General features: G+C 69.9%; 55 protein-coding genes (2 of these 55 only partly in view). 31 read left to right on the top strand and 24 right to left on the bottom strand.

All coding sequences use genetic code 11. From position 1 onward, the window contains the following. The 3 genes from ACWEOO_RS03985 to ACWEOO_RS03975 all read right to left on the bottom strand — a co-directional run. Positions 1-3,432, bottom strand: the 5' portion of a protein-coding gene (locus tag ACWEOO_RS03985) for an endo-alpha-N-acetylgalactosaminidase family protein (protein WP_452141677.1). 321 nt of this gene lie to the left of the window's left edge; the window shows 3,432 of its 3,753 coding nt (coding positions 1-3,432); the start codon lies at positions 3,430-3,432; its stop codon lies beyond the left edge, outside the window. A gap of 184 nt (positions 3,433-3,616) precedes the next feature. Further along, the gene (fahA, locus tag ACWEOO_RS03980) at positions 3,617-4,831 is read right to left on the bottom strand and encodes a fumarylacetoacetase (protein ID WP_452141676.1); all 1,215 of its coding nucleotides are present in this window, start codon (positions 4,829-4,831) and stop codon (positions 3,617-3,619) included. Then, positions 4,832-5,695: a hypothetical protein gene (locus ACWEOO_RS03975; protein ID WP_452141675.1), complete on the bottom strand. Its 864-nt coding sequence runs from the start codon at positions 5,693-5,695 to the stop codon at positions 4,832-4,834. It abuts the gene before it with no gap. Between the two features lie 69 nt (positions 5,696-5,764). Between ACWEOO_RS03975 and ACWEOO_RS03970 the strand changes: the two genes are divergently transcribed. The 3 genes from ACWEOO_RS03970 (at position 5,765) to ACWEOO_RS03960 (ending at position 8,453) form a co-directional block, all read left to right on the top strand. Next, entirely contained in the window at positions 5,765-6,958 is a 1,194-nt protein-coding gene (locus ACWEOO_RS03970; protein WP_452141674.1) for a homogentisate 1,2-dioxygenase domain-containing protein, read from the top strand. A 186-nt stretch (positions 6,959-7,144) separates the two neighbouring features. After that, on the top strand, positions 7,145-7,834 hold the full coding sequence (locus tag ACWEOO_RS03965; protein WP_359936504.1) for a hypothetical protein: 690 nt from the start codon (positions 7,145-7,147) through the stop codon (positions 7,832-7,834). Positions 7,835-7,859: 25 nt separating this feature from the next. After that, a complete protein-coding gene (locus ACWEOO_RS03960; protein ID WP_452141673.1) occupies positions 7,860-8,453 on the top strand; it encodes a hypothetical protein in 594 nt (197 codons plus the stop codon). On the opposite strand, the gene ACWEOO_RS03955 is transcribed toward ACWEOO_RS03960, so the two are convergent. Continuing rightward, entirely contained in the window at positions 8,450-9,247 is a 798-nt protein-coding gene (locus ACWEOO_RS03955) for a polysaccharide deacetylase family protein (RefSeq protein WP_452141672.1), read from the bottom strand. The genes ACWEOO_RS03960 and ACWEOO_RS03955 overlap by 4 nt on opposite strands. Before the next feature lie 233 nt (positions 9,248-9,480). Between ACWEOO_RS03955 and ACWEOO_RS03950 the strand changes: the two genes are divergently transcribed. The 3 genes from ACWEOO_RS03950 (at position 9,481) to ACWEOO_RS03940 (ending at position 12,763) form a co-directional block, all read left to right on the top strand. Next, a complete protein-coding gene (locus ACWEOO_RS03950; protein ID WP_452141671.1) occupies positions 9,481-11,334 on the top strand; it encodes a bifunctional metallophosphatase/5'-nucleotidase in 1,854 nt (617 codons plus the stop codon). 74 nt (positions 11,335-11,408) lie between these two features. Continuing rightward, a complete protein-coding gene (locus ACWEOO_RS03945) occupies positions 11,409-11,954 on the top strand; it encodes an RNA polymerase sigma factor (RefSeq protein WP_452141670.1) in 546 nt (181 codons plus the stop codon). Then, positions 11,951-12,763, top strand: a complete 813-nt coding sequence (locus ACWEOO_RS03940) for a hypothetical protein (RefSeq protein ID WP_452141669.1) — start codon at positions 11,951-11,953, stop codon at positions 12,761-12,763. Before ACWEOO_RS03945 ends, ACWEOO_RS03940 begins: the two co-directional genes overlap by 4 nt. On the opposite strand, the gene ACWEOO_RS03935 is transcribed toward ACWEOO_RS03940, so the two are convergent. Next, on the bottom strand, positions 12,760-13,242 hold the full coding sequence (locus ACWEOO_RS03935) for a hypothetical protein (protein ID WP_452141668.1): 483 nt from the start codon (positions 13,240-13,242) through the stop codon (positions 12,760-12,762). The two genes, ACWEOO_RS03940 and ACWEOO_RS03935, sit on opposite strands and share 4 nt — an antisense overlap. Positions 13,243-13,316: 74 nt before the next feature. Between ACWEOO_RS03935 and ACWEOO_RS03930 the strand changes: the two genes are divergently transcribed. Then, positions 13,317-13,625: an AbgT family transporter gene (locus tag ACWEOO_RS03930; RefSeq protein WP_452141667.1), complete on the top strand. Its 309-nt coding sequence runs from the start codon at positions 13,317-13,319 to the stop codon at positions 13,623-13,625. After that, entirely contained in the window at positions 13,589-13,702 is a 114-nt protein-coding gene (locus ACWEOO_RS03925; RefSeq protein WP_452141710.1) for an AbgT family transporter, read from the top strand. Before ACWEOO_RS03930 ends, ACWEOO_RS03925 begins: the two co-directional genes overlap by 37 nt. A 106-nt stretch (positions 13,703-13,808) precedes the next feature. Here ACWEOO_RS03925 and ACWEOO_RS03920 read toward each other — a convergent pair whose 3' ends face one another. From ACWEOO_RS03920 to ACWEOO_RS03895, 6 genes are all read right to left on the bottom strand, one after another. Next, positions 13,809-14,387, bottom strand: coding sequence for a nicotinamidase (locus tag ACWEOO_RS03920; protein WP_452141666.1), 579 nt, complete (start codon positions 14,385-14,387; stop codon positions 13,809-13,811). Between the two features lie 231 nt (positions 14,388-14,618). Continuing rightward, positions 14,619-15,395 (bottom strand): SDR family NAD(P)-dependent oxidoreductase, encoded by a 777-nt coding sequence (locus ACWEOO_RS03915; protein ID WP_452141665.1) that lies wholly within the window; start codon positions 15,393-15,395, stop codon positions 14,619-14,621. 89 nt (positions 15,396-15,484) lie between these two features. Beyond that, the gene (locus ACWEOO_RS03910) at positions 15,485-16,351 is read right to left on the bottom strand and encodes an alpha/beta fold hydrolase (RefSeq protein WP_452141664.1); all 867 of its coding nucleotides are present in this window, start codon (positions 16,349-16,351) and stop codon (positions 15,485-15,487) included. Then, positions 16,323-17,501: an MFS transporter gene (locus ACWEOO_RS03905; protein WP_452141663.1), complete on the bottom strand. Its 1,179-nt coding sequence runs from the start codon at positions 17,499-17,501 to the stop codon at positions 16,323-16,325. Before ACWEOO_RS03905 ends, ACWEOO_RS03910 begins: the two co-directional genes overlap by 29 nt. Positions 17,502-17,644: 143 nt before the next feature. Next, on the bottom strand, positions 17,645-18,241 hold the full coding sequence (locus ACWEOO_RS03900) for a CGNR zinc finger domain-containing protein (RefSeq protein WP_452141662.1): 597 nt from the start codon (positions 18,239-18,241) through the stop codon (positions 17,645-17,647). 5 nt (positions 18,242-18,246) lie between these two features. Further along, positions 18,247-18,870 (bottom strand): pyridoxamine 5'-phosphate oxidase family protein, encoded by a 624-nt coding sequence (locus ACWEOO_RS03895; protein ID WP_452141661.1) that lies wholly within the window; start codon positions 18,868-18,870, stop codon positions 18,247-18,249. 256 nt (positions 18,871-19,126) lie between these two features. Here ACWEOO_RS03895 and ACWEOO_RS03890 point away from each other — a divergent pair, with 256 nt between their 5' ends. Continuing rightward, on the top strand, positions 19,127-20,665 hold the full coding sequence (locus ACWEOO_RS03890) for a fibronectin type III domain-containing protein (RefSeq protein WP_452141660.1): 1,539 nt from the start codon (positions 19,127-19,129) through the stop codon (positions 20,663-20,665). On the opposite strand, the gene ACWEOO_RS03885 is transcribed toward ACWEOO_RS03890, so the two are convergent. Next, on the bottom strand, positions 20,666-22,039 hold the full coding sequence (locus ACWEOO_RS03885; RefSeq protein ID WP_452141659.1) for an alpha/beta fold hydrolase: 1,374 nt from the start codon (positions 22,037-22,039) through the stop codon (positions 20,666-20,668). Between the two features lie 100 nt (positions 22,040-22,139). Between ACWEOO_RS03885 and ACWEOO_RS03880 the strand changes: the two genes are divergently transcribed. Beyond that, positions 22,140-23,234, top strand: coding sequence for a sensor histidine kinase (locus tag ACWEOO_RS03880; RefSeq protein ID WP_452141658.1), 1,095 nt, complete (start codon positions 22,140-22,142; stop codon positions 23,232-23,234). After that, positions 23,227-23,910, top strand: coding sequence for a response regulator (locus tag ACWEOO_RS03875; protein WP_452141657.1), 684 nt, complete (start codon positions 23,227-23,229; stop codon positions 23,908-23,910). Before ACWEOO_RS03880 ends, ACWEOO_RS03875 begins: the two co-directional genes overlap by 8 nt. Here ACWEOO_RS03875 and ACWEOO_RS03870 read toward each other — a convergent pair. After that, complete coding sequence (locus ACWEOO_RS03870; protein WP_452141656.1) at positions 23,885-24,883, bottom strand: YdcF family protein; 999 nt, start codon at positions 24,881-24,883, stop codon at positions 23,885-23,887. The genes ACWEOO_RS03875 and ACWEOO_RS03870 overlap by 26 nt on opposite strands. 175 nt (positions 24,884-25,058) lie before the next feature. Between ACWEOO_RS03870 and ACWEOO_RS03865 the strand changes: the two genes are divergently transcribed. Continuing rightward, on the top strand, positions 25,059-26,282 hold the full coding sequence (locus tag ACWEOO_RS03865) for an FAD-binding protein (RefSeq protein WP_452141655.1): 1,224 nt from the start codon (positions 25,059-25,061) through the stop codon (positions 26,280-26,282). Here the strand turns inward: ACWEOO_RS03865 and ACWEOO_RS03860 are convergent. After that, the gene (locus tag ACWEOO_RS03860; RefSeq protein ID WP_359936444.1) at positions 26,279-26,749 is read right to left on the bottom strand and encodes a MarR family winged helix-turn-helix transcriptional regulator; all 471 of its coding nucleotides are present in this window, start codon (positions 26,747-26,749) and stop codon (positions 26,279-26,281) included. The two genes, ACWEOO_RS03865 and ACWEOO_RS03860, sit on opposite strands and share 4 nt — an antisense overlap. After that, positions 26,746-28,035, bottom strand: coding sequence for a nicotinate phosphoribosyltransferase (locus tag ACWEOO_RS03855; protein ID WP_452141709.1), 1,290 nt, complete (start codon positions 28,033-28,035; stop codon positions 26,746-26,748). The genes ACWEOO_RS03860 and ACWEOO_RS03855 overlap by 4 nt, the downstream gene beginning before the upstream one ends. Before the next feature lie 106 nt (positions 28,036-28,141). Here ACWEOO_RS03855 and clpS point away from each other — a divergent pair, with 106 nt between their 5' ends. The 3 genes from clpS to ACWEOO_RS03840 are packed head-to-tail and all read left to right on the top strand — an operon-like array spanning position 28,142 to position 29,968. After that, positions 28,142-28,429: an ATP-dependent Clp protease adapter ClpS gene (gene clpS, locus ACWEOO_RS03850; protein ID WP_359936438.1), complete on the top strand. Its 288-nt coding sequence runs from the start codon at positions 28,142-28,144 to the stop codon at positions 28,427-28,429. Further along, entirely contained in the window at positions 28,426-28,980 is a 555-nt protein-coding gene (locus tag ACWEOO_RS03845) for a DUF2017 domain-containing protein (protein ID WP_363711499.1), read from the top strand. The genes clpS and ACWEOO_RS03845 overlap by 4 nt, the downstream gene beginning before the upstream one ends. Positions 28,981-28,990: 10 nt before the next feature. Further along, positions 28,991-29,968 (top strand): aldo/keto reductase, encoded by a 978-nt coding sequence (locus ACWEOO_RS03840; RefSeq protein ID WP_452141654.1) that lies wholly within the window; start codon positions 28,991-28,993, stop codon positions 29,966-29,968. Between the two features lies 1 nt (position 29,969). Here ACWEOO_RS03840 and ACWEOO_RS03835 read toward each other — a convergent pair whose 3' ends face one another. Then, on the bottom strand, positions 29,970-30,353 hold the full coding sequence (locus ACWEOO_RS03835) for a hypothetical protein (RefSeq protein ID WP_452141653.1): 384 nt from the start codon (positions 30,351-30,353) through the stop codon (positions 29,970-29,972). A gap of 103 nt (positions 30,354-30,456) precedes the next feature. Here ACWEOO_RS03835 and ACWEOO_RS03830 point away from each other — a divergent pair, with 103 nt between their 5' ends. The 4 genes from ACWEOO_RS03830 (at position 30,457) to ACWEOO_RS03815 (ending at position 32,698) form a co-directional block, all read left to right on the top strand. Then, a complete protein-coding gene (locus tag ACWEOO_RS03830) occupies positions 30,457-30,915 on the top strand; it encodes a Mov34/MPN/PAD-1 family protein (RefSeq protein ID WP_452141652.1) in 459 nt (152 codons plus the stop codon). Between the two features lies 1 nt (position 30,916). After that, positions 30,917-31,195 carry a MoaD/ThiS family protein gene (locus ACWEOO_RS03825; RefSeq protein WP_359936426.1) on the top strand — a complete coding sequence of 93 codons (279 nt, stop codon included), beginning with the start codon at positions 30,917-30,919 and terminating at the stop codon, positions 31,193-31,195. Positions 31,196-31,200: 5 nt separating this feature from the next. Beyond that, the gene (locus ACWEOO_RS03820; RefSeq protein ID WP_452141651.1) at positions 31,201-32,148 is read left to right on the top strand and encodes a PLP-dependent cysteine synthase family protein; all 948 of its coding nucleotides are present in this window, start codon (positions 31,201-31,203) and stop codon (positions 32,146-32,148) included. Between the two features lie 67 nt (positions 32,149-32,215). Continuing rightward, the gene (locus ACWEOO_RS03815) at positions 32,216-32,698 is read left to right on the top strand and encodes a DinB family protein (RefSeq protein ID WP_452141650.1); all 483 of its coding nucleotides are present in this window, start codon (positions 32,216-32,218) and stop codon (positions 32,696-32,698) included. A 139-nt stretch (positions 32,699-32,837) separates the two neighbouring features. On the opposite strand, the gene ACWEOO_RS03810 is transcribed toward ACWEOO_RS03815, so the two are convergent. Then, positions 32,838-33,200, bottom strand: coding sequence for a hypothetical protein (locus ACWEOO_RS03810; RefSeq protein ID WP_359936422.1), 363 nt, complete (start codon positions 33,198-33,200; stop codon positions 32,838-32,840). A 168-nt stretch (positions 33,201-33,368) separates the two neighbouring features. On the opposite strand from ACWEOO_RS03810, the gene murI reads away from it, so the two are divergent. From murI to ACWEOO_RS03790, 4 genes are all read left to right on the top strand, one after another. Continuing rightward, positions 33,369-34,172, top strand: a complete 804-nt coding sequence (murI, locus tag ACWEOO_RS03805; RefSeq protein ID WP_452141649.1) for a glutamate racemase — start codon at positions 33,369-33,371, stop codon at positions 34,170-34,172. Between the two features lie 127 nt (positions 34,173-34,299). Beyond that, a complete protein-coding gene (locus ACWEOO_RS03800) occupies positions 34,300-35,046 on the top strand; it encodes an MBL fold metallo-hydrolase (protein WP_452141648.1) in 747 nt (248 codons plus the stop codon). 67 nt (positions 35,047-35,113) lie between these two features. Beyond that, entirely contained in the window at positions 35,114-36,598 is a 1,485-nt protein-coding gene (locus ACWEOO_RS03795) for a DHA2 family efflux MFS transporter permease subunit (protein ID WP_452141647.1), read from the top strand. Then, positions 36,595-37,176 carry an acyl-CoA-like ligand-binding transcription factor gene (locus ACWEOO_RS03790; RefSeq protein ID WP_363711514.1) on the top strand — a complete coding sequence of 194 codons (582 nt, stop codon included), beginning with the start codon at positions 36,595-36,597 and terminating at the stop codon, positions 37,174-37,176. Before ACWEOO_RS03795 ends, ACWEOO_RS03790 begins: the two co-directional genes overlap by 4 nt. A 13-nt stretch (positions 37,177-37,189) precedes the next feature. Here ACWEOO_RS03790 and ACWEOO_RS03785 read toward each other — a convergent pair whose 3' ends face one another. From ACWEOO_RS03785 to ACWEOO_RS03775, 3 genes are read right to left on the bottom strand one after another with little or no spacing between them, the layout of a single operon-like run. After that, positions 37,190-37,429, bottom strand: coding sequence for a hypothetical protein (locus ACWEOO_RS03785; protein WP_452141646.1), 240 nt, complete (start codon positions 37,427-37,429; stop codon positions 37,190-37,192). Then, positions 37,426-37,773 (bottom strand): hypothetical protein, encoded by a 348-nt coding sequence (locus tag ACWEOO_RS03780; protein ID WP_359936411.1) that lies wholly within the window; start codon positions 37,771-37,773, stop codon positions 37,426-37,428. The genes ACWEOO_RS03785 and ACWEOO_RS03780 overlap by 4 nt, the downstream gene beginning before the upstream one ends. Before the next feature lie 39 nt (positions 37,774-37,812). After that, positions 37,813-39,573 carry a S8 family serine peptidase gene (locus tag ACWEOO_RS03775; RefSeq protein ID WP_452141645.1) on the bottom strand — a complete coding sequence of 587 codons (1,761 nt, stop codon included), beginning with the start codon at positions 39,571-39,573 and terminating at the stop codon, positions 37,813-37,815. A gap of 215 nt (positions 39,574-39,788) precedes the next feature. On the opposite strand from ACWEOO_RS03775, the gene ACWEOO_RS03770 reads away from it, so the two are divergent. After that, entirely contained in the window at positions 39,789-40,550 is a 762-nt protein-coding gene (locus ACWEOO_RS03770; RefSeq protein WP_452141644.1) for an AfsR/SARP family transcriptional regulator, read from the top strand. A 3-nt stretch (positions 40,551-40,553) separates the two neighbouring features. Here ACWEOO_RS03770 and ACWEOO_RS03765 read toward each other — a convergent pair whose 3' ends face one another. Together ACWEOO_RS03765 and ACWEOO_RS03760 are read right to left on the bottom strand one after the other, a co-directional pair. Further along, on the bottom strand, positions 40,554-41,378 hold the full coding sequence (locus tag ACWEOO_RS03765; RefSeq protein WP_452141643.1) for an SAM hydroxide adenosyltransferase: 825 nt from the start codon (positions 41,376-41,378) through the stop codon (positions 40,554-40,556). A gap of 168 nt (positions 41,379-41,546) precedes the next feature. Next, positions 41,547-42,719 carry a Gfo/Idh/MocA family protein gene (locus tag ACWEOO_RS03760; protein ID WP_452141642.1) on the bottom strand — a complete coding sequence of 391 codons (1,173 nt, stop codon included), beginning with the start codon at positions 42,717-42,719 and terminating at the stop codon, positions 41,547-41,549. Between the two features lie 146 nt (positions 42,720-42,865). Between ACWEOO_RS03760 and ACWEOO_RS03755 the strand changes: the two genes are divergently transcribed. From ACWEOO_RS03755 to ACWEOO_RS03740, 4 genes are read left to right on the top strand one after another with little or no spacing between them, the layout of a single operon-like run. Continuing rightward, positions 42,866-43,696 carry an SGNH/GDSL hydrolase family protein gene (locus tag ACWEOO_RS03755; RefSeq protein ID WP_452141641.1) on the top strand — a complete coding sequence of 277 codons (831 nt, stop codon included), beginning with the start codon at positions 42,866-42,868 and terminating at the stop codon, positions 43,694-43,696. A gap of 10 nt (positions 43,697-43,706) precedes the next feature. Further along, the gene (rph, locus tag ACWEOO_RS03750; protein WP_355697798.1) at positions 43,707-44,423 is read left to right on the top strand and encodes a ribonuclease PH; all 717 of its coding nucleotides are present in this window, start codon (positions 43,707-43,709) and stop codon (positions 44,421-44,423) included. Beyond that, on the top strand, positions 44,420-45,025 hold the full coding sequence (gene rdgB / locus ACWEOO_RS03745; protein WP_359936396.1) for an RdgB/HAM1 family non-canonical purine NTP pyrophosphatase: 606 nt from the start codon (positions 44,420-44,422) through the stop codon (positions 45,023-45,025). The genes rph and rdgB overlap by 4 nt, the downstream gene beginning before the upstream one ends. Before the next feature lie 2 nt (positions 45,026-45,027). Continuing rightward, a complete protein-coding gene (locus tag ACWEOO_RS03740) occupies positions 45,028-45,618 on the top strand; it encodes a hypothetical protein (RefSeq protein ID WP_452141640.1) in 591 nt (196 codons plus the stop codon). Here ACWEOO_RS03740 and ACWEOO_RS03735 read toward each other — a convergent pair. Both ACWEOO_RS03735 and ACWEOO_RS03730 read right to left on the bottom strand, forming a co-directional pair. Then, positions 45,615-46,187, bottom strand: coding sequence for a transcriptional regulator (locus tag ACWEOO_RS03735; RefSeq protein ID WP_452141639.1), 573 nt, complete (start codon positions 46,185-46,187; stop codon positions 45,615-45,617). The genes ACWEOO_RS03740 and ACWEOO_RS03735 overlap by 4 nt on opposite strands. Beyond that, the gene (locus tag ACWEOO_RS03730) at positions 46,184-46,555 is read right to left on the bottom strand and encodes a hypothetical protein (protein ID WP_452141638.1); all 372 of its coding nucleotides are present in this window, start codon (positions 46,553-46,555) and stop codon (positions 46,184-46,186) included. The genes ACWEOO_RS03735 and ACWEOO_RS03730 overlap by 4 nt, the downstream gene beginning before the upstream one ends. Positions 46,556-46,628: 73 nt before the next feature. Between ACWEOO_RS03730 and ACWEOO_RS03725 the strand changes: the two genes are divergently transcribed. The 3 genes from ACWEOO_RS03725 to ACWEOO_RS03715 all read left to right on the top strand — a co-directional run. Then, positions 46,629-47,723 (top strand): PEP/pyruvate-binding domain-containing protein, encoded by a 1,095-nt coding sequence (locus ACWEOO_RS03725; RefSeq protein ID WP_452141637.1) that lies wholly within the window; start codon positions 46,629-46,631, stop codon positions 47,721-47,723. Between the two features lie 282 nt (positions 47,724-48,005). Further along, positions 48,006-52,154 (top strand): LamG-like jellyroll fold domain-containing protein, encoded by a 4,149-nt coding sequence (locus ACWEOO_RS03720; RefSeq protein ID WP_452141636.1) that lies wholly within the window; start codon positions 48,006-48,008, stop codon positions 52,152-52,154. Between the two features lie 11 nt (positions 52,155-52,165). Beyond that, positions 52,166-55,474: the 5' portion of an RHS repeat-associated core domain-containing protein gene (locus ACWEOO_RS03715; protein WP_452141635.1), read on the top strand. The gene runs 2,874 nt beyond the window's last position; only the first 3,309 of its 6,183 coding nucleotides appear in the window; its start codon is at positions 52,166-52,168; its stop codon lies off the right edge, out of view.

The raw sequence follows: 55,474 nt of genomic DNA, 5'->3' as shown, positions 1-55,474 counted from the left end.
CCAGGCGGAATGCCAGATGGTGCTGGGGTTTCCGTCCAGCGCCATCGTGGCGGCTCCGCCCGTGGCGACGTCCTCGCTGCTCACGTCGACCACCTTGATCCGCGACTGCGGAACGATTCCCGGCGGCAGCACGGTGGCCTCGGCGCTGATCGTCGCCTGACCACCGGTCGCGGTCAGCGGGTACTTGCCTTCCGGCGTACCGGCCGGGGGAGTCACGTCCCAGGTTGTCGTGACGCTGGTGCCCGCGGCAACGGTCGCGTACGTCGCCGGCGTGGTCGCGGTGACGGTCCAGCCGTCGGGCGCGGTGAGGCCGAGCGTGATGTTGCTCGCGGCAACCACGTCGTTGTTGGTGAACGTGGTGGTCACTGTGTTCGCCTCGCCGGACACGAGACCGGTCAGCCCGGACACCGCGACCGAGGTGCAGTCCGCCGGCTCCGACGTGGTCCCGAGATCGGTGACCGCGAAGTTGTCGATGACGAAGTCGGCCTGGTCGCCGCCGTCGGTGAGCTTGCGCAGACCGACCCAGTAGTCCCCGCCGCACCCGGCCACGAACTCCTGGCCGTACGTCGCCTTGGTCCGCTGCTGGCCGATCGGGGTGGACTTCACCTCGACGGACGCGGGCCGGTCGACACCCTGGACCCACGCGTACTGGCCGGCGCGGCCGCTCTCGTAGTCGAAGCTGACCTTGTACTTGTGGCCCGGCTGGAAGTTCACCGTCCATGGCGCGGTCCGATAGACGAGGCCCTGGTTCTCCTCGTGCGACTTGAGCGACCAATTGCCGTCGAGCACGTCGTCGACGAGCTTCCCGTTCCAGCCCGCCTGGGTGTACGGCGCGTGCTTCGGCGCCAGTACCGTCCGCGGATCCGTGACGCCGCCGGCATCACCCTTCACGAACGGGCCCCAGCCCTGATCGACGTTCTCGAAGTCGTCAACCAGCCCTGCTGCGGCACGCTGGGTCTCCACGACCCGCACGTCATCCACGCGCACCTGCGGCGAGCCGGCGGCCGCGGAGAGGGTCAGGTCGGCGGTGCTTCCCTTTGCTTCGAAGACGACTCGCGCCCGCTGGTAGTACGCGTCATGCTTGTCGTCGGAGGCAACCATGTTCTGCGCGGTCGACCGGCTGACCTCGTTGCGCACGCCGTCCACGGTGAGTGTCGTCGTCCGTGACTTCCCCGGCTCGACCTCCACCCAGGCGGACGCGCTGTAGGTGCGACCACGGGTCAGGCCGGTCAGGCGCTGGCGGATCGAGGACGCCTTCGTGCCGAGCTGGGCCACGTGCTGGCCGTTCTCGAGGGTAGCGATCTTCGTGCCGCCGGTGGGGTTCCAGGCGTCCAGGGTGCCGGCGTTGAAACCGGGGTCCTGGACGTGGCTGCTTTCACCCCAGGCAGGGTTCTTCGGGCTCGGCGCGGCCACCGGGTAGATCACGTACGGCTTGCCCGGGATCGCGTCGAGCGTGACGGTCCCGTGCTGGGCGCGGATGGTGGTCGGCTTGGTGCGGCCGGTGTCCGACAGTTGGTAGGCGGTGAAGGTGCTGACGCCGGCGAATGCCGCCGGCAGTTGCCAGGTGGTGCGGCCGCCGGCCGGGTTGTAGTGGTACAGCTTCTTGTTGTTGTCCCACGGCAGCAGGTACTTGTCGCCGTCGAGCACCTTCGCGTTCCCGGCGTACACGGTCCGCTTGCCGTTCTCCACTGCACCGCGGATGCCGCCGCTGAAGGTGATGTCGGTGCTGTTCCAGTCCAGGATCTTCTGCTGCTGCAGGAACTTCGCGGGTAGGTTGCGCTGCCAGATGTTGGTGTAGAACGCGTTCCAGTCGGTCTCACCGGTCCAGCCCTCGAACTCCACGATCGCGGACTGGCCGAGGATCGGGTCGCTGTTCCAGACGTCCTTCTCGTGGTTGCGGACGAACCGGATGATCTTCGAGTTCAGGCCCTTGTTGGTCGGGCCGCCGTAGTCCAGGTCGTTGGCCCAGTGCGACCACAGCGACGTCCGCTCGTGCCGGTCGGCCCACTCGGTCGCGACCTGCCAGCCCTGACCGGCGAGCTGCCGGGTCAGACCGTCGGCGAGCCAGCCGGACTGGTAGTAGACGTCGATGTACAGCTCCTGCAGGTTCTTGTCGGTCTCGTCGCGGAGCTGCTGGAACCGCTTCACGATGTTGCCGGAGGCAAGATCCGGGCGCTGCTTGATGTAGTAGCTCTGGTTCAGCCAGTTCCAGCCCTTGGCGTTCTTGTCGACCAGCTCCTCGCTGAACGCGTTCGCCTCGGGGTAGGACTCGGTCGCGTTCACGTGGACGCCGAACGCCGCGTTCCAGGACTTGCCCTGCGTGAGCAGCGTGTTCAGGTCGGTGAGGCCGCCGGCGCGGGTGTTGTAGTTGCCGCCGTAGTCCGGATGAGCGGAGTCGTGGCCCTCGGCGCCGTACCCCTTCAGGATCGCCAGCTGGCCGAGGCCGTCGGTGGCCAGCGAGATCCGCTTGACGTCGTCGAGCGTGCGCAGGAACGGGTGCGTGGCCTGGCTGGCGAAGTTGAACGGGATGTGCGTGACCACCCGGTTCTTCACCTGGTCGCCGCCGTTCGGCTCGGTCATGATCGAGCGGAACGCGACCGCGCCGTCCTCCCAGTCCACGGTCTGGTCCTGGTTCGCGTCGGGGGTGACGACGACCTTCGCCCAAGGCAGCGGTTCGGTGTACGGCGAGGTGTCGGCGCGGTACGTCCACTGGCCGCTCCAGACGCCGACGCGGGTGCTGCCGTCAGAGGCCTTGCGGGCGCGGTGCCAGAACCGGGCGCCGTCGTCGACCGACTGCCCGGACGGCTTGTCGTACGTCGAGTTCGACTCGATGCCCGCCGCCAGGCCGCTGGTGTTGACGAACGCGTACGTCGCGCCGGTCGCGGCCGCCTCGCCCGGAGTGGCCGCGGTGACCGGCGTGATCTTGTCGGCCGTGCGCGTCGAGTCCGGGTCCAGCGTGGTGAACGCGGTGGTCGCGCCGGTGTCCGTGCTCGCCACCGAGACCAGGTCGTGGTCGGGGATGTCGATCGTGTGCACGCGGCTCGCGTCGGTGTCGCGCACCGCGTCGATCGCGAACGTCGTCACCCGGCCGGCCAGGCTCAGGCTGGCGTCCAGCTCGACACCGGGCAGGGCGTCGAAGGCCAGCGTGTACGACGCGCGCCCGCCGTCGACCGTCGGCGCCGCCGCGAGATGCGCGGTGCGGGCCGTGCCGTCGATCGTGACCGTCGAGAGCGCGTCCGGTTGTCCGCCGAGGGACTGCCCGGAGGCGTTGTCGACGTACTTGATCACCCGCGGGAAGTCCGACCCGACGGTGACCGTCAATTCCGCGGACCGCAGCGTCAGCTCACCGGCGGCGTGCGCCCCGGAGGGCACGCTCAGCACACCCGCGGCCAGCGCTACAGCCAGTACTCCACACCCCACTGAACGTTTCATGTCGAGAAAGTTCGCACGCAACCGCAACTTCGTCAAGAGAAACGAACACTAATGAACATCTTGACCCCACTTTTGCGCTCGAAGGCTCCACTTTGGGCCCGCGCCAACCGTTTCGGCCGCTCGCGGATGGTCGGTGAGGGCCCAAAGACGTCGCCGGGAGTGGTGTGAGGAGGCGCGCGGAGGGTCAGGCTGGTGGGGTGTGGGCGGGGGTGATGCGGCCGGTGACCTCGCCGAGGCCGAGGCGGGATCCGCTTGCTGTCGTCGCCCAGGCGGTGATGGTGACCTCGTCGCCGTCTTCCAGGAAGGTGTGTTCCTTGCCGTCGACGATCAGCGGCTCGCGACCGCCCCAGCTCAGCTCGATGAAGGAGCCGCGCTGGTTCTTCTCGGCGCCGCTGACGGTGCCGGAGGCATAGAGGTCACCGGTGCGGACGGTGGCGCCGTTGACGGTCATGTGGGCGAGCATCTGCGCGGCGGACCAGTAGATGTCGCGGTACGGCGGGGTGCTCACGAGGTGGCCGTTCAGCCTCACCTCGAAGGTGATGTCGAAATTCGTCAGGCTCTGGCCGGCCAGATACGGAAGGACGGGCGGATCCTGCGGCCGGAGGGGGACGGCGGAGCCGGCGAGGGCGTCGAGGGAGACGACCCAGGGTGAGATCGACGTGGCGAAGGACTTGCCGAGGAAGGGGCCGAGCGGGACGTACTCCCAGGCCTGGAGGTCGCGCGCGGACCAGTCGTTGACGACGACCACGCCGTACACATGCTCCTCGAAATCGTCAACGGACACAGGCTTTCCGAGCGTCGACGGCGTCCCGACGACGTAGCCGAGCTCGACCTCGATGTCGAGCCGCTGGGACGGCCCGAAGGTCGGCGTCGCGGCGTCCGGCGCCTTGCGCTGACCGGACGGCCGGACGATGTCGGTGCCGCTGACAACGATCGTGCCGGCGCGGCCGTGGTACCCGACCGGGAGGTGCTTCCAGTTCGGCAGCAGCGGCTCGGAGTCCGGGCGGAACAGCCGGCCGAGATTCGACGCGTGCTGCTCGGAGGCGTAGAAGTCGACGTAGTCGCCGACCTCGAACGGCAGCTGCATGGTGACCGCGGCCTGCGGGATCAGGTGCGGCTCGACGACGTCCCGGTCGTTCGGGTTCCGGACCAGGTCGAGCAGCCAGTTCCGGGTGGCCCGCCAGGCCGGGCGGCCGAGCGCGAGGAACGGGTTCAGCGTCGGCTCGGCGAACAGTTGCGCGCCGTCCAGCATCTGCGCGGACGCGACCGGCGCGAGGTCGATGATCTGATCGCCGATCGCGGCGCCGACCCGCGGCTCCTCGTCCCCGTGCCGGAACACGCCGAGCGGCAGGTTGTCGGGCCCGAACGGCGAACCGTCCGGGATCTCGATCCAGCTCATTCAGTCCTCCATCAGGCGCAAGGTCGTCAGGTCGGTGCGTGGCTCCTCGATGCTGCACGAGCCGAACGACGTGAACCACCGGCGGGTGCTTGCCGCCTGCTCGTCGGAGAGCTCGCGTGCGCGCACCGCCAGCCCGGCACCCTGTCGCTCAGCCAGGACGGCGGCCACCTCGTCGGTGGACGCCCCGTCCAGCGAGGCGCGGGTCGCCAGCAGCACGTTCAGGAAGCCGTGGTGCTCGAAACCCGAGTCCGCCGCGGTATGGCGGACCGCGTTGTGGAGCCCGGCGGTGCACTTGAAGGCCACTTCGCGGTCGAGGCAGGCGGTGATGAACGCGGCGACCTGGTCCTCCGACGGGAACAGCGACGCGTCCAGGCCGCCGGTGCGGAGCTTGGCGGCGTAGCCGGCGTCGGCGACGACGTCCAGGGCGCGTTCCCAGGCGCCCTCCAGGCCGATCTCGACGTACGCCGTCTCCTCGTCGAGACAGTCGTCGCACGCGCGGACCACGCGGAGCGCGTTGCGGGACAGGTCGTCCTCGTCCCGCAACCGCACCTCGACCGCGGTCACCTCGACGTCCTTGGAGCGATCACCCCACCGTACGGCCGGCTCGATTCCGCCGGCGCCCCCGGAGATCACCACCGACACCCGCAACGGGCCGGAGACCGCGCCGGGCTTCGCGCGCGCAGCCGCCTCGGCGACCTTCATCAGGTCCTGGTCGGTGCAGACGAACGGGCCGACCAGGTCGGCGTACGGCGCTGCGCGGTGTGCCTGGTGCGTAGCGACGGCCTCGACCAGCGGCAGGTTGCCCGGCGGGAACATCGACGCGTCGTCGACCAGGTGCCGGAACAGGGCAGGGACGGTTGACATGCTCCAGAGCCTAACGGATGCTTTCGGTAAGCGGACGCAAGCGTTCGATTATCGGATAGGCAGGATGAGATGGCGTACTACCGGCAGGTCGGCGAGGTTCCACCCAAGCGGCACACGCAGTTCCGGAAGCCGGACGGCGGGCTGTACTACGAGGAGTTGATGGGGGAGGAGGGGTTCTCGTCGGACTCGTCGCTGCTGTACCACGCCGGCGTGCCGTCGGCGATCGTCGACTCACAGGTGTGGGACCTGCCGGACCTCGCCACCGTCGCGAACCATCCGCTGACGCCGCGCCACCTGAAGCTGCACGACCTGTTCACGGACACGTCGAAGTCGAACGCCGTGGAGGACCGGCGGCTCGTGCTCGGCAACGGTGACGTCCGGATCTCGTACGTCGTCGCGGAGCAGCCGTCGCCGTACTACCGCAACGCGATCGGCGACGAGTGCGTGTACGTCGAGAAGGGCTCGGCGACCGTGGAGACCGTGTTCGGCGTCCTGAACGCGGTCCAGGGCGACTACGTGATCATCCCGCGCGCGACCACGCACCGCTGGCTGCCCGGGCCGGAGGGCGTGCACGCGTACTGCATCGAGGCCAACTCGCACATCGCGCCGCCGAAGCGCTACCTGTCCCGGTACGGCCAGTTCCTCGAGCACTCGCCGTACTGCGAGCGTGACCTGCACCCGGCTGCCGAGCCGCTCGTGGTGGAGGGCACCGACGTCGAGGTGCTGGTGAAGCACCGCGGGAACGGGCCCGGCGGGATCGTCGGGTCGCGGATGACGTATGCGACACACCCGTTCGACGTGGTCGGCTGGGACGGCTGCCTGTACCCGTACACGTTCAACGTCAGCGACTTCGAGCCGATCACCGGGCGCGTGCACCAGCCGCCGCCGGTGCACCAGGTGTTCGAGGGGTACAACTTCGTGGTCTGCAACTTCGTGCCGCGGAAGGTCGACTACCACCCGCTGTCGGTGCCGGTGCCGTACTACCACTCGAACGTCGACTCCGACGAGGTGATGTTCTACTGCGGCGGCGACTACGAGGCGCGGAAGGGCTCCGGGATCGGGCTCGGGTCGATCTCGCTGCACCCCGGCGGGTACGCGCACGGCCCGCAGCCGTCGGCGATCGAGGCGTCGCTCGGCGCCGAGCGTTTCGAGGAACTCGCGGTCATGGTCGACACCTTCCGGCCGCTGGAACTGGGCGAGGGCGGCCAGGCCGTCGACGACGGCGTCTACGCCTGGACCTGGGCGGGTCGCCGCAAGGACTGAGTTGGGTGTGTCTCCCCCTCTCCTGCCTACTGCGCGGCACTCGGCGGGCACCTCGCCGAGCTGGAGCGAAGGGAACGATGAAACCACATCGACCCCTCCGCTCCAGCTCACCGAGGCACTCCGCCGAGCACCTGCTCGCGACGGCAGGAGAGCGGGAGACACACCCAGTGTGGGATTCTGTCCCCTGTGAGTGAGGACGGGGACGCGGTTTCGCAGGTCACAGAGGACAGTCCGGAGGTGCTGGTGCAGGAGCCACCGCACGATCCCGGACGGCCGTTCGTGGTCGGTGTCGACCGCGAGGCCGTGCTGCGGCGGCGTGAGGTGGTGCGGACCGTCGAGCGGCGGGGCGGGTGGGTGACGCTCGTGCTGGGCGTGATCGGCATCGTCGCCGCGCTCTACGCGCTGGTCGCGTTCCGCGGGTCCGGGATGTGGCCGTTCGCGCTGTTGTTGATCCTGGCAATGATCCCGCTGGTGCTCAGTACCGTGCTGGTGTACCGCGTGCAGGCCGAGCGGACCAAGTGGTACGCCACGAACGAGTTGCCGCCGGTGGCGATGCGGATCTCCGCCAAGGGACTCGAGCTGGCCTGCGACGGAGCGGCGTACCCGGTCGTGCTGCCGTGGGCGACCGTCCGCGGCTTCACGCAGCACAAGCTGCTCGGCCAGTACACGCTGGACTTGGCCCTGGCCCGCGGCGTGAGCGCGACGACCGCCGGCGTCCGCGGCCTGGACCAGCCGTCGGTCCGGAGCGTCGTCAAGCCGAACCCGCTGCTCCGCCCGACCGGCATGTTCCTGGTCAAGGCCCTCGACCAGCCGGTGCACGTCATCGACGAGGCCCTCAGACACTTCTCCAACGGCGCCGCGGGCATCCAGCGCTGACCTGCCCGCCTGCGAAGCTCGAGGGATGAACGAGAGCTTCGTGGTCGGCCTGCGGCGCGACGAGGTGCTGCGCCGCCGCGCCGTCGTGCGCCGGGTCCGGCTGATCGGCGGCGCGGTCGTCGGGGTCATGACCACGATCGGCCTGGTGCTCTCGGTGTGGCTGATGATCCTGCTCGGCGACGCCTGGTACATCGGCCTGCTGATGATCGCGTCCCTGCTGCTGCCGCTCGTCAGCGTCATCCAGTCCTTCCGGGCGCAACGCTGGTACGCCGGGGCAGACCTCCCGCCGTACGCGATGCGTATGACGCCGGCCGCGCTGGAGCTCGGCGTCGAGGGCGCGCCCGCTCCCGTCGTACTGCCGTGGCCTGCGGTGATCGGCTTCCGGCGCGAGCGCCGGGCCGGTCAGCCTGTCCTGCGGGTCGTCCTGCAGCGCGGCGTGACAGCCACGAGCCCCGGAGTCAGCGGCCTCGACCAACCGGTCGCGCGGGCCACGCTGCAGCCCAGCAAGTTCGTCAAGAACGGCGGCCTGTACGGCGTACCGTCACTCGACCAGCCCGTCGAGGCGATCGACCAGGCCCTCCGCTACTTCTCCAACGGCAATGCCGCCGTCGTGGGCTAGCAGGGCAGCGCGCGGTACGTGTAGCCGAGCTTGGTGAGTTTGGTCAGCGCCCGGTCGAGTGCGGCGACGGTCTGGGAGCGGTTGCCGCCGCCGTCGTGCATCAAGATGATCGCGCCGGGACGGGCGCCGGCCAGGATCGCGTGCTCGATGTGTGCGGCGCCGGGCTTCTCCCAATCCTTCGTGTCGACGTCCCAGAGCACCTGCCGCTGCCGGTACGCCGCCGCGATGGCCGCGATCCTCGCGTTCGTCGCGCCGGTCGGCGGGCGCAGGCACTTGGACTTCACGCCAGTGGCGATCTCCTGCCGCACCTTCGCGTCCGGCAGCAGGGTCAGCGTCTTGTGGTCCCACGTGTGGTTGCCCACGTGGTGCCCCGCGGCGCGCTCGGCCGCGAGCAGCTCCGGGTACTGCGCGACCTGGATGCCGAGCACGAAGAACGTCGCCTGCGCCTTGTGCTTGCGCAGCACCTGCAGGACCTTCGGCGTCCACTCGCGCTGCGGGCCGTCGTCGAAGGTCAGGTAGAGCACCTTCCCGTGCGCCGCGAGGTTCCAGTCGTCGGCCGGCGGCTTGGCAACCGCGGGTTTGACGACCGGCTGGGAGGGCTGCGCGGCCTGCTTGGTCGACGACGGCTCGCCTCGCTTGGAGGTGCCGGGCTGGAGTCCGTGGCTCGGCGTCCGGGTGACGGGCGCGGCAGCGGACGTGACGGAGTGGTCGGAGGGTGTGGCGGCTTGGGCGAGGACGGCACCGCAGAGGAGAGCGGCGACCAACGGCAGCAGTTTGCCGGGCGGCCTGGTCACAGGGCCTCCCGCCCTGGACTGAGGAGCGGAGGGAGCGAAGCGACCGGAGCGACGAGGGAAGGGCGGGAGTTCGAGCCCTGTGACCCGCCGCGCCGGAGGCGTGGCATGAGGGCGGTCATGGGCGGTATGTTCTCGCGCGCACCGGGCCATCCTCGCACCGGGTGGGGGTTGTCGCCCGTATCGTGTGCTGTCGGGCCGGAGATCCCGGCGAGCGGACCTGTGAGGCGGGGCGGATGACTGACAGCGGTGAGCGGACCACGATGACACGACGTACGGTGATCGGCGGCGCGGCAGCGCTGGCCGCGGCCGGTTTCCAGGCGGTCCCGGCGTACGCCGGCGACACCTCGGGGCAGGGGTCCGGGAAGACCGTCCGGCTGACCGTGATGGGCACCACCGACCTGCACGGCAACGTCTTCAACTGGGACTACTTCAAGAACACCGAGTACGACGACAGCGCGCACAACGACATCGGCCTGGCCAAGATCTCCACGCTGGTCAGCGCGGTCCGGGACCGGATCGCCGCGGACCGGCACGCCCCGCGCCCGCTGCTGCTCGACGCCGGGGACACGATCCAGGGCACCCCGCTGGCCTACTACTTCGCGAAGATCGAGCCCATCACCGGCGGCCACACCCACCCGATGGCCGCGGCGATGAACCGGATCGGGTACGACGCCGCGGCGCTCGGCAACCACGAGTTCAACTACGGGCTCGACATCCTCCGCAAGTTCCAGCGGCAGCTGCGGTTCCCGCTGCTCGGTGCGAACGCCCAGGACTGGACCACGGGCCTGCCGGTGTTCCCGCCGTACACGCTCAAGCGGGTACACATGCCGGGGGAGAAGCCGATCACCGTCGGCATCCTCGGGCTGACCAACCCCGGCATCGCGATCTGGGACAAGGCGAACGTCGAGAACAAGCTGAAGTTCGGCGGCATCGTCGAGCTGGCCAAGATCTGGGCGCCGCGGGTCCGGCAGGCCGGCGCCGACGTCGTGATCGCCGCGGTGCACTCCGGGATGGACCTGTCCTCGTCGTACGGCGACGCGCTGCCGTACCCGGAGAACGCGTCGGTGCTGATGGCCGAGAGCGTCCCGGGGATCGACGCGGTCCTGGTCGGGCACGCGCACCTGGAGATCCCCGAGCGACTCGTCACGAACAAGACCACCGGCGCGCAGGTGGTGCTGAGTGAGCCGCTGAAGTGGGGGATGCGGCTGTCGCTGTTCGACCTCGACCTGGAGAAGGTCCGCGGGCAGTGGAAGGTCGTCGGCCGGCACAGCCAGGTGCTGAACGCGAACTCCGTCGCCGCCGACCCGGAGGTCGTCGCGCTGCTGCAGAAGGACCACGACAAGGTCGTCGAGTACGTGAACTCGAAGATCGGCACCTGCACCGCGGCGATGTCCGCGGCCACCGCGCCGTGGGAGGACACCGCGGCGCTCGACTTCGTGAACTTCGTCCAAGCCGACGCGGTGTCGAAGGCGCTCGCCGGTACGCCGCAGGCGTCGCTGCCGATGCTCGCCATCGCGGCGCCGTTCAACCGGGCCGCGGCGATCCCGGCCGGTGACGTCTCGGTGCGGGACGTGGCCGGGCTGTACGTCTTCGACAACACGCTGCTCGGGGTGACGATGACGGGCGCGCAGATCAAGGACTATCTGGAGTTCTCCGCGCAGTACTTCAAGCAGGTCACCGGGACCGGTCCGTTCCCGTCCGACCAGGTCACCAACGCCCCGACCTCGACTGCGCCGAACGGCACGCCGGACTACAACTACGACATCCTCGGCGGGCTGACCAAGCCGCTCACCTACACGATCGACATCGCCAAGCCGGTCGGCGCACGCATCGCAGACCTCGCCTACGACGGCACGGCGGTGGCCGCCGACCAGCAGTTCGTCGTCGCCGTGAACAACTACCGCCAGTCCGGCGGCGGCAACTTCCCCCACGTCAAGACCGCCCCGGTCGTCTACAACCGCCAGGTCGAGATCCGCCAACTGATGATCGACTACGTCACCACCACCGGCACAGTCGACCCGAACACGTTCCACACCACCGACTGGTCCCTGACCTCCAACGGCACCCCGATCACGGTCACCAGTTGAGGTAAGAATCGCGGAATCCCGGACAGAGACGGGGTATGACGCGAACACAGACACGGCCCCGGGAGGGGGATCTGATGGACGATCCTCCCCCGGGAACCCGGCTGGCGGGCTTCGAGCGGTTGTTCGTCCAGCATCACGATGACGTGCTTCGATACTTCGTGCGGCGGCTTGATGTGCGGGCCGACGCGGCGGATCTTCTGGCCGAGACCTTCCTGATCGCCTGGCGGCGCCTGGACGACATACCCGACGGTCACCCGCTGCCGTGGTTGTACGGCGTGGCGCGCCGCGTCCTCGCCAATCACCGCCGGGGTGAGACGCGACGGCACGGCCTGGCCGACAAGCTCCGTGACGACCTCCGCGCGGTGCCGGCCGATCCCGAGACCGGTCTCGAGGTCCGGCACGCCGCGGACGTCTTCCGGCAGCTGTCCGACCGCGATCGCGAACTGCTGTCCCTGGTCGCGTGGGAGGGGCTCGACACCGCGCAACTCGCGGCAGTTCTCGGTTGTTCACGCAGTACGGCGACCGTCCGGCTGCACCGCGCTCGCCGACGGCTCGAGCGCCTGATGAGCCAGACCACACCGGGCCGTGAGCCCGCTCGCACCCGAGGAGAACGCGCATGAACACGATCGACCTGCTCCGCACCCTGGATCCGATCGCCGGCGACGATCCGGCCGCCTGGGTCGGCGAGGAGAGCCGCGCCGAGATGCTGACCCGGATCGGCAACTCCCCGGTCCCGGTCAAAACGCGCAAAAGCGCCGTCCGGCGTCGTCTCGTGCCGGCGCTCGTCGCGGCCACGGTGGTCGCGGCCGCGGCGGTCACCGTTGTCGAACTGCCGGGCGACTCCCGGCAGGAGGCGCTGGGCGCGGCGTTGTCGTTCAACGCCGAGGGGGATTACCTGAGGGTTCGCATCGTCGACCCGTACGCCGACAGCGCTCGTTACAACAAGGAGTTCAAGAAGCACCACCTGAACATCACTCTCGAACTCATGCCCGGCTCGCCGTCGACGGTCGGGTTGAGTCCCGCGGCCGTGTTCGGGCCCGACTCGCCGAACATCAAGCAGACCGACGACCCGCCGGGCTGTGCGCAGGCGGGCACCTTCCCGTGCGTCCCGGAGTTCCTGATTCCGAAGAGCTACACCGGTGAGGCGGCCCTCGTCATCGCCCGGGCCGCGCGACCCGGCGAGCAGATCGCCTTCACCGGCGCGATCGACGGCCGCGGCGAGGCCTTGCAGGGTGTGAAGTTCCGCAACCTCCGGGTCTCACAGGTGCTGGCGATCCTGCAGCAGCGCGGGTACACCGTCCCGGAGTACCGCGTCTCCGCCAGCGGAACGACCTCGTCCCCGAAGACGGTGCCACCAACGTACTTCGTCAAGGACGGCTTCCTGGTGAAGGACAAGCAGGTCATCCTCTTCGCCTCGGCCAAGCGTTAGTCGAGGCAGAGGGGGAGCAGAGCGAGGAGTACGACGCCTGTCGCGACCAGGATCGAGGTCCGCGAAGGGCGTGACCACCGCCGGCCGCCGTCGCCGGCCGGCTGGTGGCAGCGTTGCAGGACCCCGGCGACGGAGACCACGATCGCCGCGAGGAGCACGAGTGGCTCGGCCCAGCCGAAGATCGCACCCCAGGGGGAAGCGAGCAGGGCCAGCGAACCGACCGCGGCGCCGGCGCCGAAGATCGCGCCGACGCCGCGGCGGATCGACAGCAGCAGTACGGCGAGCGCGACCGTGATCCCGCCGCTGAGGGCGCCGTACGCGATGCCGCCCACCGTGGCCAGGCAGTCCTCCTCCGGCACGCAGCTCCGGGACTGGACGATCATCACGATCACGCCGACCGCCACCGCGACACCGAGACCGATGCCCAGGGCGCGGAAGACGATGCCGGCGATCGATCCCGCCCAGGTCCGCGTGTTCATCCGAGAAAGGTACGGCGTGCAACGGTCACCGCGACCGGACGAGGTCCTCGCCGAAGCCTTGACCGGGTGATTAGATGATGGTCGCGGTCCTGTTCGGCCTCGTGGGGATCGCGTACGGCGTGACCGTCCGCGCGATCGAGCGCGCGTCCGGCGTACCTCGCCTGATGGCCGAAGGAATCAAGCAGATAGCGCCGGTGCTGGTGCTGTTCTTCGCGATCGCGCAGTTCCTCGCGTACTTCGACTGGAGCAACATCGGCGACCTGCTGTCGGCGGAGTCGGCCCGGATCCTCGGCGACGGGCGCTGGGCTTCCTCCAGCGCTACCGCAAGAACGCCGGCGTCGGCACCCTGGCGTCGTACACCGTCCCCCTTGCCGTCGCAATGACCATCGCCTGGACCCTCCTGTTCCTGGCCTGGTGGGCGCTAGACATCCCCCTCGGCCCGGGAGCCCCGGTGAGATAACCAGCTCGACAGGAGGTGTCGCCCAAGACCACCAGGCCGCACGCTCAGCCCTCCGCCCGCCAGCCCGCAGTAGGCGTATACGTCCTGTCGAGCTGCCGAGAACCCTCTAGGTCAGCGTGACGCCGGCGTTGCGGAGGTCGGTTAGGGCCTGTTGGGTGGTGGGTTCGGCTACGCCGGCGGTGAGGGTGGTGAGGACTCTTGTGGTGAAGCCTTCGTTGCGGGCGTCGAGGGCGGTGGCGCGGACGCAGTAGTCGGTGGCTATGCCGCAGACGTCGACGGTGGTGACGGACTTCGCGCGGAGCCAGTCGGCCAGGGTGTGGCCCCCTTCGTGGGACTTGCCTTCGAAGCCGGAGTAGGCGGCGGCGTACTCGCCCTTGTCGAAGATCGCGTCGAAGGGTTGCGGGTCGAGGTTGGGGTGGAAGCCGACGCCGTCGGTTCCGGCGACGCAGTGCGGGGGCCAGGAGTTCACGAAGTCGGGTTCGCGGGAGAAGTGGTCGCCGGGGTCGATGTGGTGGTCGCGGGTGGCGACCACGTAGTCGTACCGGCGGTCCTGTGGTTCGGCCTCGTGCCACTTGTGCAGCAGTTCGCCGATCCGGAACGCGACGTCGGCGCCACCGGCGACGGCCAGGCTCCCGCCCTCGCAGAAGTCGTTCTGCACATCAACCACGATCAGTGCCCGGGCCATCGCGACGCTCCTTTGACGGGAACTCCCTGAACCCACCGTACAAGCGTCGACGCCGTCGGGGCCGCATTAGGTCCTGTCTGGTAATCCATCGCCTACTGCGGGGCACTCGGCACGGCACCTCGCCGCACGGGTGCAAAGGCCACGATGCGCCGCATCGAGACCTTCGCCCCCGCACGCCGATGCACCGCACCGAGCACCTCCTCGCGACGGCGCTGGATCACCAGACAGGACCTAGGCGGGGATCAGGTGGCCGCCGGTGACGTGCAGGAGTTCGCCCTGGACGGCTCTCGTCCGCGGTGAGGTGAGGAACAGGATCGCGTCGGCGATCTCGGAGACGTCCGGGAGGTGCCGGGCGGTGAATCCGGCGGTGATCCTGTCCAGCGCGTCCCGCGGGATGATCCGGTGTGCTCCGTTCTCGAGCGTGATGCCGGGCAGTACGACGTTGACCAGTACGCCGTCCGCGCCGAGATCGTGCTGGAGACTCGCCGCCAGGCCGTGCAGTCCCGCCTTCGCCGCGCCGTACGCCCAGGCCCCGCCGCCCATGCCGCGCTCCGCCAGGTCGGTCGAGACCAGCACCAGCCGCCCGTGGGCGGAGCGCCGCAGCGCGGGGGCCACCTGCTGTGCGAGGTGCATGTTCCCTTCGAGGTTCGCCCGCACGATCGCGGTCCACCACTCCGGCGAGGCGTCCTCGATCTTTTCGGTGCGCCCGTCGTGCGGTCCCCAGTCGACCGCGTTCGCGACCACGGCGTCCAGACCGCCCCAGTGCTCCACCACCGACGCGACCGCTGCCGCGATCGTCTCCGGCGCGCTCAGATCCATCGGTACGACGTACGCCGCACCGCCCGCCGCCTCGATCTCCTCGGCGACCGCCTCGGCCGCGTCCTTCCGGGAGTTGTAGGTGATCGCGACCCGCGCGCCTTCCCGTCCGTACGCGATCGCGGTGGCCCGCCCGATCCCCGACGATCCACCCGTCACCAGTGCGGCCGCGTCCTTCAAACCCAGGTCCATGACCCGTCCTCCTGTTTATTGTTAGTCGGCTAAGAAGAAAACTTAGCCGACTAACAAATCAGAGGCAAGCTGTGGTCGTCAGGTCGCGCTCAGGGCAGCACCCGCTGGAGGAAGTCGCGGATCAGCGCGGCGATCTCGTCGCCGTGGGTTTCCAGGGCGAAGTGGCCGGCGTCCAGGAGGTGGATCTCGGCGTCGGGCAGGTCGCGGGCGAAGGCGGTGGCTCCGTCGGCGCCGAAGATCTCGTCATGCTTGCCCCAGGCAACCAGTGTCGGCGGCTGGTGGCGGCGGAAGTACTGCTGGAAGGCGGGATACGCGTCGAGGTTGTGCTGGTAGTCGTGGAACAGTTGCAGCTGGATCTCCTGGTTGCCGGGCCGGTCGAGGTAGGACTGATCCAGGGTCCAGGTGTCGGGGCTGATCCGCTCCAGGAACTGTGCCGGTACGCCGTGGGTGTACTGCCAGCGCGTCGCTTCCGCCGTCAGCAGTGAACGGACGTCGGGTTCGTAGGTGGCCCGGTCCTTCGCGTGGTTGAACAGCGGTTCCCAGAAGGGGGTGAACCCTTCGAGGTAGGCGTTGCCGCTCTGTGTGATCAGGGCGGTCACGCGCTCGGGGTGGCGGCTGGCGATGCGGAGTCCGATCGGTGCGCCGTAGTCCTGGATGTAGAGCGCGAACTGCTGCACGTCCAGCTTGTCGAGCAGGCCCAGGGTGAGCTCGGTGAGGGCGTCGAAGGAGTAGGCGAATTCGTCCACCGACGGCATGCCGGACTGGCCGAAGCCCAGGTGGTCGGGTGCGATGAGGTGGTACGAGTCGGCGAGGTCGCGGAGCAGGTTGCGGAACATGGCAGAACTCGTGGGGAAGCCGTGTAGGAGCACGACGGTGGGGTTGGCCGGGTCGCCGGCCTCCCGGTAGAAGATCGGCTGGCCGTCGATGTCAACGGTGCCGTACCGCACTGCGTTCATGGGTGCTCTCCTGATTCTTGACGAGTACTTCGTGATGGGGGCGGAGCAAGGCGAGACAGGCCGCGGCGAGGCCGAGGCCGAGGGCGAAGAAGGCGCGATAGCTGCCGGTGAAACGGTCGATGACGACCGCCATGGTGAGCCCGCTCGCGGCCGCGGCCTGATGGGTGACCCAGGCGGGGGCCAATGTCCGGCCCATCCGGTGCGGGTCGAGCCCTCGGGACAGCACGGCCATGGTGAGCGGAATGATCGGGAACGACGACATTCCGAAGATCACCGCGGCGGCGACGAGTCCGGCCGGGGCCTGCGCCACGGTGAGCAGACCGAGCGACAGTGCTCGCAGCAGGTGGAGTAGGCGCAAGAGGTCCTCGGGGCGCCGGCCCTGGCGCAACAGGCTCGCGACGACGGCCGACGTGATGCCGGCCGACAGCGCGGCGACGGCGACCAGGCGGCCCGCGCCGGCGACTGACCAGCCGAGCTCGGCGGCGTGCTTGGGCAGCATGAGCACGACGACGTACATCGTCGCGGCGTGCAGACCGAACGAAGCCAGTACACGACCACGGCCGCGCAGGCTCTCGCGCGTTTGGTCGCCGGACAGGGTCGTTGCCGGATCATTGGGCAGGACGCAGACGAGGACTGCCGTCACGGCCAGGCCGACACCTCCCAGTACGGCATAGGTTCCGCGGACGCCGATCGGGCCGAACAGCGACGTCGCTGCCCAGGGCATGAGGAGCTGGCCCAGGTTGATCCCGATGGCGGCGCGAGCGAGCGCCGGCCCGGCGTCGGCGCCGTACGCCCGGCCGATCAAGGTGCTGACGGTCAGGCTGGAGGAACTCGCGAAGCCGAGGCCGCCGAGGATCGTGTACGTCGCGATGAACTGCCACGTCTGCGTGACCACGGCGAGCACCAAGTAGCCGGCCGAGCTGAAGATCAGCCCGAGCACGAGGATTCGCTTGGCGCCTACGCGATCCAGCAGGCGGCCAACGAACGGCTGCGCGACGCCGGTGAGCAGTGTGCTCAGCGCGGCAGCCGTCGTCAGGGCCGAGGTGTTGAGTCCGTAGTCAGCGGCGGCGGGGGCGAAGAACACACCCGCGGAGAAGTTCAATCCGAAGGAGACTGTCATGGCCGCGAGGGCGGCGAAGGCCGTTCTCATGATCGCTTCAGCTGGGTCATCTGTGTCTTCACGCTTTCCGGGGGCACGGCTGTGGCCGGGACGGATGGGATGAGGGCAGGCTTGATCGCCGAGACGTCGACGACGTCTCGGCTGCCGGCGGGAGCGGGGTTAGCGGATCGGACTCAGCGGTGGCGGGCGTAGTGCCGGGCGGCGCGGGCACGGTTGCCGCAGGCGGCCGAGCACCACCTTCGTTGCGGACGATCCTGGAGGTACAACAGCACGCAGCCCGGTCCCTGACAGGTGCGCAGGTCCGCGTGCCGATGTACGAACAGGTCGATCGCTTCCTGGGCGATGAAGGACAGGGCCGCCGTGACTGGCGGCGCCGCGCTACGCACCTGTGCGGCCGGCTCGCCCTGCCACCGCAGCTCCTGCCAGTACGGCGCCCAGCGCGCGTGGCGGTTGAGCGTCTCGACCGCCCCGACTGACGGAGCAGCGTCCGCCATGCTTCCGGCCTCCACCTGAGCGGCGTCGCGTCCGGCGATCGCCCGGGCGATGTCGCGGACGGCCTCGCGAAGTTCACGGGCTGCCGTCAGCTCGAAGTCGCCGATCGCGGCGAGTTCCTCGGCCGAGAGCCGCCACGGCAGCCGGTCCTCGATGGCCGCCAGCCATTCGGTGAACAGTTCGGCGTTCTCCAGGCCGTCGCGCGGTTCGCCCCGGACGGCGTAGGCGGTGTTGGCCAGCTCGATCGGCAGCGGTTCGCCGAGCAGGGGCACGGACATGGCGTTCACCGGCTCTTGTCGTGACGCAGGTCGGACCGCAACCGGGCGTTCTCCTGCTCGAGCGCGGTGATCCGGTCCCGCAGCGAGCCGATGGCCTGCTCCACGACGTCGCGGCCGAACAGCTGCGGGATGTGCTGCCGGCAGTTCCAGTCCCATCCCTCGATCTCGATGAGAACGGCCCCTTCCACCTTCCCCGGGTAGTCCGGGACGACCAGCTCGCGCAGGATATCCGGATCCTCGGTGACCCGGGCATGACCCAGGAGCTTCAGGCGTGCCTGCAGGGCGTAGTCCATCAGGAACAGCGCGACGCGATCGGAGTGGTCCAGGTTTCCCCGGGTGATGTACTGCCGGTTCCCGCGAAGATCCGCGAACCCCAGCGTGCGTTCGTCCAGGACGCGCAGGAAGCCGCGCGGGCCGCCGCGATGCTGGATGTAGGGCCAGCCGGTCTCGCCGACGCTGGCGATGTAGAAGCTGTCCCGTTCGCCGACGAACGCCGCTTCGTCGGGACCGAGAACGTCACCGCTCGCCGAGCCCTCCAGCATCCGGCGGTAGGCGCGATCGCTGCCGTGCAGCCGCTGCTGCGCCTGCACCGCGTCGGTGAACGCCAACTGGGCAAACCTGGCACCCATCGCCAGCCTCCTAATGATTGTTTGCTGTCATGATCGTTAGGGGAACGAAATATCTCCCCGAGCGCTCACTAGATTTCTAACGATACAGAGCAGGTCAAGTCATTAGATTGTCGGGCGTCATTGGTCTGAGGTGTGGGTCTGATGGGCGGAACCGGTTGTGTGGCGACATGTGCCGGGAGTTATCGTGTGATCGCGCATTGTCATCGAGGCATGGGGTCGGCATCTTCCGCCGGAGCGGGCCCTTGGGGGTTCGCTCATGAAGAAGGCTGTCCTGGGTGCCGTCACGGCGGCGGCGGTCGTTGCCGCGGCGCTCGTTCCGTCAGGCCCGTCAGTGCAGGCCGCAACCCGCAGCGCCGCCAGTGCGCCGCCGGGGTTCGGGTCGGCGTTGTCGTCGGTGCAGCAGTCGTCCTGGCAGACGAACGCGAGCGTGAACGCGGTCGCCGTCGCCGGGAACCTGGTGTTCACGGGCGGGCTGTTCACCCGCGTCCGGCCGCCGGGGAAGGCACGCGGCGTGGGCGACGCGGCGCGGAAGTACTTCGCGGTCTTCGACCGGACCACCGGCGCGCCGACGCGGTTCGCGCCGACGGTCAACGGGCCGGTGTGGAGCGTCGCGACCTCCCCGGACGGCAAGCGGGTCGTGATCGGCGGTGATTTCACCGTCGTCGATGGGGTCGCACGGTCCCGGGTGGCGATGTTCGATGTCGGCACCGGCAAGCTGGTCGCCGGCTGGGACCCGGCGGTCAACTACCGGGTCGCGGCGCTGAAGGTCACCGGCAGCACCGTCTACCTGGGCGGTTCGTTCGGCAGTGTGGACAAGGTCACCCGGCACCGCATCGCGGCGGTCAGCCTGAGCACCGGCGCCTTGCAGCCCTGGGACCCGGACGCGGACGACGACGTACATGCGATCGAGCTGTCCACCGACGGGACGCGGGTCTTCGTCGGCGGCGGCTTCGTCGAGATCGGCGGGCGGTCCTCGCACTCGCTGGCGATGCTCAGCCCGGCCACCGGCGCGGCGTACGACATGCCGGCCGCCGAGGCGATCCCGCCGCTGACGCCGGACTGCGACAGTCGCGTGAAGGACATCGAAGTCCAGGGCAACAAGGTGTTCGCGGCCAACGCGGGATCAGGTATCGGCTGCTACGACGGCGTGCTCGCCGCGGACGCCAAGACCGGCAAGCTGATCTGGCAGAGCCACTGCCTGGGCGCGACCGAGGCGATCAAGGCGATCGGCAACTGGCTCTACAAGGGGTCGCACGCGCACGACTGCAGCGCGGACGGCGGGTTCCCGGACAAGACCGGGATGCACCACCTGCTGGTCTACAGCGCGATCACCGGCCAGCTCGGCCCCTGGTTCCCGAACGCCACGGCCGGCGGCGAGACGCTCGTCGGCCCGTTGTCGTTCGCGTCCGGCGGCAACGACCTGTGGGCGGGCGGTGACTTCGTCGAGGTCAACGGCACACCGCAGGAAGGGCTGACCCGGTTCACCAACACCCCGGGCGGCGCGGCTCCGGCCAGGCCGGCGGCGCCGAAGGTTGCCAGCGCGCGGGCGAACAAGGTGACGATCGCCTTCGAGACCGTGCTGGACCGCGACAACCTCACGCTCACCTACTCGGTGTACCGCGGCAGCACGCGGATCGGCAGCTGGTCGCGGACGTCGAACTCCTGGACGAAGCCGACCGTCACCTCGGTCACTGACTCCGGCCTGACGAGCCGTCAGACGTTGTCGTACCGCGTCGAGGTCAGCGACGGCCGCAACGTCCAGAAGAGCTCGACGGTCAGCGTGAAGGTTCGCTGATCAGCACCTGGTTCCTCGACGCGGTACGACGAGGTTCGCGAGGTAGTCGTCGATCTTGGCGCGGGCGCATTCGTTGGACTGGTAGAGCGTGTGCCCCGGACCGTCGTGGTAGATCGAGCCGCTGCCCGGAACCTGGTCGACGACCCGGGACGCGGTGTCGTACTCGCTCCAGTTGCCCGCCATCAGTAGCGGCGGCGGGCCGTCGGGCAGCGCGGCGGGTGGGTTGCGGACCGGCACCGGCCACCCGATGCAGGACAGCATCGCGAGCTGGATGGTTCCCGCGGCCCCGGTGTACGGCGCGGCGGCTTCCATCCTCCGGACCTGCTGCTGCAGTTGTCGTTGGCTGGTCGGATGCGGCCAGTCCGTGCACTCGACGACGCCCGGAGACGGCGCGGACGGGAACGGCGCGTTCGGCGGTTCCGGCACGAAGCCGGACGCGTCACCGGTCGCCGCGGCTTTCTTCAGCGCGGCCAGGAGTTTCGGGTACGACGCCTCGCCGAGCCGCGCGAGCCGCAGCCCGGTCCACCGGATCTCGTTGCCGTCGTACGTCGTGCTCCCGGCCGGCAGCGGGTGGCGTTGCGCCTGGGCCACCACCTGTCGCCACGATGCCGCGCAACCGCACCAGTCGAAGAAGCGGGTCATGAACGTCTGCACGTCGCGGGCGAGCTGGGTGAGTTCGCGGTCCCAGTTGTCGGTGCTGTGGTTCCAGGTGCCGTCCAGCACCATCGATCGCACGTGCTGCGGGAAGAGCCGGGCGTACGACTGGCCGATGAAGCCGCCGTACGACGCGCCGTAGAAGTTGACCGTCGACTCGCCGAGCGACCGCCGGATCGCGTCGAGGTCGCGGGCGTGGCTCCCCGAGTCCATCGCCGCGAACAGCTCCGGATCCTTGGCCTGGCACTTCTCCGCGACCGCCCGGTTGGCCGTTGCCAGCGCGTCGAACGCGGCCTGGTCGCGCGGCACCCGCGGCTGCCGTACGCCGGTCCACTCGCACGGCAGATTGGTGCTCATCCCGGCAAGGTTGGGGCCGCCCCGGAGATCCCAGGTGATGATGTCCATCGTCCGGCGCAGACCGGCGAAGGCGTCCGCGCCGCCGTACGAGCGCAGCAGGTCGATGTTCATCCCCATCGGCCCGCCCAGGTTGACCTGCACGGATCCCTGTTTCGGGCCAATCGAAGGCAGCCGGCCGACCATCAACGTGATCTTCCGGCCGGCCGGGCGGTTCCAGTCGACCGGCACCTGCAGACCGGCGCACTCGATGCCGACGGTTCCTGGTCCACCGGGGCATTCGCTCCAGTCGAGAGTCGGGGCGGGCGGGGTGAGGACGTTGGCCGTCAGCACGCCGCTCGCCGCGAGGGAGAGTAGTTTCAGCATGCCGCCCACGGTTTCGCGGATGCGCCGCCCGCACATCGGACCGGAGGCCGACGGCCCACGGTCCGAGGTGGTGGTCCAGCGGCTCGGCTAGGTTCGGCGTGTGGAGTACGGACTGAGCCGGCGGCAACTGATCGCCGCGGACTGCCTGGTCGCCGTCGGGTACGCCGCCCTCGTCCTGCTCACGTCCGCCACCGGCCCGGGGCTCGTGGCGATCGGGCTTGCGCTGCCGATCGCGGTCCGCAGGATCTGGCCGCTGCCGGCGCTCGCCGCGGTCGCCGTCATGTCGGTGATCGCGTACTTCGTGGACGCATTGCGCGATCCGCTGCTCGCCGCCGCCTATGTGCTGTACGTCGTCGCGCTGACCCGCTCGTCGAGCCGCCCGCTGTCCAGCCGGCGCTTGATCGGTCTGGCCGGCGGAGTGGGTTTCGTCGTGCTCGTCCTCGCCGTGGTGGCCGGCGCGCCGGCCGGTCAGTCCCGCGCGGCGCTCGTGCTCACCGGGATCGCCGCCTTGTACGGCGCCTGGATCCTGGGGCAGGTCGTCCGCGACCGGCGGGCTGCCGCGGCCCGCGCGGCGCAGGTGCTGGCCGAGCAGGCGGTCGCCGCGGAGCGGCTGCGGATCGCCCGTGAGCTGCACGACATCGTTGCCCACAGCATGGGATTGATCGCGGTCAAGGCCGGTGTCGCGAACCATGTCCTGCAGGTCCGTCCCGAAGAGGTGTCCGACGCGTTGTCGGTGATCGAGTCCACGAGCCGCGACGCTCTGGTCGAGCTCCGGCACATGCTCGGCCTGCTGCGGGCGCCCGGCGAACCAGCGGACCTCGCACCGCCGGCGGGTCTCGCCGCGCTGCCGGAGCTGGTCGCGCGGGTCGAGTCGACCGGTGTGGAGGTAGAGCTGAAGGTCGACGTACCCGAGCCGCTCCCGGACGCCGTCGCGCTCACCGTCCACCGGATCGTCCAGGAGTGCCTGACGAACGTCACGAAGCACGCCGACGCGCGCCGCTGCAGCATCACGATCACCGGCAGCCCCAACGCCGTACAGCTCGAGGTGACCGACGACGGCGTCGGTGGGGCAGTGGTGGAAGGACACGGTCTGATCGGGATCCGCGAACGGACCGGCGTGTACGGCGGTTCCTACCGGGCCGGGCCGCGCACCACCGGCGGGTTCGAGGTCGTCGTCCGGCTGCCGCATGAGTGAGATCCGGGTGCTGGTCGCGGACGACCAGGCGCTGCTGCGCGGCAGCTTCCGGGTGCTGATCGACACCACACCCGGCCTGACGACGATCGGCGAAGCGGCCGACGGAGCCGAGGCCGTCGAGCTCGCGCGCCGCGAGCGGCCGGACGTCGTCCTGATGGATGTCCGGATGCCGAAGCTGGACGGGATCCAGGCGACCCGGCAGATCTGTTCTGCACCGGAGACGGCCGGGACCAAGGTGCTGATCCTGACGATGTTCGACCTGGACGACGCCGTGTACGCCGGACTGCGGGCCGGGGCGAGCGGCTTCCTGCTGAAGGACGTCCCGCCCGTGGAGTTGCTGCAGGCAATCACTGTCGTCGCGGCGGGCGACGGGCTGCTGGCGCCGTCGATCACGCGACGGCTGATCGCGGAGTTCGCCCGGCTGGCCGAGCCCGGGCAGGCGCCGCTGACCGGCCTCGACGGCGTGACCGATCGCGAGCGCGAGGTGCTGTCGCTGATCGCCCGCGGGCTGTCGAACGACGAGATCTGCGACCACCTCCACGTCGGCCGCGGCACCGTGAAGACCCACATCGGGCACCTGCTCGCCAAACTCCACGCCCGCGACCGGGCCCAGCTGGTGATCGCCGCGTACGAGTCCGGGCTCGTGCGGCCTAGAGGTGCGGGAGGATCGCGCTGAGCGCGATCAGCAGGCAGATGCCGCCGTTGAGGTACGGATGGCTGACCAGGATCGCGACGAACTCGCGGATCGTTGCCGTCGGCCAATAGTAGGCCGCCGTCGGGGAGCCGATCACCTGGCCGTTCAGCTTCGCCCTGCGGGCGGTCAGCGCGGCGCGGAACGCGTGGAAGTTGTTCGTGACGATCAAGCAGCGGTACTGCGGTCGTAGCCCGGCCATCAGGTCACGGCTGAACGTCAGGTTCTCCCAGGTGGTCGTCGACTTGTCCTCGCGCAGGATCTGCTCGTCCGGGACGCCGCGCTCGATCAGGTACGCCGCCATCGCGTGCGACTCGGGCAGGTCCTCGTTCGGCCCCTGGCCGCCGGACGTGACGAGCAGCGGCGAACGGCCCCTGCGGACGGCGCGCTCGTACACCTGCTTCGCCCGGTCGAGGCGGCTGGCCAGCAACGGCGGCACCCGGGACCCGATCAGGCCCGAGCCGAGCACGACGACGAAGTCGACCTTCCGGGACGAGCGGATCCGGCTGTAGACGAACGCGTACACCAGGAAGCACAGGAACAGGAACGAGATGTAGGTCAGCACGCCGAGCAGCACCGACCGTACGGCGGCCAGCGGCTCCCAGCCGATCTTCTCCACCAGCACGCTGAACACCACGAAACCGATGATCCCGAGCCCGACGAGCAGCGACAGCAGGTTGGACAGCCGGCGGCGCTCCCGGCGCAGCATCGTGACGCCGTTGATCACCAGGAACACGGCGAGCACCGCGATCGACAGCGGGATCGCGGCCAGCACCGCGACCGCCAGCCAGCGCCCGGCGGTCTCGTTCACGCTCTCGACCGCGAAGATCAGCCCGAGGCCGGCGAACATCAGCGCGAGAACCAGGAAGATCCCGTTCTTGAACAGACGCCGGTCGCGCAGGAAGCTGACGCCGAAGACGAGGAACCAGAAGGCGGCGATCCCGAAGCAGATGACCATCGGGCGTCATCAAAGCACGCTCCGTCGCCGAGCTGGGGGAGGCAGGGCGGGGCGCCGCCGGGACAGCTCGCGCGGTCGTTCGCGGTGTGGACGGACCGAGGCGCGGCGGAAGCTGGTGTGCGAGGCTCGGGCGGACGGGTCGGGTGGTCGAGAGAGGCGGTCGGACGTGAGCCAGGTGACGAACTGGGCAGGCAACGTCAGCTTTGCGAGTGAGCTGCAGCGGCCTCGGACCGTCGAGGAGCTGCAGGAGCTGGTCGCGGCGGCCGAGAAGGTCCGGGTGCTCGGCACCGGGCACTCGTTCAACCGGATCGCCGACAGCACCGGTGTGCTGGTCAGCGTGCAGGACCTGCCGCAGGTCGTCGAGGTCGGCGAGCGTGGCGCGACGGTCTCGGCCGGCCTCCGGTACGGCGAGATCACGGCCGCGCTGCAGGCGCAGGGGCTCGCGCTGCACAACCTCGGGTCGCTGCCGCACATCTCGGTCGCGGGTGCGTGCTCGACCGGTACGCACGGCTCCGGCGACACCAACGGCCCGCTCGCGGACGCGGTCAGCGCGATCACGTTCGTCGACGCGCGCGGCGAACTCGTGACGCTGACCCGCGACGACCCGGACTTCGCCGGTTCGGTCGTCTCGCTCGGCGCGCTCGGGGTGACTGTGAGCCTGACCCTCGACGTGCAACCGTCGTACGAGATCAGCCAGGTGGTGTACGACGGGCTGCCGGTGGAGCGGCTCGGATCGGACCTGGACGCGGTGATGGGCAGCGCGTACAGCGTGAGCGCGTTCACCGACTGGGTGGACCCGGACGTCATGGTCTGGCGCAAGCGCCGCGAACTGACCGCGCCGGAGGCGCAGTGGCTGGGCGCCACGCTCGCCGACGGGCCGCGGCACCCGATCAAGGTGATGCCGGCCGACTACGCGACCCAGCAGGGCGGCGTACCGGGCCCGTGGAACGAGCGGCTGCCGCACTTCCGGCTCGAGTTCACGCCGAGCAACGGCGACGAGCTCCAGTCGGAGTACTTCGTCCCGCGCGCACGGGCCGCCGAGGCGTTCGACGTACTGCGGGCCCTGGGCAACCGGTTCGCGCCGGTGATCCAGGTGTCGGAGGTCCGCACGATCGCCGCCGACGACCTATGGCTGAGCCCGAGCCAGGGCCGCGACACCGTCGCCCTGCACTTCACCTGGATCCAGGACGAGACCGCCGTACGCCCGGTGGTCGCGGAGCTGGAGGAACGGCTCGCGCCGCTGGACGCCCGCCCGCACTGGGGCAAGGTCTTCGCCGCCGACGCCGCCACCCTCGCCGAGCGCTACCCCCGCGTCCCGGACTTCATCGCCCTGGCAGGCAAGTACGACCCAGCCGGCAAGTTCCGCAACCCCTACCTCGACACGTTCCTGCCCGGCTAAAGCTGGGTGAGGTCCTCGAGGGTGCCGGTGATGGTCCACAGCAGGTTGCGGAGGACGCGGCGGTCCTCGGGCGTGAGCTGGGCGAGGGCGCGGCGGCCGGCGCGGTCGTAGATCTCCTGGACCGTGTGGGCGAGCTCGACGCCGTGCTCGGTCAGCTCGATGCCGACCTGTCGCGCGTCGGTCGTGCTCTTCACCCGCCGTACGAGCCCGGCGGCCTCCATCCGCTGCGTGGTCTTGGTGGCCGTCGGCACCTCGACGTCGAGCACCTTCGCGAGCCGCGCCACCGGCAGCGACCCGTGGTGCAGCAGCTTGGCGAGCACGAGCTCCTGACCCGTGTGCAGCACGGTCCCGGCCAGCTCGTCGGCCACCGCCTTCCGCGCCGCCCGGTCCGCGAACCGCAACGCGACCAGCACGTCCGCCTCGTCGGCCGGCGCCTCCGGCGACCATCCGCCGTCGGTGGCGGTCACGTGTGACTCCGCGGGAGGAACGGGTTGCGGGAGTTGAAGTCGCCGATGTAGTCGGTCGGGATCGCCGGCTCGCCGCGGCTGAGCTGGCTGGCGGAGCGGGGGAGCTCGTCGCGGACCTTCTGGTGGTGGGCCTGCGACTCCTGCGGGCTGGTCCGACCGACGATCTTGCCCGACTCCACGAGCGGCTTCAGCAGCTCGCGGTCGTCGCCGTCGTCGGTCGGCTGCTCACCGACGCCGATCAGCTCGACCTCCGCGACACCGGCGGCCGAACGCCGCCGCAGGGCCCACTTCCGGCCGCCGATCGAGATCTTGTCCGGGCTCTTCTTCGCCACCGGCACCAGGTCACCGCTCGCGTCCTCGCGCGCGACCAGCTTGTACACGAACCCGCAGGTCGGGTAGCCGGAGCCGGTGACCAGCGACGTACCCACGCCGTACCCGTCGACCGGCGCCGGCGCGAGCGCGGCGATCTGGTACTCGTCCAGGTCGCTGGTCACGATGATCCGGGTCTTCGTCGCGCCCAGGGAGTCCAGCTGCTCACGGACCTGACCGGCCAGCGACGGCAGGTCGCCCGAGTCGAGCCGGACCGCGCCCAGCTCGGGACCGGTCAGCTCGATCGCGGTACGCACCGCCGCGGCGACGTCGAACGTGTCGACGAGCAGCGTCGTCCCCTTGCCGAGCGCGTTCACCTGCGACCGGAACGCGTCCTCCTCGCGGTCGTGCAGCAGCGTGAACGCATGCGCCGCGGTCCCGGTGCTCGGGATGCCGTACCGGCGGGCCGCCTCCAGGTTCGAGGTCGCGCCGAACCCCGCGATGTACGCCGCCAGCGCCGCACCGACCGCGGCGCCTTCGTGGGTACGCCGCGAGCCCATCTCGATACAGGGCCGCCCACCGGCCCACCAGGTCATCCGGGATGCCGCCGAGGCGACCGCGGAGTCGTGGTTCAGGATCGACAAGAAAACGGTTTCCAGCAGCACCGCCTCGGCGAACGACGACTCCACCACCAGCACCGGCGACCCCGGGAAGAAGATCTCCCCGTCGGCGTAGCCGGAGATGTCGCCGGTGAACCGGTACTCCGCCAGCCAGTCCCGGGTAGCCTGGTCGACGACGCCGCGATCGGCCAGGAAGGCGATCGTCTGCTCGTCGAACCGGAACCGCTCGAGCGCGTCCAGCAGGCGGTTGACGCCCGCGACCACGCCGTACCGGCGGCCGTCCGGCAGCCGGCGCGCGAACAGCTCGAACACCGAGCGGCGCTGTGCCGTACCGTCGGCCAGCGCGGCCTGCAGCATGGTCAGCTCGTAGTGGTCGGTCAGGAGTGCTGTTGAATGGTCGGCTGCGTGGGTCACAGGTGCAGCCTATTGCGAGAGCGGAACCGATGATGGAGAGAATGGACAGGTGACCACCGCACCGAGCGAACTCGAGAGCCCCGAGGTCGATGAGGCGATCGAGCTGAGCCCACCTTGGGTGACCGTCGTCTGGAACGACCCGGTCAACCTGATGGACTACGTCACGTTCGTCTTCCAGAGCTATTTCGGCTACTCCAAGTCCAAGGCGGAGAAGCTGATGCTGCAGGTGCATCAGGAAGGCAAGTCGGCGGTCTCGAACGGTAACCGGGAAGCGATGGAACGCGACGTGGAAGCGATGCACACCTACGGCCTGTGGGCCACTTGCGAGAAGTCGTGACACGGTTCCGCAAGCGCCGCAAGACCGTCGTCGTCAGTTTCGCCGAGCACGAGGCGGACATCCTGGCGAACCTGCTCCGCAACCTGGTCGAGCTGCTGTACGACGGGCTGCCGCCGCGCGCCACCGAGTCCAGCGACCCGCTGGCGGCGCTGCTGGACTCCGACGGCCCGACGTCGCCGCCCGAGGACGTCGTCCTGCAGCGGCTGCTCCCGGACGCGTACAAGCAGGACGACATGGCGGCCGCCGAGTTCCGGCGGTTCACCGAGCGCGGGTTGCGCGAGGGCAAGGTCACCGACGCCAAGCGGGTGCTGTCCGCCCTCGAGCAGTCCGGCGCCGACGAGATCGCGCTCGAGCCGGACGAACAGCTCTCCTGGCTGCGGGCGCTGAACGATCTCCGCCTCGCGATCGGCACCCGCCTCGACATCAAGGACGAGGACGACTACTCCACCTGGGAGAAGCTCGCCGACGACGACCCGCGCCGCCTCACCTACGACCTCTACGACTGGCTCGGCTACCTCCAGTCCGCCCTCCTCCACAACATGCGCCCGTAGGGTTGACGTCATGGAGACGCGGCGGCTCGGGCGGACCGGGCGGGATGTTGGCGTGGTCGGGCTCGGGGCTTGGCAGCTCGGGGCGGACTGGGGCGCGGTGGACGAGGGCGACGCGCTCGCGGTGCTGCAGGCCGCGGTCGACGGTGGCGTGACGTTCATCGACACCGCGGACGTGTACGGCGACGGGCGTAGCGAGCGGCTTGTCGGCCAGGTGCTGACGTCGCGCGACGGGCTGACGGTGGCGACCAAGATGGGCCGGCGCGTCGAGCAGGTGCCGGAGCACTACACGCTGGAGAACTTCCGCGCCTGGAACGACCGCTCCCGGCAGAACCTCGGCGTCGACACCATCGACCTGGTCCAGCTGCACTGCCCGCCGACGCCGGTGTACTCCGACGACGCGGTCTTCGACGCGCTCGACACGCTCGTCGACGAGGGCCGCATCGCGGCGTACGGCGTCAGCGTCGAGACCTGCGCGGAGGCGCTGACCGCGATCGCGCGGCCGAACGTGGCGTCGGTGCAGATCATCCTGAACGCGTTCCGCCTCAAGCCGCTCGACGAGGTGCTGCCCGCGGCGCGGGAGGCGGGTGTCGGCATCATCGCCCGCGTCCCGCTCGCCAGCGGCCTGCTCTCGGGCAAGTACGACGAGAGCACGGTCTTCGGAGCCGACGACCACCGCACCTACAACCGCTACGGCGAGGCGTTCGACGTCGGCGAGACGTTCTCCGGCGTCGACTTCGGCACCGGCCTGGAAGCCGTCCGCCGCCTGATGCCCTGGCTGCCCGCCGGCGCCACCATGGCCCAGTTCGCCCTCCGCTGGATCCTCGACCAGCCCGGCGTCTCGGTCGTCATCCCCGGCGCCCGCAACCCCGCCCAGGTCGCCGGCAACATCTCCGCCGCCACCCTCCCGCCACTCACCGAGGACCAGCTCACCGCAGTCCAGGAGACCTACGACACCCTCATCCGCCCCCAGATCCACGACCGCTGGTAGGTCAGGCGTTCACGATCGCCAGAGTCGTGCTCACGATCCCCGAGACGATGGCAACTAGCGCTCCGAGAGTCGCCAGGATCTTGCTGCCGCTGACCCACAACCCCTTGTTCAACTCCCGCCACCGCCGCGGAACGAACGCCAGCTTCAGCTTCTGCCACTTGTGCTGGCGGTAGCTGCACCCCATCAGAATTCCGCCGGCGTTGTTCCGGCACAGCTGGCCGGTCCGGGTATCGGCGCCGCAGAACACCGGCGCCTGGAACAAGAAGTACGCCGTGACCAGCGTCCAGCCGACGACCAGCACGGCCGGACCGAGCTTCCAGGTCCAGGCTGTGGTGATCAGCGCGAAGAACAGCAGATATCCCCAGTACCTCCGCAATCCCCTCATGCCTACCTAGTATCACCAGCTGACTACTCTCCGAAACCATCCAGTATCTGGACACAGAACGCGGTCGGGCGGGTGCGGCGATTCGGCCAACTACCGTGGAGGCGTGCTGGTCATCGAGAAGGCGACGTACGACGCGATCGTGGCGCACGCGCGGCGGGATCATCCTGACGAGGCGTGCGGTGTGGTCGCGGGCGCGGAGGGCAGTGACCGGGCCACCCGGTTCATCCCGATGCTGAACGCCGCGATGTCGCCGACGTTCTACGAGTTCGACTCCGGCGACCTGCTCCGGCTCTACAAGGAGTTCGACGAGCGGGACGAGGAGCCGGTGGTGATCTACCACTCGCACACCGCGACCGAGGCGTACCCGTCGCGGACCGACATCAACCTGGCCCAGGAGCCGGGCGCCCACTACGTGCTGGTCTCGACGCGGGACGGCGCCGACTCCGCGGCCTACGACGGGCCGGTCGAGTTCCGGTCGTACCGGATCGTCGACGGCGAGGTCACGGAAGAAGAAGTACGCGTGGTTGGTTCCTATGGAGAAAGCCCTGAAGGAGAAGACTGATATGGCGATCGAGCTGCGCGTGCCGACGATCCTGCGCACCTACACGGGTGGGGCGAAGGCGGTCACCGGCGACGGCGCGACCCTGGCCGAGTTCATCGACAACGTGAACGGGACCCACGCGGGTCTCAAGGAGCGCATCGTGGAGGGCGAGCCGGAGGAACTGCGCCGGTTCGTGAACGTGTACGTGAACGACGAGGACGTCCGGTTCACCGGCGGCCTGAAGACCGAGGTCAAGGACGGCGACGTCGTCGTCGTGCTGCCGGCCGTCGCCGGCGGCTGAGCCTGATGCGTTTCGACAGCCTGCTCGACTCGGTCGGCGGCACCCCGCTGGTCGGGCTGCCGCGGTTGTCGCCGTCGGCCGATGTGCGGCTCTGGGCGAAGCTCGAGGACCGCAACCCGACCGGGTCGATCAAGGACCGGGCCGCGTTGCGGATGCTGCTGGACGCCGAGAAGGACGGCCGGCTGCGCCCGGGCACCACGATCCTCGAGCCGACGTCCGGCAACACCGGCATCTCGCTGGCGATGGCGGCCAAGCTGCGCGGCTACCGGATGGTCTGCGTGCTGCCGGAGAACACCTCCGAGGAGCGCCGCCAGATCCTGCGGATGTGGGGTGTCGAGATCATCTCCTCCCCGGCCGCGGGCGGCTCCAACGAGGCGGTCCGGGTCGCGAAGCAGGTCGCGGAGGAGCACCCCGACTGGGTGATGCTGTACCAGTACGGCAACCCGTCGAACGCGCTCGCGCACTACGACGGCACCGCGCGGGAGATCCTCGACGACCTCCCCTCGGTCACGCACTTCGTGGCCGGCCTCGGCACGACCGGGACGCTGATGGGCGCCGGCCGGTTCTTCCGCGAGCACAAGCCCGCGGTGAAGATCGTCGCCGCCGAGCCGCGGTACGGCGAGCTGGTCTACGGCCTGCGCAACCTCGACGAGGGTTTCGTCCCCGAGCTGTACGACGAGACGCTGATCGACGCCCGCTTCTCGGTCGGTCCGCGCGACGCCGTCCGCCGGGTGCGGGAGCTGCTCGACAACGAGGGCATCTTCGCCGGCGTGTCGACCGGCGCGATCCTGCACGCGGCGCTCGGCCAGGCGGCCAAGTGCGTGCGTGCGGGGGAGACCGCGGACATCGCGTTCGTGGTGCCCGACGGCGGCTGGAAGTACCTGTCGACCGGTGCCTACGAGGGCACGATCGACGAGGCGGAGGACCGGCTCGAGGGCCAGCTCTGGGCCTAGGCCTTGTCGTGTTGCCGGTTCGGCAACCTTTCGTGCTGTTTCGGCGAACCGATGGCAGGGTCGGCCCATGACCAGACGCAGACCTGATGCCGGCCCGCCGGCGACCGGGCCGGGTGAGCGCGAGGTGCTGGTGGGCTTCCTCGACTATCTCCGGACGTCGATCGCGACCAAGGCGGAAGGCCTGCCGGAAGAGCTTGTGCGGCAGCCGGGTGTTCCGTCGGGCACCAACGTGCTCGGGCTGATCAAGCACCTGACCGCGGTCGAGCGGCACTGGTTGCTCGGACAGCCGGTGCGGAGCTGGCCGGCGACGTTCCGCGCGCGTGCGGACGAGACGGCGGTGGAGGTGCTCGCGGCGTACTGCGGGACAAGCGCCGAGGCGAACACGGCCGTCGCGACGTGGGACGACCTCGAGGCGCCGGGCCCCAGGCCGGGAAGGTCGAGCGTGCCGTCGCGGCGGTGGACGCTCGTGCACCTGATCGAGGAGACCGCCCGGCACGCGGGGCATGCCGACATCCTGCGGGAACAGCTGGACGGCCGGACCGGGCGCTGAAACCACCGGGTCCGGGGGTGCAGGGGTTCGTGCAGGAATCAGGGGAGTGGCCGGGCCGGCGGGCGGAGGGCCGGTCCGTGCCGTCGGGTGCCTGTTGTTGCCTTAGGCACCTTCTGCAGGGGTTCTACGTCATGTTCGCCTACGGTTGCTTGAAGAGGACCTTGCGGCCCAGTCGGGGGTGGACGCCGCGGCCCTTGCAGCTGTTGCACGGGCGCTGGGCGTAACTGAAGATGCTGCCGCGGTGCCGGCCGGCACCCTTGCACCGGTTGCACTTGGCATTCGGGTGCAGCGACAGCGAGACGACGTACGCAGCGAACGCCGCCATGAGGACGAGCACCATCAATCCCGTCGGCCCGAGGGCCGTCGCGATATCGGCTGCTGTGCCCGGGGTCGACTCCGTGGCCTGACTCGCGGCCTGCCCTGCGGCCTGCACGTGGTCGGGCTGTGGAGTTGGTGCTGCGGTGGTTCCCAACACCACCGCGAGGTGATGCGTCAGGTTCATGGCATCACGAAGGGCGGTCGAACAAACATCGGTCCAGAGTGGCGTGCATCACGCGAAAAGGCAATTCCATAACGTAAAGATGTGGATAACCTCGGCGTGTCGTTCAGGACCGTTAGGTAAGGCTGCACTTCGCGTCTGCCCGTACTCGGACCCGTATAGGCTTTTCCCGTGGCTGACGCACCGGTGGGGATCTTCGATTCAGGCTTCGGGGGACTCACCGTCGCCCGCGCGGTTCTCGACCAGTTGCCGCACGAGCCGATCCTGTATCTGGGCGACACCGCCCGCCAGCCGTACGGTCCGAAGCCGATCGCCGAAGTGCGTGAGTACGCGCTGGAGTGTCTCGATCATCTCGTCGAGGCCGGCGTGAAGATGCTGGTGATCGCGTGCAATTCCGCGAGTGCGGCGATGCTGCGCGACGCCCGCGAGCGGTACGACGTACCGGTCGTCGAGGTGATCCTGCCGGCCGCGCGCCGGGCCGTCGCCGCGACGCGGAACCAGCGCGTCGGCGTGATCTGCACGAAGGCGACCGCGCAGTCGCTCGCCTACGAGGACGGGTTCGCGGCCGCGCCGCAGGTGGAGCTGTTCACTCATGCGTGCCCCAAGTTCGTGGACTTCGTCGAGTCCGGTGTGACGTCCGGGCCGGAGTTGCTCGAGGCGGCCCATGAGTATCTGGACCCGCTGGTCGAGGCCGGCGTCGACACGTTGATCCTCGGCTGCACGCACTACCCGTTGCTCACCGGCGTCATCTCGTACGTGATGGGCGACAACGTCACGCTGGTCAGCAGCGCGGAGGAATGCGCCAAGGACGTCTACGGCGTGCTGACGAAGACCGGCCTGCTCCGCCCCGACCACCTGCCTGCTCCCGAGCACCGGTTCGTCACGACCGGCAATCCCGCGGAGTTCGCGGCGATCGGCTCGCGCTTCCTCGGCCCCGCGCTGGCGAACGTGGACCAGTTCGCCTGGGTCCGCTGACCTGTGACCTGGGTCGCACCCGGCTGTTGTCCAAGGCACCGGACGCGGCCGGGATGCCTGTGCAGTAGCCGAATCGACGCCTCCGGTCGTCCTGCGAAGGCCGAGACTCGCCGGTAGGGTTCCAGGTATGAAGCTCACCGTGATCGGTTGCTCCGGGTCTGTGCCCGGGCCGGACTCGGCCGCCTCGAGCTATCTGGTCACCGCCGACGGGTTCAACCTGATCCTCGACCTCGGCAGTGGCGCGCTCGGTTCGCTCCAGCGGCACATCGCCGTCCCGGAGATCGGGGCGATCGGCCTGTCCCACCTGCATCCTGACCACTGCATGGATCTGTGCGGGCTGTACGTCGCGGCGCGCTACGCGCCCGGGGCGCCGATCCCGCGGATACCCGTGTTCGGGCCGCCCGGTACGTCGGAACGCATGGCGCTGGCGTACGACCTGCCGCTCGAGCCCGGGATGGAGGAGGAGCTGGAATTCCATCCCTGGCAGGACGTCCAGCAGGTCGGGCCGTTCACGATCCGCACCGCGCGGATGGTGCACCCGGTGCCGGCGTACGCGATTCGGGTCGAGCACGGGACCAAGTCGCTGGTCTACACCGGCGACACCGGGCCGAACGACGCGCTGATCGAGCTCGCCCGCGGCGCCGACGTGCTGCTGTCCGAGGCCGCGCTGCCGGACAACGAGCCGAACAACCCGGTCGACCTGCACCTGACGCCGTCCGACGCCGGTGAGCACGCGAAGAAGGCCGGCGTGAAGAAGCTCGTCATCACCCACGTCCCGCCGTGGTACGACCGCGTCACGCAGGCCGAGAACGCCCGCCGTACCTTCCCCGGTCCCGTCGAGCTAGCCACACCACACGCCGTCTTCGACATCTGACACTGGACACCGCGCAATTCTGAGATCTACTCTCAAATTAGAGCTGATCTCAGAAAGGTGGACGGTCATGCCGGATCCGCGGCGGTGGTGGGCCCTCGGGGCGATGTCGGTCAGCCTGATCGTGATCGGGCTGGACCTGACCGTGCTGAACGTCGCGCTGCCGACGCTGGCCACCGATCTCGAGGCGTCGACGAGCCAGCTGCAGTGGTTCGCCAACGCGTACACGCTCGTGCTCGCCTCGCTGCTGCTCCCGGCCGGGCTGCTCGGCGACCGGTTCGGACCGAAGCGGCTGATGCTCGGGGCGCTGGTGGTGTTCGGGCTGGCGTCGGCGGCGTGCGCGTTCGCACAGACACCGGGTCAGCTGATCGCGGGTCGCGCGGCGCTCGGGGTCGGGTCGGCGTTCCTGATCCCGCTGTCGATGTCGTTGCTCAACCTGCTGTTCGCGCCCGAGGAGCGGCAGCGTGCGATGACGATCTGGCTGATGGCGAACTCGCTCGGCATCCCGCTCGGCCCGGTGCTCGGCGGCTGGCTGCTGGACCACTACCGCTGGGGTTCGGTCTTCCTCATCAACCTGCCGCTGGTCGCCGTCGGACTGGTGGCGGTCGCCCTGCTGATCCCGAACACCGCCGGCCACCGGTCTCGGCGGATCGACGTCCCCGGAATCCTGCTGACCGCGGCGGGACTGGTCTGCCTGACGTACGGATTCATCGCCGCGGGCGAGCACGGCTGGGGCTCGGGCTGGGCGCTCGGCGGGATCGCGGCCGGGGTGGTGCTCCTGACCGCGTTCTGGGCCTGGGCCCGGCGTACGGCGGACCCGTTGGTCGACCTGTCCCTGTTCCGGTCGCCCGGCTTCACCTGGGGCACGGTGCTCGCGACGCTGGCGTCGTTCGCCCTCGTGGGCTTGCTGTTCGTGCTGCCGCAGCTGTTCCAGGCGGTGCAGGGCGCGGACGCGTTCCAGGCCGGGCTGCGGTTGCTCCCGATCATCGGCGGGATGCTGATCGGCGCGAAGGCCGCCGAACGGCTGGTCGAGGCGGCCGGCGCGCGGACCTCGGTGGTGATCGGGTTCTCGCTGATGCTGGCCGGCCTGGTGCTCGGGGCCTTCACGGACGTCGGCGACGGCTACGGGTTCACCGCGATCTGGGTCAGCCTGGTCGGCGTCAGCATCGGGTTCACGTTGCCGCCGATGAACGGGCTGGCACTCGCGGCGCTGCCGCTCGACCGGAGCGGCTCCGGATCCGCCCTGATCCAGGCGTCGCGCCAGGTCGGCGGAACACTCGGCGTCGCGATCCTCGGCACGGTGCTGAACGCGGCGTACCGCGACCGGCTCGACGTCACCGGCCTCCCGCCGGCCGCCGCGCAGGGCGCCCGCGACAGCGCGTCGGCCGCGATCGCGATCGGCTCGCCCGAGCTGACCCGCTCGGCGCGCGCGGCGTTCGTCGCCGGGATGGACGTGACGCTGTGGGTGTGCGCGGGTCTCGCGGTGGTGTCCGTCGCGCTCGCGGTCGCCTTCCTGCCCCGGCGTACCCGGGTCCTTGCCACAATCGGTGCATGAGCGGGTTGCGGGAGCGGAAGAAGGCGAAGACCAGGGCGGCGATCCAGGAACACGCGCTGCGGCTGTTCCGGGATCAGGGGTACGCCGAGACCACCGTCCAGGAGATCGCCGCCGCGGCCGAGGTGTCGCCGGCGACGTTCTTCCGGTACTTCGCGACCAAGGAGGACACCGTCGTCCTCGACCGCCTCGACCCGGTCATGATCGACCGGTTCCGCAACCAGCCGCCCGACCTGCCCCCGACCGAGGCCCTGCGCGCGGCGATCCGCGAGGCCTTCGGCGAACTGTCCGAGGACGAGTGGGAACTGGAGTCCGAGCGCCAGCGGCTGGTGATGAACGCCCCCGAACTCCGGGTCCGGATGCTCGACCAGCTGTACGAAGGCGTCGACCTCCTGGCCGGCCTGGCCGCCGAACGCACCGGTCGGCCCACGGACGACTTCGCCGTCAGAGCCTGGGCCGGCGCGGTCGTCGGCGTCGTCATGGCGACCTACGAGGCGGCTCTGGACGCGCCCATGGCGGACTATCTCGCCACGGTCGACCGCGCCTTCGAGTTCCTGGCCGAAGGTCTTCCGCTGACCTAGGCCCTGTCTGGCCCTAGGGTCCGGCCGCGGGTTCGTCGGGCGGCTTGGCGTACGCGGAGACGACACCGGGAAGCGTACGGAGAGCGCGGACCATGATCGTGTCCTCGGCGTCGCCCTCGCCGGCCGTGAACCAGGTGGAGAGCTCCGCATCCTGGACGCCGGGGTGGAGCGGGCGCAGCGCGATACCGAGCGCAGCTGCCGCGGCGACGACCGCGTCGGGGTCGTCGCCGGACAGCCTCGCGACAACGGTCAACCTGACACCACCAGGCCGACCACGGTGCCGTCGTCGTACCAGACCTGGACCGTGCTGCCGCTGCCGAGGAAGGCCCGCTGCACCATGTCGCACTGGATCGCCGTCGGGTTGGTCAAAGCCCGCCAGCCGTTGTCGGCGAACAACCACAGCCGCATCGGGCCGGACGGGATCGGGACGAGCTCCATCCAGTACTGCGTGGCGATCGCGGAGGTGACTGCTGCCACCGCATCGGGCGTCGCGGCCCGCGCCGGCTGTCCGGCAGTCGGAGTGGTGGTGGCTGCACGGCCGCCACCGGCGGCCGGACCGCCGTTGCTCGACTGGATGACTGGATTGGTGGTGGTCATGAGAACTCCTTGAGCAAAGTATGTACCGAATTCAGCAGATCAAGAGCCGGAGACGACCAGGCCGACGACGACGTCGCCCTGGTGCCAGACCTGGACGGCCGAGCCGGAGCCGAGGAACGCCCGCTGAACCATGTCCTGGATGACCACGTTCGGGTCGTCCAGATGCCGCCAGGCCGAGTTGACGAAGAACCACAAGCTGCGTGCGCTACCGGCCGGGTACGGTGTCAGCTCGTCCCAGTACTGGCTGGCGATACCGGTCTCCGTCACCACCGGTACGAGCGCCGCCATTGCCTGGCGCAGATCCGGACGGTTGCCGATCCGCTCAGTGGCCGGTCCGTTGAGCCCGTCCTGCTGCGGCGACCCCGTGGTGCGCAGCAGGTTCTGTGCCTGCGCCGGTGTCAGCTTCGCCCGGCCGGCGGCTGCCTGCATGCCCTGGATCGCGGCCAGTGAGCCGACCACGATCGGCGACGCGGACGACGTACCGCTGAACCGCTTGGTGTACCAGCGGTTCTCGTCCGCCCCGTCCTGCAGGTCGCCGTACCCGGTGGTCACCACTTCGCGGCCCCAGCCCTGGGCGTCCACCCGGGCGCCGTAGTTGGAGAAGTCGAGCCGTGACCGGTCGGGGCCGAAGGTGCCCGAGGGCGGCGCGCCGGCTCCGACGATCACCGCGCCGGAGGACGGGTTGGCGGGGTTGAACGGGTTCTGCCAGGTCGCCGGGAATCCGGCCGCCGGGATGTCGTACAGGGGGTCGTCGAGGTTCTCCGCGCCGTTCCCGGCGGCGCCGACGACGATGACGCCCTTGCCGACCGCATAGCGTACGGCGGCGAGGTCGTCGGGCCACCACTCGATCGCGATGTACCCGCGCTGGTCCCCGCGCGGTGCGAAGTTGAACCGCGGGCCTGGCCGGTGCAGCTCGAGCAGGATGATGTCGCCGGGGCCGAGCGCGTCGGCCGCCTGCTGGATGCAGGTAGCCGATCCGGTGTTGCCGAAGATCGACGCGCCGCGGACGACGGCGTCGGGGGCGATCCCGAGCACGCCGATACCGTTGTCATCGGCACCTATCTCGCCGATCACCGCGGTGCCGTGGTTACGCCAGTCGGGGTCCCCGGGCGGGTTCCCGGTCAGCACGCCGCCGGCATTGAGGAGGAGATCCTCGTGGGTGAACAGCCACTCGCCCTCGACGTCGATGATCCGGATGGTGGCGCCGCGGCCGCCGGCCTGAGTGGCCGCCCACTGCGCGTCGACACCGCCCGGCGCCGGGCCGAGGTACCCCTGCAGCGGGGTGAAGTCCGGCGTCGCCGCGGGTGGTTGCAGTACCTCGGGACGGGGCGGGGCCTCGACAGAGGCCGGTTCCGCCGCCGGCTTCACATACGCGGCGGACACGTGGTCCGCGGCCGCGAGCCGCTCGGCCAGCGCGTCGAGCCGGTCGTCGCCGGCGCGTACCCGGTAGAACTCCGCGAGCCCCGCCGTACCTGCCGCGGGTGCGGCGGCGCCGCGCGCCCGGATCGTCTCCTCGTCGGGCCCGAACACCGGCTCGAGGGTGATCTCCTCGGCGGTCAGGACCGCCGACAGCTGTGAGGTGTCCGCACCGGCCAGTGACGCGACGGCGTACGGCGCGGCCCGTAACCTGGCAGACGGCTCCGCCACCACGATGAGTTCCCGCTCCGGCCGCAGGGACGCAGACGGAGTGCCAGACCCGTTGCTGCCGCTGTTGCCGCCGCTGTTGCCGCCGGTACGACTTCCGCGGTTGCCCCCGCCGCCTGCTTTCTCCTTCGTCGTCCGAGTCCTTCGTTCGGCCATGACGCCCTCCCTTGCGTGAGCCGGCGCTGCGGACGCTGCCAGCGCAGCGTCACCACGGCGTCACTCGCACAAGGTCCAACGCTTGTTCATTTCCGGAGCACCCGGCAGGGGCGATGACGCGGTGTGCGGACCGTGCTATCAAAGGAATCAGGGGCTTCGGGGGGAGCCGATGGCCGGGGAGGGCGATCATGTCGCCGGATTTCGTGAGTTGGCTCGTGAGCCGTGTGGTGCGCGGAAGCCCGCCGGTTCTGCGTCTCTTCAGCGGCCCGGAGACCTCGCTCGGAGCTCGCCCGCTCCGCATCCCGGACACGAGCAAGCGGCTGTGCGCGTTCGTCGCGGTCCATCAGGGCGCCGTCAGCCGGAGGCACGCGGCCGGGGCGTTGTGGCCGGACTGCGACGACGACCGTGCCGCGGCGAACCTGCGGTCGGCGTTGTGGCGGCTCAACGGCTACGGCGTGCGGTTCGTCGAGACCCGGCGGCACGCCCTCGCCGTCGCGCAGAACGTCGTCGTCGACCTCGACGTCGTGGACGACTGGGCAACCCGCCTGATCGGCCACCGCGAAGTCCCCGAGGACCTGGCTGCGGCGCCGCGGGACGTGAACGCGCTCGAGTTGCTGCCGGGGCTGTCCGACGACTGGGTCCTGTTCGAGCGCGAGCGGATCCGGCAGCGGCTGCTGCACGCGTTCGAGGCGCAGAGCCGCCGGCTGCTCGCCCGGGACCGGTACGCCGAGGCCCTCGACGTCGCCCTGCTCATCGTCTGCGCCGACCCGCTCCGCGAGACTGCGCAGCGCGCCCTGATCGAGTGCCACCTGGCCGAGCACAACCTCGCCGAAGCGGCTCGCGCCTACATGAGGTACCGCAGTCTGCTGCAGCGTGAGCTGGGTGCCGAACCGGACGCATCGCTGACCGAGCTGGTCGTCCACCCGGCTCAGCACCCGTCGCAGCGCCGCGAGTTGGTCCGGCTCCGGATCTCCTGATGCTCACGCCACCTGCGCACGGACTGTTTCCAGCAAGGCGTCGCCCGGTCGCAGGCCGAAGTGCTCGGCTGCCGATCCGCCGCGGATGACGAGTTCGGTGAATCCGGTGCCGGAGCTGCCGGGGACGATGCCCGGGGTGTTGCGGGGTACGGCGGTGAGGTGCGGGTAGCAGGTCACGTCGACGTACGCGGTGCTGCCGTCGTCGTTGCGTCGGGCAACGGAAAGGGTGTCGCCGGGGACCAGGTCGAGCCGGCGGTCCAGCTTGCAGTTGCCGAAGTTGTCGACCACGGTCACGGTCGGCTCGTCGTCGGCGAGTTCGGGTACGGCGGTCTCGGTCGCCGGGACCGGGCGGCCGTCGGCGACCCATTTCGCCAGCAGCGGCAGGTACCACAGGCTGCGGAACTGCGTGCCGGCGATCTTGTCGACGTCGTCCGCGCCGAAGCCGGCTGCCGTGACGGCCTCACGGATGTCGGTGACGTGGACGTGGTCGATGCCGAGCTCACGGCGTACCAGCGAGAGGACGCGAGGGTTGAAGGTGCTCGCGACCAGGTGCTTGCCGACGTGGAAGAAGCAGAACGGTACGCCGTTCGGCCAGACGCCGTCGCGGGGCGCAATGTTCAGCAGCGTGATGGTCGGATGCCCGTCCTCGCCCAGTGCCGTCGTGGCGATCAGGCAGTCGAGCAGGGTGAGCGCGGCGAACGACTCCGGATCGGGTCCGTCGGCGGCGACGATCGTCGGCGACTGGCCGAACAGGGCGCCGATCCGGGTGCTGAGTCTGGCGCGGGCGTTGCCGTCGAAACAGTCGGTGATGTAGGTGATCGGGGACATGACGAAAGGCTCCTGTGGTGTGCAGCGGGTCGTGGAAACGAAAGAGGCCCCCGACATCGGGGGCCTCTCGCTGCAAGCACACGTGCCTACGCCGCTGAAGTCCTCCCGCATCGAGGGCTCAGCATTCGCATCGCGGCGTACCTGGTCACGTCCACGAGCGTAGCACCCTCACCTGGCCTGCCCGTTGTCGAAATACGCGACCAGGGCCGGGTCGAGCGTGGGGATGTCCTGCGGTACGCCGTTCGCGCGCAGCGACTCGGTGGCGGCGTAGCCGGCCGCGACCGCGGCGCGGGCGGCGATCGGGGACGTGAGGGTGGCGCCGCCGTTGCGGACGAAGTTCACGAACTCCGCGACCAGGTGCGGGTCGGCGCCGCCGTGGTTCTCGTTGTCGCCGCCGATCTCGACGACCTGGTCGGCGTCCTCGCGGTACCCGGAGCGGCGGCTGTTCCACACCTTCACCACGCCGCCCGGCCCGTCGCCGAAGTTCTCCAGCCGGCCGTGGGTGCCGATCACGGTGTAGTTGCGCCAGTAGTCCGGCGTGTAGTGGCACTGCTCGTAGGTGAGGAAGACCCCGTTGTCGAGCTGGAGGTTCGCCATCGAGATGTCCTCGACGTCCATCACCGGCGCCAGGCCCTTCTGCTCCAGCGGCGGCCAGTTGTCGCTGGACACGAAGTCCTTGAACCGCTGGCCGGTCCGGTCCTGCCGGTCGGTGATCCCGCCGTACAGCGTGAGCGCGCCCATCGCGTTCACCCGGGTCGTGTAGCCGCCGGCCAGCCAGTGCATCACGTCGATGTCGTGGGCGCCCTTCTGCAGCAGCAGTCCGGTCGTCCGGCGGCGGTCCGCGTGCCAGTCCTTGAAGTAGAAGTCGCCGCCGTGGCCGACGAAGTGCCGGCACCAGATCGCCTTCACGTCGCCGATCGCGCCGTCCTGGATCAGCTGGCGCATCGTCAGGACGACGGGCATGTGACGCATGTTGTGGCCGACGTACAGCCGGGCGCCGGACTCGTACGCCGCGCGCAGGACCCGGTCGCACCCCTCGGTGGTGATCGCCAGCGGCTTCTCGACGAACACCGAGACGCCCGCCTCGAGGAAGTCGATCGCCGGACCCTCGTGCAGGTCGTCGGGCGTGGTCAGGAAGACGCCGTCGAGCTTGGCGTCGAGCAGTTCGGTGTGGTCGGCGTGCCCGCTCGCCTCCGGGTACAGCTCGAGCGCCGCGTCCCGCTGCGGTGCGGACGGGTCGGCCACGGCCACGACCTCGGACCCCTCGCCGGGACGGTGCGCGTACTGCGCGATGCGGCTGCGGGCGCCGAGACCCACGACGCCAAACCGAAGATCAGTCATACCAGGCAACTCCTGCACATAGTTGTTTGCAACAGCCTAACTCCGAGCAATTCTGGCTAGCAATCACCGATCCTCCAGCTGGAATTGGGCTGCCCGTCATCCACCGCACATCGAGGTCTCGCTCCGTGCCGTCACCATGGCGGAATGTGAGCCTCCACTACGTGGCACTGGGGGACTCGACCACAGTAGGGGTCGGGGACCCGCTGAACGGCAGCAGTACGACGGACCTGTCCGGTGCCGGTGCGCGGCCGGGGGAGGGGTGGCGCGGCTGGGCCGCGCTGCTCGCCGACTCCCTGGCCGGCACCCACCGTGTGACGTTCTCCAACTTCGCGACCAGCGGCGCCACGGTGCCGGTCGTCGCGACCGAGCAACTGCCCTCGATCGGCGACGGCCCGATCGACCTCGCCTCGCTGATCGTCGGCGTCAACGACACCCTGCGGTCCACGTTCGACGCGGGCCGGATCCGCCACCACCTGCACGAGTGCGCGGAGCATCTGACGGCCCGCGGCGCCTTGCTGCTGACCGTCCGGTTCCACGACCACGGCAAGGTGTTCGGCCTGCCGCGCTGGCTGCGACGGCCGCTGTGGCAGCGGATCGAGCAGGTCAACGTCGCGTTCGACGACCTGCACACGCGGTACGGCGGCATCCGGCTGGACATGGCCGACTACCCCGAGGTGTACCGGCGGGACTTCTGGAGCATCGACCGGCTGCATCCGGGCGAACGCGGGCACCGGACGCTGGCCCGCGCGTTCGCCGACGAACTGGCGGCGCGGGGCGTGCCGATCGACGTGCCACCGGACCTGGACTGCGCGTACCGGCCGCCGAGCCGGTGGGCGGACGCGGTCTGGCTCGCGCGGGAGGGCGTGCCCTGGGTCGGCCGCCGCGCTCACGACCTGCTGCCCTGGGCCGCGCGGATGGCGATCAGCCAGGTCCGGTCGGGTCCGCTCGATGCGGAGGTCCGGCGACTGGAGGCATAGGGTCTGCTGCATGGCCCGTATCGATGGACGTAATGCTGACCAGCTCCGCCCGGTGCAGGTGACCCGGAACTGGCTCGACCACGCCGAGGGCTCGGTGCTGGTCGAGTTCGGGCGCACCCGGGTGCTGTGTGCGGCGAGTGTGACCGAGGGCGTGCCGCGCTGGCGCAAGGGCTCCGGCCTCGGCTGGGTGAGCGCGGAGTACGCGATGCTCCCGCGGTCCACCAACACCCGCTCGGACCGCGAGTCGGTGAAGGGCCGGATCGGTGGCCGCACCCACGAGATCTCCCGGCTGATCGGCCGGTCGCTGCGGGCCGTGATCGACTACAAGGCGCTCGGCGAGAACACGATCCTGCTCGACTGCGACGTCCTGCAGGCCGACGGCGGCACCCGGACCGCGGCCATCACCGGGGCGTACGTCGCACTCGCCGACGCGGTGTCCTGGCTGCGCGAGCGGAAGCTGCTGAAGAGCGAACCGCTGACCGGCACGGTGTCAGCGGTCTCGGTCGGGATCATCGACGGGACGCCGATGCTGGACCTCTGCTACGAGGAGGACGTCCGGGCCGAGACCGACATGAACCTGGTGATCACCGGCGACGGCAAGTTCATCGAGGTGCAGGGCACGGCGGAGGGCGCGCCGTTCGACCGCGCCGAGCTGGACAGCCTGCTGGAGCTCGGCGTCGCCGGCTGCGCGGAGCTCGCCAAGATCCAGCAGGAGGCCCTCGCGTGACCCGGGTGCTGCTCGCGTCGAACAACAAGAAGAAGCTCGAGGAACTGCGCCGGATCCTGACCCCGATCGTGCCGGGCATCGAGGTGCTCGGGCTCGGCGACGTCCCGCCGTACGACGAGCCCGCCGAGACCGAGCCGACCTTCGAGGGCAACGCGTTGCTGAAGGCGCACGCCGCGCTCGCCGCGACCGGTCTGCCGTCGATCGCCGACGACAGCGGGATCTGCGTCGACGCGCTGAACGGCATGCCCGGGGTCCTGTCCGCGCGGTGGTCCGGGCCGGCGAAGGACAACCACGCGAACAACCTGCTGCTGCTCGGGCAGCTCGAGGACGTGCCGGACGAGCGGCGCGGCGCGTCGTTCGTGGCGGCGGTCGCGTTCGTCCGGCCGGACGGCCCGGACGAGCTCGTGCTCGGCGAGATGCGCGGCTCGGTGATCCGGTCGTTGCGCGGAACGGGCGGGTTCGGGTACGACGTGCTGTTCCAGGCCGAGGGGTACGACCGCACCACGGCCGAGCTGTCGATCGAGGAGAAGGACACGATCAGCCACCGCGGCAAGGCCCTGCGCGAACTGGCCCCGATCGTGGCGAAGGCGTTGGGGAGCTAGCGATGTTGTTCGCGGGATCGGACAAGGACGGCGTCGCCGACGGGCGGATCACCGTGGCGTACCGGCGGTGGGCCGAGCCGCGGGTCGTCGAGGGGCGGATCTACCGGACGAACGCCGGGCGGATCGAGATCGACAGCATCCGCCAGGTGAATCCGGACCTGATCGCGGACGGCGATGCCGACCTGGAGCCGGCCGATCGCCAGAACGCCCGCGACGTCCGGCGCCGGTTGCGTGGCGACGAGTCGCTGCCGACGTTCCTGATCCGGTTCCATCTCGTCGAAGGGCCGGATCCCCGGGAGGAGCTGGCGGCCCAGACATCGCTGTCGGCCGAGGACCTGGCAGACCTGCGAGCACGGCTGGCCCAGTTCGACGAGCTCAGCCACCACGGGGCCTGGACTCTCGAGACGCTCCGGCTCATCCAGACCCGGCCTGCCGTCCGGGCCGCCGACCTCGCGGCTGCCGTCGGGCGCGAGACGCCGCCGTTCAAGCTCGACGTACGCAAGCTGAAGAACCTTGGGCTGACCTACAGTCTCGAGGTCGGGTACCGGCTCTCGCCCCGTGGTGCGGCGTACTTGGATGCTGAGGGCAACTAGCGGCGCAGGTTGAGGGTCGCGAGCAGGTCTTCGTGCAGCTCGAACCAGACGCGGTGGCAGGAGTCTGTGTCGCTACGGTCGACGTCTTTGCGGGCGAGTGCGGCTGAGAAGCGTCTGTCGTAGCCCTCGAACCGTGGCAGGACTTCGGTGAGCCGCTCGGTGATTGTGGTGAGCGCTCCGTCGATCACCGTGAGCTCGTGCAAGACGCCGGCGTCCCATTCGGCGTCGGTGTGGTCGTTCGCGGCGAGCGGGTCAGTCGGGGTCGGGCGGAGTTGCCAGTCGGTGCAGGCCTGTTGGAGGAGGGCGTTGAGCGGCAGGAAGTCGGCGTACACCTTCCGTACGGCGGCGACGTCGGTGAGCTCGGCCTTGAGGAGCCGCTCGTTCTCGGCGCGTCCCGCTTCGGTGAGCGACCAGCCCGACGTACCCGCGAAGGAGCTGTGCGTCGCCCAGCCGCGCGCCTCCGCATCCTTCAGGGCTTCCTCGACATCGTCCTGGTTGAAACGTCGAGCGATCGCGTCGGCGTCCGCGAAGCCCAGCAGACGGACGGCGTGCAGGACCAGGTGCATCATGGCTCCTGCCGCGCGGTCAGCCGGTTGAATCGCTGCTGACAGGCCTGGGGCGAACTGAACCCCATCGCGTCGGCCATGTCCGCCCAGGTCAGCCCCGAGCTCCGGGCCATGAACAGCAGGCCGGCTTCGACCTCGTCGACCTCGGCCCGGGCGGCCGGCAGCAACGCGAGGGCGGCCAGCAGGTCGTCGTCGCTCAGCTCGGCGGCGCGCCAGGCGGCGAACTGGGTGAGATCCACCGCGGACAACGGGATCGGCGCCGGGCGCCATGGGCGTGCCGGCAGGTCCTTGGCGCCCTTCTCGAGCAGTTGCTCCCGGGCCTCGCGCTGACGGTCGGCCTGTTCCTGGTCGGCGTCGTGCTTGCGTCGCATCCGTCCACAGTGGATCATCAACAGAACGTTGTCAATATTCCGTTGTCAACGTTTCGTTGATAGGGGACTCGGGATGCTGGTGCCGCTGGCCGCCGCGACCGTCGACCGTTGCGGCGCCAAAGCCGCCACGCTCGGCACGCTTCTCCGGCAGGACCTCCCGGTCCCGGACGGCATCGTCATCCCGTTCGGCCTGGCGGGTGACCTGGTGCCGCCGGTGGCGGACTGGCTCGAGAGCGCCGGGGATCCGCCGGTCGCGGTGCGGTCGTCGGCTGCGAACGAGGACGGCGCGCTCGCGTCGGCGGCGGGGCAGCACGACAGCTTCCTCGGCGTACAAGGTGTTGCTGCGGTGCTGGACGCCGTACGGGCGTGCCGTGCGTCGGTGTGGTCGGCGCGCGCGACGGCGTACCGCGACGGGGCCGAGGCTCCGGCGATGGCGGTGATCGTCCAGCGTCATGTGGACGCGGACGTGGCCGGCGTGATGTTCACGCGGGCGGACGGCTCCACGCTCATCGAGTCCTCGTGGGGCCTCGGCCCCAGCGTCGTCGAGGGTCGCGTGACGCCCGACTCCTATCTGGTCGCCGACGGCTCCGTGACCCGCACTCTCGCCGACAAGCACACGTCCCTCGACCGCAACGGCCCAGGCCTCGTCGTACGCCGCGTCCCGCCCGCCCAACGCCGTACGGCGACACTCTCCGACGCGACCGCCTTCGAGTTGGCCGACCTGGCCCGCACGGTCGCCGCCGTGCTGGGCGCTCCGCAAGACATCGAATGGGCTCTCGTCGACGGCGTCCCGTGGCTCCTGCAAGCGCGGCCCATCACAGCCGAACCCCCGACCCCTACCACCGCACACCCCGCACCCCTGACCGGCATCCCCGGCAGCCACGGCACCGCAACCGGCCCCGCAAGAGTCGTCCGCGGCCCAGCCGACTTCCCCACCGTCCGCCCCGGCGACATCCTCATCTGCCCCCACACCGACCCCGCCTGGACCCCACTCCTGTCCATCGCCGCAGGCGTAGTCACCGAAACCGGCGGCACCCTCTCCCACGCCGCCATAGTCGCCCGCGAGAAGCACATCCCCGCAGTCCTCGCCGTCGAAGCAGCCACCACAACAATCCCCAACGGCGCCACAGTCACTGTCAACGGCACCACTGGCGCCGTACAGCTGTGAGCGCTTTGCGGCACCTGGAGGAGAGGCGCCGGCTCTGAAAGCTGGATGAAAGCCGATTGAAAGCGCCGGCCGGTGTGATGTCTGTCCGGCCGCAACTGTGCGCGACGACAGCACGGCGTGAGAGCCGACCGGCATCACTGCGATGCGGGCTCGGGCCGGGAGTTCTCAGTCGGTCGAGGAGGGGTCGCGGTGCTACGTCGCGTGCGTGCAGTTGTGCTTGTGGGGATGACCGTCGTTGCCGCGCTCGCGGGGACAGCGACGGCGGACTCGTCGAGTCGGCAGATGTCGACGGAAGAGTCGACGGAGAAGATGACACCGGCGCCGGCGTCCGCGGGGCAGGACGCTCTGCCCAAACCGGTGTACGGCAGCGCGAGTTGGGCCGCGGAGCAGGCGGCGAAGACCGGCAAGCGGCAGGTCATCGAGCGGGAGGTGACCGAGACCGAGACTGTCTACGCCAACCCTGACGGCACCACGACATCCGAGATCAGCGTCCTTCCGGTCCGGGTGCGGTCGTCGGGCGGCGGGTGGGCCAAGCCGGACGCCACGCTCGTCCGGCGTGCTGACGGCATGGTCGGTCCGAGGGCCGCGAGCGTCGAGATGGCGTTCTCCGCCGGCGGTCAGGGCCGCCCGTTGGTGCGCTACGCCGTGCCCGGGGCCACGGTCGAGGTCGCCTGGCCCTGGCGGTTGCCCGAGCCGGTGCTGACCGGCAACAAGGCGACGTACCGCGAGGTCCTGCCGGGCGTCGACCTCGAGTTGCTCGTCTCGGCGGTCGGCTACGCCCAGCGCCTGATCGTCCACAGCCGAGAGGCGGCCCGGCACCCGGCGCTGCGAGAGCTCCGCCTTGGTCTGCGGACCACAGGGGCGACGTGGACGGCCCACCGCGACGGAGCCCTCGAGGCGCGTCGTTCGAGCGGGTCGCTCGCTTTCGCGGCGGCACCGGCGACGATGTGGGACTCGGCACGACAGCGGCGGACCGCTCCGGTCGGTGTCACGGTCGGTCGGGACACGATGGTCCTCCGTCCGGACCAAGCGATGTTGACCGCGCCCGGCACCACGTACCCCGTCTCGATCGACCCTGACCTGAGTCCCGGCCTGTACGGACTGGCCGTCGTGTCCTCCGGGTACCCGGACCAGACCTACTGGCAAGGCGGCGACGACGCGATCGCGAAGGTCGGGACCTGCACGGGCTGGTACGGGTGCAACGGCGCGAACATCCACCGCTCGTACTTCCAGTGGAACACCTCGACGCTGGTCGGCAAGCGCATCCTGAGCGCCGAGTTCAACGCCTTCGAAACCTGGTCTCCGTCGTGCACCGCACGGCCGGTCGAAGCGAAAGCCACCAGGCCGATCTCCACGACCACGACCTGGAACCGGCAGCCCGGCGAGCTGGCCAGCCTGGGCAGTCGCACTGTCGCGCACGGCTACAGCGCGAGCTGCCCACCGGCCTGGGTGGGCTGGAACGCCATGGGCGCCTTCCCGGCGGACAGCAGCGGCGTGCACCGCGCCGACGCAGACACCACGATCGTGCTGCGCGCTCCGGTGATCTCCAGCGGCAACTACGAGGCCGACAGCCTGGCGTGGAAGAAGTTCGATCGGAACCCGACGCTGGTCGTGGAGTACAACACCCGGCCGAACGCGCCCTACAGCCTCTCGAACGAGGCCGGCGTGGCCTGCGGATCGGGCGCCGGGCGGCCCGCGATCAACCCGGCACAGACCAGCGGCGCTCCGCGGGGGCCGCGGCTCGGTTCCCGGATCTCCGACCCGGACGGCGGCAGCGTGCGCGCCTGGTACGAGTGGCGCGAACTCGGTTCCGGCACCCGGCTGTGGTACTCCTTCGCCGCCACCGCCGCGTCCGGGTCGCCGTTCTTCGTCGACGTCCCGGCGGACAAGGCCGTCGACGGACGGACGTACATGTGGCGGGTGGTCGGCAACGACTTCGTCGAGGACGGGCCGGTCGGTCCGTGGTGCGAGGTCATCGTCGACCGGACGGCGCCCGTCACTCCCGCCGTCACGTCGGCGGACGGCCTGTACCCCGAGTGCCTGTTCCCCGACGACGCCACCGACGACCGCTGCAGCCACACCGGAGGTGCCGGGAAGTCCGGCACGTTCCGGTTCGAGTCGAGCACCGACGTCACCGCGTTCCGATACACCATCGAGGGCGGCGGCACGATCGAGCAGGGCTCGGTCCCGGCCACCGGCGGCGTCGCCTCGGCCGCCCGGGTGACTCCGCCGACGCAGGGAACGAGCAGGCTGCAGGTGTGGGCTGTCGACAAGGCCGGCAACAAGAGCGTGCAGCCCAGGGTCTACTGGCTCAAGGTGGGCGCCGGGGCCGGCCCGGTCGGCCAGTGGCATCTCGACGGACTGGCCGAGACCACGGCACCCGACGCCACCGCCAATCATCGCGACGGCGTCGTCGACACCAGCGTCACGCCCTGGACCACGGGAAGGCTGCGCAGCGCGCTGCGGCTCCCTGGCACCGGCGGTATCGGACTGGGAAGCGCGGGGCCGGTGCACACCAACCGATCGTTCACGGTCTCGGCGTGGGCGATGCTCACCGCCGCCGACGACAACGCCGGAGTCGTCCTCAGTCAGAACGGCGCCACGCACTCTGTCTTCCAGCTCGGATACCACGCCGCGACCAAGGGCTGGTCGATGGGCTATCGCGACGGCCCGACGTCGAGCTCCGCAACCAGGGTGTTGTCGCGGACACCCGCGGTTCCAGGGCGCTGGACGCACCTGACCGGCGTCTTCAACGCCGACGTCAAGTCACTGCGCCTGTACGTCGACGGGGTGCTGCAGGGCACCACGACGGTCGGCGCGCCCTGGGACGGCACCGGCCCTCTCCAGATCGGCCGGAACCAGCACGCCGGCGGGTACATCAACCCGTTCCGCGGCGCGGTCGACGAGGTCGCGGTGTACGACCGGATCCTGTCCGCCGACGACATCCACGACCTGGCAGTGGTCGACCCGTCGACGCTGGAGCTGCGATTGCCGTTCGGCGACGGCGAGGAGGGCGGTACCGGAGACGTGTCCGGCTACTACCGCAACGCGACTCTGGCCGGGGCCACCTCGTGGGTGCGCGGCAAGCATGACGACCCCGCGGCCGACATGGGTTCCGCGCTCCAACTGGCCGGCGGTACGGCGATGTCGTCGCCGGGGCTGCGCACCGACGCCAGCTATACCGTCAACACCTGGGTCAGGCTGGACCCGAGCTGTGCCGACCCGGACGACGTGTGCTGGCAGGACGCGGGGACAGCGAACCAGGTCGTGCTCGAGCAGCGAGGCACGAATGCCGCCGCCTTGCAGCTGAGGTACAACGGGACTCTGAAGCGATGGCAGTTCGCCGCCGCGAAAGCCGATGGCACCGCCGCCGGCGAGGCGGTCGTGACCTCCTCGGCCCCGGCTGTGGCCAACACCTGGACCCTGTTGACAGGTGTCCACGATCAGGCCTCGGGCGTGCTGCGCCTGTACGTCGACGCCCAGTTGCAGGGTGAGGTCGTCCCGACGGTCTGGTCCGCCGCAGGCGGGCTGTGGATCGGCTCGACCACCGTGCCGCTGCGTGGAGCCGTGGACGAGGTCAGGGCGTGGTCGGGTGCACGGACACCCGACCAGATCAAGGCGACTCTGGTGGAGGCGGCGCCCCCGGTCGACCCCCTGCACGTGGGCCAGCTCAGCCGGTTCAACGTCGCCGGTGTTCACGTCGTCACGACCGGTCCGGTTCACCCTGCCGCCTATTTCGAGCACCCGCTGGGCTTCCCGACGCCGGTCGGGACGAGCGGGACCAGGACGATCTACTCCTGCCGGAACCACGCGAGCGACTACTTCCTCAGCGCCGCCGCCGATTGCGAGGGAAAGACCGTTCTCGGCGTGGTCGGCGGCTTCTACGTCACTGCGCCGGACGCGTCCGCGGTTCCGGTGTACCGCTGCTTCGTTCCTGGTAAGGACCACTTCGCGTCCTCGCAAGCCGACTGCGAGGGTCAGACCACCGAGTTCCTGCTCGGCTGGACCCAGGGGTATCGGCATCTGATCCGCTACGTCAACAGCGGCGCGCCCTACGACCACACGAGCACGCCGTTCCGGGTTCTCTCGCAGTATCACGCCGAGTGGAGCCTCGGGATCATGGCGGCGAGCAACTGGAACATCGCCCATCTCACGACGGCCCTGCGGACCTGCCGGATCGCGGCCACCGGTGATCTGTTCAGCTCCGTCGACTCCGCCTGCGAAGGCCACGAGGTGGTCCAGACCGTCGGCTTCGTCTGGACTGCGCCGCCTGAGGGCGTTCCCGCCAAGCAATTGTTCCGGTGCGTCAGCAACAGCGGTGAGCGGTTCGACGCCTCCGTCGACGTTGTCGAGGGCGTACCGGTCGAACCGAACTGCGGGCCGGGAGCAACGGTAGACCGGGCGCTGGGTTATCTGCGAGCACTGGCCTGAGGGGGCAACACATGAACACCACTGACACCTCACTGTCGTCACGCGGACGCCGACTGGCCATCCTGCTGGTCGCGGCGAGCCTCGTCGGTGCCCTGGTGACGCCCAGCGCCGCCGCGGATCCGCCGGAGAACGGCGCGGCGTCGCTCCAGCCGACGTTCGACCCGCCGAAGCCGCTGGTCGCCGTACCTGGCGAGGCGGTACGGCCACGGGTACCGGCGCGCTCCGGCATGCCGACCACGCCGGCGGGCGCGGCGGCGGTGACCTGGCCGTCACCGGGAACCGCGATGGTCAACCTCGCTGTGCGGGCCCGAACGGCGTTGACCCGGGCCGGCGATCTCCCGGTCCAGGTCGGCGCCGCGCGTGGCACGGCGCCGGGCAGTGTGCGCGTCCAGGTCCACCCACGCGCCGACGCCGTACGCCGGGGTGTCGCGGGGTTGCTCCTGTCGGTCACCACCCCGGAGCGTGTGGCCGGCACCGTCCGGGTCGTCGTCGACTACTCCGGCTTCGCGGACGCCTACGGCGGGAACTGGGCTGACCGACTGACGCTGACGACGATCCTCGGCGCACCCGGAGCAGTGTCGAACGTCCGCAACGATGCCCGGGCCGAGACCGTGACGGCCGAGGTCGACCCGGGGCAGGCAACGATGTTCGCTGTCGCGGCCGCCCCGGACGGGTCCACCGGGGACTACCAGGCGACCTCGCTTGCATCCAGCGGGTCGTGGCAGACGAACCTCAGCAGCGGAGGATTCAGTTGGCAGTACGCGCTGCAGGTGCCGCCCACCCCCGGCGGTCTGGAACCTGAGCTGGCACTGAACTACTCCTCGCAGGCCGTCGACGGGCGGGTCGTTGCCCAGAACAACCAGCCGTCCTGGATCGGCGAGGGCTGGGACCTGTGGCCCGGCTACATCGAACGCACCTACAAGAGCTGTGCCGAGGATCTGGGCGGGAACAACGGCACGACCAAGACCGGCGACCAGTGCTGGGAGACCGAGAACGCGACGGTGTCGTCCAGGGCGGTCAACGGGAAGCTGGTGAAGGGTGCCGACGGCCGGTGGCGACCGCAGGCCGACGACGCCAGTCGCGTCGAACACGTCACGGGCGCCGTCAACGGCGACAAGGACGGCGAGTACTGGGTCGTGACCAGCACCGACGGCACGAAGTACTACTTCGGCCTCAACCGGCTGCCCGGCTGGGCCAGCGGCAACGCGACCACGAACTCGGTCTGGACGGTGCCGGTCTACGGCAACGACGCCGACGAGCCGTGCCATGCCGCGACGTTCGCCGAGTCCGCCTGCACGCAGGCGTACCGGTGGAACCTCGACTACGTCGTCGACGTGCACGGCAACTCGATGAGCTACTTCTACACCCAGGAGTCGAACAAGTACGGCCAGAATCTCGGCAAGACGACGACGTCGTACGTCCGCAACGGTGTCCTGTCCGAGATCCACTACGGCACCCGCACCGGTCAGGACTTCGGTGACGTGCCTGCGAAGGTGGTGTTCACCCCGGCCGACCGGTGCGTGCCCGGAACCGACTGCGCCAAGCACGACAAGACCTCGTGGCCGGACGTGCCGTGGGACCTGAGCTGCACGGCCACGACATGTACGATCGCGCAGCAGGCGCCGTCGTTCTGGACGACGAAACGGCTGGCCAAGGTGACCACACAGGTCCTCAAGTCCGATGGCACCTACCGTCCGGTCGACCAGTGGGACTTGACCCACACCTGGCCGTCCCCAGGTGACAACACTGCAGCCGGCTTGTGGCTCAACTCGGTCAGACGGACAGGCCTGGGCAAGACCACCCCGGTGCAACTGCCTGCGGTGACGTTCACCGGCACGATGTACGACAACCGGGTGAATGGCCCCGAGGACGGTTTGCCGCCACTGAACAAGCCTCGGATGACGGCGATCGACACCGAGTCCGGCGGCCGGATCAGCATCACCTACGCGACGCCGAACTGCGTCGCCGGTTCGAGGCCGGCGGCGGAAACCAACACGCTGCGGTGCTTCCCGGTGCGGTGGGCGATGCCGCCGGCCAGCGAGCCTGTCGACGACTGGTTCCACAAGTACGTCGTCGCCGAGGTGCTGGAGATCGACAACCTCACCAGTGGCGCCTCGACCAGGACGACGTACGAGTACACCGGTGGTGCAGCGTGGGCGTGGGACGCGAACCCGCTGCTCGCGGCGGCCAAGCGCACCTGGTCGGAGTGGCGTGGCTACGAGAACGTGGTCGTTCGGAAAGGCGATCCCGCTCAGGATCTCGACAAACCCCGGCTCAAGAGCGCCTACCGGTTCTTCCGCGGCATGAACGGGGACCGGCTGAACCGCACCGGCGGGACCAAGTCGCGCAGCCTGACGGACTCGGCGGGGACGGTCACCGACAACAAGGAGTACGCAGGCTTCCAGCGCGAGGAGATCACCTACCTGGACACCACGACCGAGGTCTCGGGGGAGATCAGCACACCGTGGTCGCACCGAACCGCAGTCCAGTCCGTGCTCGACACGACCCTGGAGGCTTACCAGGTCGAGAGCGACCGTCAGGTCGCCCGCACCCGGCTGTCGTCCGGCGACAACCGCGTGACCGGTCTCGACAGGTCGTTCGACGAATACGGCAACGTCGTCAAGGTCGACGACCAGGGCGACACGGCGATCAGCGGTGACGAGGAGTGCACCACGACGGACTACGCGCGCAACGTGGCCGGCAACCTCGTCGATCTGGCCGAGCGCACCGTCGTGGAGAGTGTGGCCTGCCACCCGGGCGCCCCGCTGACCGCCGCGATCATCGCCGAGACCCGTACCTCGTTCGACGGCAACGCGTACGGTGCCACCCCGACGCGCGGCCTCGCCACCAAGTCCGAGACAGCCAAGGAGTACTCCGGCGACCTCCCGCAGTTCGTGGCGACCACGTCGACGTACGACACGTTCGGCCGGACGCTGACGACCACCGACGCGCTTGGTCGCACCACGACCTTCGGCTACACGCAGACCAGGGGCCTGACGACGTCCAGTACGACGACGAACGCGCTGCGCCACACCGAGACGACGACGCTCGACACCGCCTGGGGCGTGCCGACCTCGACGGTGGACGCGAACGGCCGCCTGACCACGATCGGGTACGACGCCCTTGGTCGCCGCAGCACGGTGTACCTGCCCGGCCGTACACCGTCGGACGGCGCGCCGAACCTGCGCTACGGCTACGAGGTCACCCGGACCAGCGGCGCGAACTGGGTCCGCACCGAGCGACTCGTGGCCAACGGCAACACCACGGTCTCGTACGAGCTGTTCGACGGCCTGCTCCGGCCGCGGCAGACCCAGGCACCG

This window comes from Kribbella sp. NPDC004138, from assembly GCF_053603655.1.
Note: the sequence above shows the minus strand (reverse complement) of the source record. Positions and strands in the feature narration are given on the sequence as shown.

Coding starts and splice junctions, on each gene's coding strand:
- fahA (WP_452141676.1), bottom strand. CDS start 4,831: ATGAGCTGGATCGAGATCCCGGACGGTTCGCCGTTCGGGCCCGACAAC.
- ACWEOO_RS03975 (WP_452141675.1), bottom strand. CDS start 5,695: ATGTCAACCGTCCCTGCCCTGTTCCGGCACCTGGTCGACGACGCGTCG.
- ACWEOO_RS03970 (WP_452141674.1), top strand. CDS start 5,765: ATGGCGTACTACCGGCAGGTCGGCGAGGTTCCACCCAAGCGGCACACG.
- ACWEOO_RS03960 (WP_452141673.1), top strand. CDS start 7,860: ATGAACGAGAGCTTCGTGGTCGGCCTGCGGCGCGACGAGGTGCTGCGC.
- ACWEOO_RS03950 (WP_452141671.1), top strand. CDS start 9,481: ATGACTGACAGCGGTGAGCGGACCACGATGACACGACGTACGGTGATC.
- ACWEOO_RS03945 (WP_452141670.1), top strand. CDS start 11,409: ATGGACGATCCTCCCCCGGGAACCCGGCTGGCGGGCTTCGAGCGGTTG.
- ACWEOO_RS03940 (WP_452141669.1), top strand. CDS start 11,951: ATGAACACGATCGACCTGCTCCGCACCCTGGATCCGATCGCCGGCGAC.
- ACWEOO_RS03935 (WP_452141668.1), bottom strand. CDS start 13,242: ATGAACACGCGGACCTGGGCGGGATCGATCGCCGGCATCGTCTTCCGC.
- ACWEOO_RS03930 (WP_452141667.1), top strand. CDS start 13,317: ATGATGGTCGCGGTCCTGTTCGGCCTCGTGGGGATCGCGTACGGCGTG.
- ACWEOO_RS03920 (WP_452141666.1), bottom strand. CDS start 14,387: ATGGCCCGGGCACTGATCGTGGTTGATGTGCAGAACGACTTCTGCGAG.
- ACWEOO_RS03915 (WP_452141665.1), bottom strand. CDS start 15,395: ATGGACCTGGGTTTGAAGGACGCGGCCGCACTGGTGACGGGTGGATCG.
- ACWEOO_RS03910 (WP_452141664.1), bottom strand. CDS start 16,351: ATGAACGCAGTGCGGTACGGCACCGTTGACATCGACGGCCAGCCGATC.
- ACWEOO_RS03905 (WP_452141663.1), bottom strand. CDS start 17,501: ATGAGAACGGCCTTCGCCGCCCTCGCGGCCATGACAGTCTCCTTCGGA.
- ACWEOO_RS03900 (WP_452141662.1), bottom strand. CDS start 18,241: ATGTCCGTGCCCCTGCTCGGCGAACCGCTGCCGATCGAGCTGGCCAAC.
- ACWEOO_RS03895 (WP_452141661.1), bottom strand. CDS start 18,870: ATGGGTGCCAGGTTTGCCCAGTTGGCGTTCACCGACGCGGTGCAGGCG.
- ACWEOO_RS03890 (WP_452141660.1), top strand. CDS start 19,127: ATGAAGAAGGCTGTCCTGGGTGCCGTCACGGCGGCGGCGGTCGTTGCC.
- ACWEOO_RS03885 (WP_452141659.1), bottom strand. CDS start 22,039: ATGCTGAAACTACTCTCCCTCGCGGCGAGCGGCGTGCTGACGGCCAAC.
- ACWEOO_RS03875 (WP_452141657.1), top strand. CDS start 23,227: ATGAGTGAGATCCGGGTGCTGGTCGCGGACGACCAGGCGCTGCTGCGC.
- ACWEOO_RS03870 (WP_452141656.1), bottom strand. CDS start 24,883: ATGGTCATCTGCTTCGGGATCGCCGCCTTCTGGTTCCTCGTCTTCGGC.
- ACWEOO_RS03855 (WP_452141709.1), bottom strand. CDS start 28,035: ATGCTGCAGGCCGCGCTGGCCGACGGTACGGCACAGCGCCGCTCGGTG.
- ACWEOO_RS03840 (WP_452141654.1), top strand. CDS start 28,991: ATGGAGACGCGGCGGCTCGGGCGGACCGGGCGGGATGTTGGCGTGGTC.
- ACWEOO_RS03835 (WP_452141653.1), bottom strand. CDS start 30,353: ATGAGGGGATTGCGGAGGTACTGGGGATATCTGCTGTTCTTCGCGCTG.
- ACWEOO_RS03825 (WP_359936426.1), top strand. CDS start 30,917: ATGGCGATCGAGCTGCGCGTGCCGACGATCCTGCGCACCTACACGGGT.
- ACWEOO_RS03820 (WP_452141651.1), top strand. CDS start 31,201: ATGCGTTTCGACAGCCTGCTCGACTCGGTCGGCGGCACCCCGCTGGTC.
- ACWEOO_RS03815 (WP_452141650.1), top strand. CDS start 32,216: ATGACCAGACGCAGACCTGATGCCGGCCCGCCGGCGACCGGGCCGGGT.
- ACWEOO_RS03810 (WP_359936422.1), bottom strand. CDS start 33,200: ATGAACCTGACGCATCACCTCGCGGTGGTGTTGGGAACCACCGCAGCA.
- ACWEOO_RS03800 (WP_452141648.1), top strand. CDS start 34,300: ATGAAGCTCACCGTGATCGGTTGCTCCGGGTCTGTGCCCGGGCCGGAC.
- ACWEOO_RS03795 (WP_452141647.1), top strand. CDS start 35,114: ATGCCGGATCCGCGGCGGTGGTGGGCCCTCGGGGCGATGTCGGTCAGC.
- ACWEOO_RS03790 (WP_363711514.1), top strand. CDS start 36,595: ATGAGCGGGTTGCGGGAGCGGAAGAAGGCGAAGACCAGGGCGGCGATC.
- ACWEOO_RS03780 (WP_359936411.1), bottom strand. CDS start 37,773: ATGACCACCACCAATCCAGTCATCCAGTCGAGCAACGGCGGTCCGGCC.
- ACWEOO_RS03775 (WP_452141645.1), bottom strand. CDS start 39,573: ATGGCCGAACGAAGGACTCGGACGACGAAGGAGAAAGCAGGCGGCGGG.
- ACWEOO_RS03765 (WP_452141643.1), bottom strand. CDS start 41,378: ATGTCCCCGATCACCTACATCACCGACTGTTTCGACGGCAACGCCCGC.
- ACWEOO_RS03760 (WP_452141642.1), bottom strand. CDS start 42,719: ATGACTGATCTTCGGTTTGGCGTCGTGGGTCTCGGCGCCCGCAGCCGC.
- rph (WP_355697798.1), top strand. CDS start 43,707: ATGGCCCGTATCGATGGACGTAATGCTGACCAGCTCCGCCCGGTGCAG.
- ACWEOO_RS03740 (WP_452141640.1), top strand. CDS start 45,028: ATGTTGTTCGCGGGATCGGACAAGGACGGCGTCGCCGACGGGCGGATC.
- ACWEOO_RS03735 (WP_452141639.1), bottom strand. CDS start 46,187: ATGATGCACCTGGTCCTGCACGCCGTCCGTCTGCTGGGCTTCGCGGAC.
- ACWEOO_RS03730 (WP_452141638.1), bottom strand. CDS start 46,555: ATGCGACGCAAGCACGACGCCGACCAGGAACAGGCCGACCGTCAGCGC.
- ACWEOO_RS03725 (WP_452141637.1), top strand. CDS start 46,629: ATGCTGGTGCCGCTGGCCGCCGCGACCGTCGACCGTTGCGGCGCCAAA.
- ACWEOO_RS03720 (WP_452141636.1), top strand. CDS start 48,006: ATGTCGACGGAAGAGTCGACGGAGAAGATGACACCGGCGCCGGCGTCC.